This is a genomic window from Nitratireductor lacus (assembly GCF_056431025.1).
In genome coordinates, this window is sequence record NZ_JBWKMB010000005.1 from 27,021 (window position 1) to 81,910 (window position 54,890).

Annotated in this window: 57 protein-coding genes and 1 other RNA gene (1 of these 58 only partly in view); 30 read left to right on the plus strand and 28 right to left on the minus strand. The window is 62.8% G+C overall.

Annotated features, from left to right (window positions below):
- Nucleotides 1–1,471 (plus strand): signal recognition particle-docking protein FtsY (gene ftsY / locus AC07E3_RS05535; RefSeq protein WP_478360553.1); only part of this gene is annotated, 1,471 nt, incomplete at its 5' end.
- A gap of 2 nt (nucleotides 1,472–1,473) precedes the next feature.
- The gene (locus AC07E3_RS05540) at nucleotides 1,474–2,121 is read left to right on the plus strand and encodes a septation protein A (RefSeq protein ID WP_478360554.1); all 648 of its coding nucleotides are present in this window, start codon (nucleotides 1,474–1,476) and stop codon (nucleotides 2,119–2,121) included.
- Nucleotide 2,122: 1 nt separating this feature from the next.
- Here AC07E3_RS05540 and AC07E3_RS05545 read toward each other — a convergent pair whose 3' ends face one another.
- The 8 genes from AC07E3_RS05545 to tsaD all read right to left on the minus strand — a co-directional run bounded on the left by AC07E3_RS05545 (nucleotide 2,123) and on the right by tsaD (nucleotide 8,226).
- Nucleotides 2,123–3,811, minus strand: coding sequence for a SulP family inorganic anion transporter (locus AC07E3_RS05545; protein ID WP_478360555.1), 1,689 nt, complete (start codon nucleotides 3,809–3,811; stop codon nucleotides 2,123–2,125).
- Between the two features lie 127 nt (nucleotides 3,812–3,938).
- Nucleotides 3,939–4,211 carry a helix-turn-helix domain-containing protein gene (locus AC07E3_RS05550; protein ID WP_025031833.1) on the minus strand — a complete coding sequence of 91 codons (273 nt, stop codon included), beginning with the start codon at nucleotides 4,209–4,211 and terminating at the stop codon, nucleotides 3,939–3,941.
- Between the two features lie 78 nt (nucleotides 4,212–4,289).
- On the minus strand, nucleotides 4,290–4,697 hold the full coding sequence (locus AC07E3_RS05555) for a DUF1761 domain-containing protein (RefSeq protein ID WP_336070212.1): 408 nt from the start codon (nucleotides 4,695–4,697) through the stop codon (nucleotides 4,290–4,292).
- Between the two features lie 55 nt (nucleotides 4,698–4,752).
- The gene (locus AC07E3_RS05560) at nucleotides 4,753–5,466 is read right to left on the minus strand and encodes a class I SAM-dependent methyltransferase (protein WP_478360556.1); all 714 of its coding nucleotides are present in this window, start codon (nucleotides 5,464–5,466) and stop codon (nucleotides 4,753–4,755) included.
- Nucleotides 5,421–5,846, minus strand: a complete 426-nt coding sequence (locus AC07E3_RS05565) for an EVE domain-containing protein (protein ID WP_478360557.1) — start codon at nucleotides 5,844–5,846, stop codon at nucleotides 5,421–5,423. The genes AC07E3_RS05560 and AC07E3_RS05565 overlap by 46 nt, the downstream gene beginning before the upstream one ends.
- Nucleotides 5,846–6,142, minus strand: coding sequence for a YciI-like protein (locus AC07E3_RS05570; protein ID WP_478360558.1), 297 nt, complete (start codon nucleotides 6,140–6,142; stop codon nucleotides 5,846–5,848). The genes AC07E3_RS05565 and AC07E3_RS05570 overlap by 1 nt, the downstream gene beginning before the upstream one ends.
- A gap of 15 nt (nucleotides 6,143–6,157) precedes the next feature.
- A complete protein-coding gene (locus tag AC07E3_RS05575) occupies nucleotides 6,158–7,144 on the minus strand; it encodes an NAD(P)H-dependent glycerol-3-phosphate dehydrogenase (protein ID WP_336070220.1) in 987 nt (328 codons plus the stop codon).
- Entirely contained in the window at nucleotides 7,141–8,226 is a 1,086-nt protein-coding gene (tsaD, locus tag AC07E3_RS05580) for a tRNA (adenosine(37)-N6)-threonylcarbamoyltransferase complex transferase subunit TsaD (RefSeq protein WP_478360559.1), read from the minus strand. The genes AC07E3_RS05575 and tsaD overlap by 4 nt, the downstream gene beginning before the upstream one ends.
- Before the next feature lie 93 nt (nucleotides 8,227–8,319).
- Here tsaD and hemC point away from each other — a divergent pair, with 93 nt between their 5' ends.
- Both hemC and AC07E3_RS05590 read left to right on the plus strand, forming a co-directional pair.
- The gene (hemC, locus tag AC07E3_RS05585; protein WP_478360560.1) at nucleotides 8,320–9,249 is read left to right on the plus strand and encodes a hydroxymethylbilane synthase; all 930 of its coding nucleotides are present in this window, start codon (nucleotides 8,320–8,322) and stop codon (nucleotides 9,247–9,249) included.
- 1 nt (nucleotide 9,250) lies between these two features.
- The gene (locus AC07E3_RS05590; protein ID WP_478360561.1) at nucleotides 9,251–9,967 is read left to right on the plus strand and encodes a uroporphyrinogen-III synthase; all 717 of its coding nucleotides are present in this window, start codon (nucleotides 9,251–9,253) and stop codon (nucleotides 9,965–9,967) included.
- Here the strand turns inward: AC07E3_RS05590 and AC07E3_RS05595 are convergent.
- The gene (locus AC07E3_RS05595) at nucleotides 9,964–12,018 is read right to left on the minus strand and encodes a TonB-dependent siderophore receptor (protein WP_478360562.1); all 2,055 of its coding nucleotides are present in this window, start codon (nucleotides 12,016–12,018) and stop codon (nucleotides 9,964–9,966) included. The genes AC07E3_RS05590 and AC07E3_RS05595 overlap by 4 nt on opposite strands.
- Nucleotides 12,019–12,307: 289 nt before the next feature.
- Between AC07E3_RS05595 and AC07E3_RS05600 the strand changes: the two genes are divergently transcribed.
- From AC07E3_RS05600 to AC07E3_RS05615, 4 genes are all read left to right on the plus strand, one after another.
- The gene (locus AC07E3_RS05600; protein WP_478360563.1) at nucleotides 12,308–13,795 is read left to right on the plus strand and encodes a COG4223 family protein; all 1,488 of its coding nucleotides are present in this window, start codon (nucleotides 12,308–12,310) and stop codon (nucleotides 13,793–13,795) included.
- 6 nt (nucleotides 13,796–13,801) lie between these two features.
- The gene (locus AC07E3_RS05605) at nucleotides 13,802–15,448 is read left to right on the plus strand and encodes a heme biosynthesis HemY N-terminal domain-containing protein (RefSeq protein ID WP_478360564.1); all 1,647 of its coding nucleotides are present in this window, start codon (nucleotides 13,802–13,804) and stop codon (nucleotides 15,446–15,448) included.
- Nucleotides 15,449–15,534: 86 nt separating this feature from the next.
- Nucleotides 15,535–15,999 (plus strand): tellurite resistance TerB family protein, encoded by a 465-nt coding sequence (locus AC07E3_RS05610; RefSeq protein WP_478360565.1) that lies wholly within the window; start codon nucleotides 15,535–15,537, stop codon nucleotides 15,997–15,999.
- 5 nt (nucleotides 16,000–16,004) lie between these two features.
- Nucleotides 16,005–16,790, plus strand: a complete 786-nt coding sequence (locus AC07E3_RS05615; RefSeq protein ID WP_478360566.1) for a glutamine amidotransferase — start codon at nucleotides 16,005–16,007, stop codon at nucleotides 16,788–16,790.
- A gap of 18 nt (nucleotides 16,791–16,808) precedes the next feature.
- On the opposite strand, the gene AC07E3_RS05620 is transcribed toward AC07E3_RS05615, so the two are convergent.
- The 3 genes from AC07E3_RS05620 to AC07E3_RS05630 all read right to left on the minus strand — a co-directional run bounded on the left by AC07E3_RS05620 (nucleotide 16,809) and on the right by AC07E3_RS05630 (nucleotide 19,366).
- Nucleotides 16,809–17,999 carry a vWA domain-containing protein gene (locus tag AC07E3_RS05620; RefSeq protein ID WP_478360567.1) on the minus strand — a complete coding sequence of 397 codons (1,191 nt, stop codon included), beginning with the start codon at nucleotides 17,997–17,999 and terminating at the stop codon, nucleotides 16,809–16,811.
- Nucleotides 18,000–18,002: 3 nt separating this feature from the next.
- A complete protein-coding gene (locus tag AC07E3_RS05625; protein WP_478360568.1) occupies nucleotides 18,003–18,449 on the minus strand; it encodes an N-acetyltransferase family protein in 447 nt (148 codons plus the stop codon).
- An 80-nt stretch (nucleotides 18,450–18,529) separates the two neighbouring features.
- Nucleotides 18,530–19,366, minus strand: a complete 837-nt coding sequence (locus AC07E3_RS05630) for an AAA family ATPase (protein WP_478360569.1) — start codon at nucleotides 19,364–19,366, stop codon at nucleotides 18,530–18,532.
- A gap of 124 nt (nucleotides 19,367–19,490) precedes the next feature.
- Between AC07E3_RS05630 and ssrS the strand changes: the two genes are divergently transcribed.
- The 4 genes from ssrS (at nucleotide 19,491) to AC07E3_RS05650 (ending at nucleotide 22,014) form a co-directional block, all read left to right on the plus strand.
- A non-coding RNA gene (gene ssrS, locus AC07E3_RS05635) (6S RNA) lies at nucleotides 19,491–19,647 on the plus strand.
- A 74-nt stretch (nucleotides 19,648–19,721) separates the two neighbouring features.
- A complete protein-coding gene (locus tag AC07E3_RS05640) occupies nucleotides 19,722–20,303 on the plus strand; it encodes a 5-formyltetrahydrofolate cyclo-ligase (RefSeq protein WP_478360570.1) in 582 nt (193 codons plus the stop codon).
- Between the two features lie 48 nt (nucleotides 20,304–20,351).
- Nucleotides 20,352–21,176 carry a TIGR00282 family metallophosphoesterase gene (locus AC07E3_RS05645; RefSeq protein ID WP_336070244.1) on the plus strand — a complete coding sequence of 275 codons (825 nt, stop codon included), beginning with the start codon at nucleotides 20,352–20,354 and terminating at the stop codon, nucleotides 21,174–21,176.
- Nucleotides 21,177–21,246: 70 nt separating this feature from the next.
- Nucleotides 21,247–22,014: a TerC family protein gene (locus AC07E3_RS05650; protein WP_065818130.1), complete on the plus strand. Its 768-nt coding sequence runs from the start codon at nucleotides 21,247–21,249 to the stop codon at nucleotides 22,012–22,014.
- Between the two features lie 108 nt (nucleotides 22,015–22,122).
- Here the strand turns inward: AC07E3_RS05650 and AC07E3_RS05655 are convergent, their stop codons facing one another.
- The gene (locus AC07E3_RS05655; RefSeq protein ID WP_336070245.1) at nucleotides 22,123–22,929 is read right to left on the minus strand and encodes an MBL fold metallo-hydrolase; all 807 of its coding nucleotides are present in this window, start codon (nucleotides 22,927–22,929) and stop codon (nucleotides 22,123–22,125) included.
- Between the two features lie 150 nt (nucleotides 22,930–23,079).
- Between AC07E3_RS05655 and AC07E3_RS05660 the strand changes: the two genes are divergently transcribed.
- Nucleotides 23,080–23,829 (plus strand): YebC/PmpR family DNA-binding transcriptional regulator, encoded by a 750-nt coding sequence (locus tag AC07E3_RS05660; protein WP_065818132.1) that lies wholly within the window; start codon nucleotides 23,080–23,082, stop codon nucleotides 23,827–23,829.
- A 167-nt stretch (nucleotides 23,830–23,996) separates the two neighbouring features.
- Entirely contained in the window at nucleotides 23,997–24,296 is a 300-nt protein-coding gene (locus tag AC07E3_RS05665; protein WP_336070248.1) for an Rdx family protein, read from the plus strand.
- A 36-nt stretch (nucleotides 24,297–24,332) separates the two neighbouring features.
- Here AC07E3_RS05665 and rpmE read toward each other — a convergent pair whose 3' ends face one another.
- Nucleotides 24,333–24,554, minus strand: coding sequence for a 50S ribosomal protein L31 (gene rpmE, locus AC07E3_RS05670; protein ID WP_007007091.1), 222 nt, complete (start codon nucleotides 24,552–24,554; stop codon nucleotides 24,333–24,335).
- 205 nt (nucleotides 24,555–24,759) lie between these two features.
- On the opposite strand from rpmE, the gene AC07E3_RS05675 reads away from it, so the two are divergent.
- Nucleotides 24,760–26,565, plus strand: coding sequence for an ABC transporter transmembrane domain-containing protein (locus AC07E3_RS05675; RefSeq protein ID WP_478360571.1), 1,806 nt, complete (start codon nucleotides 24,760–24,762; stop codon nucleotides 26,563–26,565).
- 206 nt (nucleotides 26,566–26,771) lie between these two features.
- Here AC07E3_RS05675 and AC07E3_RS05680 read toward each other — a convergent pair whose 3' ends face one another.
- From AC07E3_RS05680 to AC07E3_RS05725, 10 genes are all read right to left on the minus strand, one after another.
- Nucleotides 26,772–27,461: a nitroreductase family protein gene (locus tag AC07E3_RS05680; RefSeq protein ID WP_065818135.1), complete on the minus strand. Its 690-nt coding sequence runs from the start codon at nucleotides 27,459–27,461 to the stop codon at nucleotides 26,772–26,774.
- A 79-nt stretch (nucleotides 27,462–27,540) separates the two neighbouring features.
- Nucleotides 27,541–28,221, minus strand: a complete 681-nt coding sequence (locus AC07E3_RS05685) for a GntR family transcriptional regulator (protein ID WP_478360572.1) — start codon at nucleotides 28,219–28,221, stop codon at nucleotides 27,541–27,543.
- 41 nt (nucleotides 28,222–28,262) lie between these two features.
- Nucleotides 28,263–29,918, minus strand: coding sequence for an FAD-binding dehydrogenase (locus AC07E3_RS05690; RefSeq protein WP_478360573.1), 1,656 nt, complete (start codon nucleotides 29,916–29,918; stop codon nucleotides 28,263–28,265).
- An 80-nt stretch (nucleotides 29,919–29,998) separates the two neighbouring features.
- Nucleotides 29,999–31,483: a carboxypeptidase M32 gene (locus AC07E3_RS05695; RefSeq protein WP_478360574.1), complete on the minus strand. Its 1,485-nt coding sequence runs from the start codon at nucleotides 31,481–31,483 to the stop codon at nucleotides 29,999–30,001.
- Nucleotides 31,484–31,537: 54 nt separating this feature from the next.
- Nucleotides 31,538–32,569: a peptidoglycan -binding protein gene (locus AC07E3_RS05700; RefSeq protein ID WP_007007084.1), complete on the minus strand. Its 1,032-nt coding sequence runs from the start codon at nucleotides 32,567–32,569 to the stop codon at nucleotides 31,538–31,540.
- Between the two features lies 1 nt (nucleotide 32,570).
- Nucleotides 32,571–33,581, minus strand: coding sequence for a MotA/TolQ/ExbB proton channel family protein (locus AC07E3_RS05705; protein ID WP_025029149.1), 1,011 nt, complete (start codon nucleotides 33,579–33,581; stop codon nucleotides 32,571–32,573).
- 259 nt (nucleotides 33,582–33,840) lie between these two features.
- The gene (locus AC07E3_RS05710; protein WP_007007083.1) at nucleotides 33,841–34,644 is read right to left on the minus strand and encodes an inositol monophosphatase family protein; all 804 of its coding nucleotides are present in this window, start codon (nucleotides 34,642–34,644) and stop codon (nucleotides 33,841–33,843) included.
- Between the two features lie 51 nt (nucleotides 34,645–34,695).
- Nucleotides 34,696–35,259, minus strand: a complete 564-nt coding sequence (gene efp / locus AC07E3_RS05715; protein ID WP_007007082.1) for an elongation factor P — start codon at nucleotides 35,257–35,259, stop codon at nucleotides 34,696–34,698.
- 110 nt (nucleotides 35,260–35,369) lie between these two features.
- Nucleotides 35,370–36,407, minus strand: coding sequence for a tetratricopeptide repeat protein (locus AC07E3_RS05720; protein ID WP_459439739.1), 1,038 nt, complete (start codon nucleotides 36,405–36,407; stop codon nucleotides 35,370–35,372).
- 2 nt (nucleotides 36,408–36,409) lie between these two features.
- Complete coding sequence (locus AC07E3_RS05725; protein ID WP_478360575.1) at nucleotides 36,410–37,057, minus strand: thiamine phosphate synthase; 648 nt, start codon at nucleotides 37,055–37,057, stop codon at nucleotides 36,410–36,412.
- A gap of 246 nt (nucleotides 37,058–37,303) precedes the next feature.
- Here AC07E3_RS05725 and AC07E3_RS05730 point away from each other — a divergent pair, with 246 nt between their 5' ends.
- The 3 genes from AC07E3_RS05730 to rcdA all read left to right on the plus strand — a co-directional run bounded on the left by AC07E3_RS05730 (nucleotide 37,304) and on the right by rcdA (nucleotide 40,652).
- Entirely contained in the window at nucleotides 37,304–38,077 is a 774-nt protein-coding gene (locus AC07E3_RS05730; RefSeq protein ID WP_336070265.1) for a sulfite exporter TauE/SafE family protein, read from the plus strand.
- A gap of 44 nt (nucleotides 38,078–38,121) precedes the next feature.
- A complete protein-coding gene (locus tag AC07E3_RS05735) occupies nucleotides 38,122–39,774 on the plus strand; it encodes an acyl-CoA synthetase (protein WP_478360708.1) in 1,653 nt (550 codons plus the stop codon).
- Nucleotides 39,775–40,118: 344 nt separating this feature from the next.
- Nucleotides 40,119–40,652 carry a protease adaptor protein RcdA gene (gene rcdA / locus AC07E3_RS05740; RefSeq protein ID WP_336070269.1) on the plus strand — a complete coding sequence of 178 codons (534 nt, stop codon included), beginning with the start codon at nucleotides 40,119–40,121 and terminating at the stop codon, nucleotides 40,650–40,652.
- Here rcdA and AC07E3_RS05745 read toward each other — a convergent pair.
- Entirely contained in the window at nucleotides 40,618–41,469 is an 852-nt protein-coding gene (locus AC07E3_RS05745; protein WP_245291874.1) for a sulfite exporter TauE/SafE family protein, read from the minus strand. The two genes, rcdA and AC07E3_RS05745, sit on opposite strands and share 35 nt — an antisense overlap.
- Before the next feature lie 28 nt (nucleotides 41,470–41,497).
- Between AC07E3_RS05745 and ruvC the strand changes: the two genes are divergently transcribed.
- From ruvC to pal, 9 genes are all read left to right on the plus strand, one after another.
- Nucleotides 41,498–42,013, plus strand: a complete 516-nt coding sequence (gene ruvC, locus AC07E3_RS05750; RefSeq protein ID WP_007007075.1) for a crossover junction endodeoxyribonuclease RuvC — start codon at nucleotides 41,498–41,500, stop codon at nucleotides 42,011–42,013.
- Nucleotides 42,010–42,630 carry a Holliday junction branch migration protein RuvA gene (gene ruvA / locus AC07E3_RS05755; RefSeq protein ID WP_229449886.1) on the plus strand — a complete coding sequence of 207 codons (621 nt, stop codon included), beginning with the start codon at nucleotides 42,010–42,012 and terminating at the stop codon, nucleotides 42,628–42,630. The genes ruvC and ruvA overlap by 4 nt, the downstream gene beginning before the upstream one ends.
- Nucleotides 42,631–42,676: 46 nt before the next feature.
- A complete protein-coding gene (gene ruvB, locus AC07E3_RS05760; protein WP_007007073.1) occupies nucleotides 42,677–43,723 on the plus strand; it encodes a Holliday junction branch migration DNA helicase RuvB in 1,047 nt (348 codons plus the stop codon).
- A complete protein-coding gene (gene ybgC / locus AC07E3_RS05765; protein ID WP_478360576.1) occupies nucleotides 43,720–44,187 on the plus strand; it encodes a tol-pal system-associated acyl-CoA thioesterase in 468 nt (155 codons plus the stop codon). The genes ruvB and ybgC overlap by 4 nt, the downstream gene beginning before the upstream one ends.
- A 282-nt stretch (nucleotides 44,188–44,469) precedes the next feature.
- The gene (gene tolQ, locus AC07E3_RS05770; protein WP_065818145.1) at nucleotides 44,470–45,183 is read left to right on the plus strand and encodes a protein TolQ; all 714 of its coding nucleotides are present in this window, start codon (nucleotides 44,470–44,472) and stop codon (nucleotides 45,181–45,183) included.
- A 9-nt stretch (nucleotides 45,184–45,192) separates the two neighbouring features.
- Nucleotides 45,193–45,648 carry a protein TolR gene (gene tolR / locus AC07E3_RS05775; RefSeq protein WP_336070282.1) on the plus strand — a complete coding sequence of 152 codons (456 nt, stop codon included), beginning with the start codon at nucleotides 45,193–45,195 and terminating at the stop codon, nucleotides 45,646–45,648.
- 4 nt (nucleotides 45,649–45,652) lie between these two features.
- A complete protein-coding gene (locus tag AC07E3_RS05780) occupies nucleotides 45,653–46,717 on the plus strand; it encodes a hypothetical protein (protein ID WP_478360577.1) in 1,065 nt (354 codons plus the stop codon).
- A gap of 70 nt (nucleotides 46,718–46,787) precedes the next feature.
- Entirely contained in the window at nucleotides 46,788–48,095 is a 1,308-nt protein-coding gene (gene tolB, locus AC07E3_RS05785) for a Tol-Pal system beta propeller repeat protein TolB (protein WP_336070286.1), read from the plus strand.
- A gap of 182 nt (nucleotides 48,096–48,277) precedes the next feature.
- Entirely contained in the window at nucleotides 48,278–48,781 is a 504-nt protein-coding gene (gene pal / locus AC07E3_RS05790; protein ID WP_007007067.1) for a peptidoglycan-associated lipoprotein Pal, read from the plus strand.
- Nucleotides 48,782–48,856: 75 nt separating this feature from the next.
- Here pal and rpe read toward each other — a convergent pair whose 3' ends face one another.
- The 3 genes from rpe to AC07E3_RS05805 form a co-directional block, all read right to left on the minus strand.
- Complete coding sequence (gene rpe / locus AC07E3_RS05795; protein ID WP_336070288.1) at nucleotides 48,857–49,528, minus strand: ribulose-phosphate 3-epimerase; 672 nt, start codon at nucleotides 49,526–49,528, stop codon at nucleotides 48,857–48,859.
- Between the two features lie 65 nt (nucleotides 49,529–49,593).
- Nucleotides 49,594–50,292 (minus strand): GntR family transcriptional regulator, encoded by a 699-nt coding sequence (locus tag AC07E3_RS05800; RefSeq protein ID WP_007007065.1) that lies wholly within the window; start codon nucleotides 50,290–50,292, stop codon nucleotides 49,594–49,596.
- A complete protein-coding gene (locus tag AC07E3_RS05805) occupies nucleotides 50,289–51,659 on the minus strand; it encodes a formimidoylglutamate deiminase (RefSeq protein WP_478360578.1) in 1,371 nt (456 codons plus the stop codon). Before AC07E3_RS05805 ends, AC07E3_RS05800 begins: the two co-directional genes overlap by 4 nt.
- Nucleotides 51,660–51,780: 121 nt before the next feature.
- Between AC07E3_RS05805 and hutI the strand changes: the two genes are divergently transcribed.
- The 3 genes from hutI to hutG form a co-directional block, all read left to right on the plus strand.
- Nucleotides 51,781–52,989 carry an imidazolonepropionase gene (gene hutI, locus AC07E3_RS05810; protein WP_478360579.1) on the plus strand — a complete coding sequence of 403 codons (1,209 nt, stop codon included), beginning with the start codon at nucleotides 51,781–51,783 and terminating at the stop codon, nucleotides 52,987–52,989.
- Nucleotides 52,986–54,527, plus strand: a complete 1,542-nt coding sequence (gene hutH, locus AC07E3_RS05815) for a histidine ammonia-lyase (protein WP_478360580.1) — start codon at nucleotides 52,986–52,988, stop codon at nucleotides 54,525–54,527. The genes hutI and hutH overlap by 4 nt, the downstream gene beginning before the upstream one ends.
- Nucleotides 54,528–54,696: 169 nt before the next feature.
- Nucleotides 54,697–54,890, plus strand: the 5' end (the start) of a protein-coding gene (gene hutG, locus AC07E3_RS05820) for an N-formylglutamate deformylase (RefSeq protein WP_478360581.1). 610 nt of this gene lie beyond the right edge of the window; 194 of the gene's 804 nt are visible here — the first part of the coding sequence; it begins with the start codon at nucleotides 54,697–54,699; the stop codon falls past the right edge of the window.

Here is a 54,890-nt window from a genome sequence, read left to right on the forward strand (position 1 = left end):
AGAGCCAGAGCCAGAGCCAGAGCCAGAGCCAGAGCCAGAGCCAGAGCCAGAGCCAGAGCCAGAGCCAGAGCCAGAGCCAGAGCCAGAGCCAGAGCCAGAGCCAGAGGTCGAAGAACCGGACGCAGCGCCCGCGACCCCTTCTCCCCGCAAGCGGGGAGAAGGTGAGGATGAGGGGCAGCGCGACGCTGACGAGATCACGCCCGCCGTCGAAGCCGCGCCGACACCCTCGAGCGACGACGCCCGCCCCTCATCCGATCCTTCGGACCACCTTCTCCCCGCTGGCGGGGAGAAGGAAGCGGAGCCTGTCATTGAGGTTGCGGAAGAGACCGTTGCCGACGAAGCCCCGGAGCCGAAGGCCGAAGAACCGGACGCGATGCCCGTGACCCCTTCTCCCCGTGAACGGGGAGAAGGTGAGGATGAGGGGCAGCGCGCCGCTGACGATATTACGCCCGTCGCCGAATCCGCGCCAGCCGCTGCCACAGGCAAGATCGCCGTCTCCAAAGCAGTCGAGCGCGTGGAAGAGAAGGCTCCAGAGGCAGAAGCACCGCAGCCGCGCAAGCCATGGTTCCAGCGTCTGCGCGAGGGGCTGTCGCGCTCATCGCGCGAACTGCGCGATTCCATCGCCGGCGTGTTCACCAAGCGCAAGCTGGACGACGACACGCTTCAGGACCTGGAAGACGTTCTGCTGCGCGCCGATCTCGGTCTTGAGACCGCGATGCGCGTCACCGATGCGCTGGCGTCGGGCCGCTACGGCAAGGATGTGTCGGGCGAGGAAGTGCAGGCCGTTATGGCCGAGGAAATCGAGAAGGTGCTGGCGCCGGTCGCCATGCCGCTCGAACTCGACCTGTCGCACAAGCCGCATGTCATCCTCGTGGTCGGCGTCAACGGCACCGGCAAGACGACCACCATCGGCAAACTCGCCGCAAAGCTCACCGAGGGCGGGCTTAAGGTCACGCTGGGCGCTGGCGACACGTTCCGCGCCGCTGCCATCGAACAGCTCAAGATCTGGGGCGAGCGCACCGGCTCGCCGGTCGTTTCCTCAAAACTTGGCGCGGATGCGGCGGGCCTTGCCTATGATGCCTATGAAAAGGCGAAGGAAGCCGGCTCCGACGTGCTGATCATCGACACCGCCGGCCGGTTGCAGAACAAGGCCGAGCTGATGGCCGAGCTTGAGAAGATCGTGCGGGTGCTCGGCAAGCATGATCCCGATGCGCCGCACACTGTCCTCCAGACGGTCGACGCGACCACCGGGCAGAACGCCCTTAATCAGGTCGAAATCTTCCGCAATGTTGCGGGCGTGAACGGCCTGGTCATGACCAAGCTCGACGGCACGGCGCGCGGCGGTATCCTTGTTTCCATCGCCGCCAAGCACAAGCTGCCGGTCTATTTCATCGGCGTCGGCGAGCAGGTCGACGATCTCGAACCCTTCTCGGCGAGTGATTTCGCCAAAGCGATTGCAGGAGTGCAGTAAGCGTGAGCGAGAAACACATCTTTGAACGCGATCCCGCCGATCCCAGGCGCAAGGAGATCAACCCGATCCTCAAGCTGGCGCTGGAGCTGGGGCCGCTCATGGTGTTCTTCTTCGCCAATTCGCGCGGCGAATGGCTGGCCGGGCGCTTTCCCGCTCTTGGGGAGCTGGGCGGGCCGCTTTTCGTGGCGACTGCGCTCTTCATGGCTGCCACGGCCATTGCGCTCACCGTTTCGTGGATCCTTACGCGCACCCTGCCCATAATGCCGCTCGTTTCAGGCGTGGTGGTGTTCGTGTTCGGCGCGCTGACACTCTATCTGCACAGCGAAATCTTCATCAAGATGAAGCCGACCATCGTCAACACGCTGTTCGGCGCGGTGCTTCTGGGCGGTCTCGCCTTCGGCAAGTCGCTGCTTGGCTATGTGTTCGATTCCGCCTTCAAGCTGGATGCGGAAGGCTGGCGCAAGCTCACCCTGCGCTGGGGCCTGTTTTTCATCTTTCTGGCGGTGGTCAACGAGGTGGTGTGGCGGATGTTCTCCACCGACACCTGGGTCGCCTTCAAGGTGTGGGGCATCATGCCGATCACCATCCTCTTCACGATGAGCCAGATGCCGCTGATCATGAAACACTCGCTGGAAGAGCCCACGAAGTAAGCTATCCGGACGCATCCCGCCTTGCGGCGGCGATGGCGTCGTCCAGCCGGCTGTAGAACCGGAGTGCGGGTGGCCGCATCCCATGGGTGCGCAGCAATTTGCGCACCGGCTGGCTCGCCCCCACGAGATAGACATTCGTTCCCTGCTGGCGCGCCTTGCGCACGAAACCTTCAATGGTTGCAGCCGCTGTGGAATCGAGAAAACTCACCGAGCCGATGTCGATGACATAGGCTTTCGGCTGACTGCCGATCCGGTCGAGCGCCGCTCCCACCGCAGCCGCTGCGCCGAAGAAGAACGCGCCGGCAATGCGATAGACAACCACATCGTCATCCGTCGCGTTCGCCGCCGAATAGGGGCCTTCGCCACTGTCTGGCTGGTCGGTCAGCGATGAAACGCCATGCTCCACGCGCACCGCTTCCGACATGCGGTGCAGAAAGAGCAGCGCGCCGAGGCCGAAGCCGACCAGAATCCCCTCCGTCAGGTCGCGGAACACCACCAGCAGGAACGTCACCAGAAGCACGAACGCATCGCCCCACGAGGAGCGTAGCAGCGCGGCGAACTGATGCTTCTCCGCCATGTTCCACGCCACCACTGCCAGAATGGCGGCAAGGGCTGAAAGCGGGATGAAGCGCGCCAGCGGCGCGGCCACCAGCATGAACGCCAGAAGAAACAGCGAATGCAGCATGCCCGAAACAGGGCCGCGTGCGCCAGCCCGCACATTGGCTGCCGTGCGCGCAATGGTGCCCGTCACACAGAAACCGCCAAACAGCGCCGAACCGATATTGGCTGCGCCCTGCGCCACGAGCTCGCTGTTGGAGCGGTGCCGGCGGCCGGTCATGGAATCGGCCACCACCGCCGAAAGCAGGCTCTCAATGCCGCCCAGAAGCGCAAACGAGAAAGCGGCGGGCAGAACCGCCATGATCTTTTCGGTGCTCAGGTCCGGCAAATGCGGAGCAGGCAGCATCTGCGGAATGCCGCCGAACCGCGAGCCGATGGTTTCCACCGGCAGACCCAGCGCCCATGCGACAAGCGTGGCCGCCACCACGGCGATCAGAAAGCCCGGCCAGTGCGGCCGCCAGCGGCGCAGCCCGACGATCACCGCCACCGAGCCAAGCGCCAGCAGAAGTGCTGCGGCGTTCACCGTCGGCGCGGCTTCCGCCAGCGCCTGCAGTTTGGGAATGAAAGGCCCGGGCTCCGCGCCCGTCAGCGCCAGGCCGAAGAAATCCTTGAGCTGGCTCGTCAGGATGATGACGGCGATGCCCGAGGTGAAGCCCACCGTGACCGGGTAGGGCACATATTTAATGAAGGTGCCGAGCCTCAGGAGACCAATGGCAAGCAGAATGAACCCGGAGAGGAAGGTGGCGAGGATCAGCCCGTCAATGCCGTGCACCTGCACCGTGGCGAAAACGAGCACGATGAACGCGCCCGCCGGGCCACCGATCTGGAAACGGCTGCCGCCAAGCGCTGAAACCAGAAACCCGCCCACAATGGCGGTGTAAAGCCCGCGCTCCGGCGGCACGCCGGAAGCGATGGCGATGGCCATCGACAGCGGCAGCGCGATGATCGCGACGGTGAGGCCGGCAACGATGTCGGCCTTGAGCGCGGCAGGGCCATAGCCCTCGCGCAGCACGGTCAGCAGTTTGGGGGTGAAAAGAGCAGTGAAACCGGGGCGCGTGGCGCTCGCCTGCATGGGAAAGCCTCATACCATCGGCATCGGTAGGCCGTCGGCGTCTTGCAGGCGGTCGCCGTTGCGTTCTCATCGTTCCCGCAGTTCCGGACGCAAAACCGGTTTCCACTTTTGCTGGAACTGCGTTGTCTCAGACGGTTTTCGCCTTTGCCGGGGTTGGCTCTCTGAAGCGTACACCACGTCCGGTGCCGTGGCTGGGTGCATGGTCACCGATCAGCTCGATGCCGGCTGCCCCCAGCGCCTCGACCACCTTGGAAAGCGTGTCGACCACACCACGCACATTGCCTTCGCTTGCCTCCATCCTCTGGATGGTCGGCAGGGAAACGCCCGAAAGCTCGGCCAGCTGCTTCTGGTCGATGCCCAACAGGGCTCGGGCGGCGCGCATCTGTGCTGCGGTTATCATTGGCGCTCCGTCTTTGAGTGTATATAAAGTCTTTTAGTGTTGATGTCTAGGACATCAATATTGATGGTTTTAGAAGGATCAAACGCCGAAGAAGCCGATGACCCCGCCCATGATGAGTGCGACACCCAGCCAGTGGCCGGCGTCGATCAGCGTCAGGTCCCAGCCAAAGCCTTCATAGCGCTGGTTGACAGCCACGGTCGTGGCCATGAAGCCGAGCCAGATGAAAGCACCGGAGACAACGCCGTTCCACAAGGTCACCTGCCCGGCGCCCAGATGGCCGATCACGCCGGCCAGCACCCATGCCATGATCAGTTCGGCGGCGAAGGAGGTGATAAAGAGCGATGGCTCCATCTTCGCTTCTTCCGGCTTGATGCGTGCGGCCTTCATCCATGGTTTTCCGAGCGTGCCATAATAGACGGAGCCGAAGATGAATGCCGCCACCGCGGCGGCGAGGATGGCGAGATAGTTGAGACCGGCGAAATCCATCTTATCCTCCTCGGGTGTGCTGGATGGTGGATTGAACCCGCACCCCGGTATGCGGTCAAGCGAATTGCCAGACCGTTGTGCGCTTCACCTCCGCGTCTTCCAGTGCGCGGGTCACGGGTACGATATAGCTCGCCAGTTCGGTGAGGCGTGTGCGCGGCAGGTAGCTGCGGCCGGGGTCGCCGACAATGACCGTCGAGCCTGCTTCTGACAGGCGGTCGAGCCATGGCACCAGCGTGTCGGTCATCGCACGGTCGTAGAACACGTCGCCGGCAAGCACCACATCCCACTCGCCCGTAGTGCCGGTGAGGTCGTTCTGCGTGGTTTCAAACGTCACATCGTTTGCCGCCATGTTCAGCGCACAGGCCGGTGCGCTGAACGGGTCTATGTCCGCTGCCAGAACGCCTTTCGCGCCAGCCTTCACGGCGGCGATGGCGACAAGCCCGGACCCCGTGGCGAAGTCGAGCACGGTTTTCCCGCGCACGGTTTCGGGGTGATCGAGAATGTAGCGCGAAAGCCCCTGACCACCCGCCCATGCGAAGGCCCAGAAAGGGGGCGGCAGGCCGATCTCTGCAAGCTCCTCCTCCGTGCGTTGCCACAGATCATGCGCCTCATCGGCCAGATGGAGCGCGATTTCCGGCACATGCGGCGGGCGTATCAGCGCCGTGTTGGCGCGGATGAACGCCGCCGCATTGTCCGAGGTGATGCGCCGCACGGGGAAAAGGCTCAGGGTGCCTTGTCGAGGCCGCCCATGCGGCAGATTTCGGCCCATTCGTCCGGCCGCACAGGCTGCACGGAAAGCCTGGAATTGTTGACCAGGATCATCTCCGAAAGATTCGGATTGGCCTTGATCTCGGCCAGCGTGACCGGGTGAGGGATGTCCTTGACGGCGCGAATGTCCACGCATTCCCAGCGCGGGTCATCCGTCGTGGTGTCGGGATGCGCCAGCGCGCACACTTCCACGATGCCAACCACGGAAGTTTCCTTGACCGAGTGATAGAAGAAGCCGAGATCGCCGAGCTTCATCTCGCGCATGTTGTTGCGTGCCTGATAGTTGCGCACGCCGTCCCACTGCTCGCCTTCTGCGCCTTTTTTCTTCTGCATTTCCCACGACCAGGTGGAAGGCTCGGATTTGAACAGCCAATAGGCCATCACGCATTCTCCGGATTGTTGAAGACCCAGTTCCAGGCCCGTATTTCAACGGATTCGAACAGGCCCGCAAGAGCATAGGGGTCCGCTGCAGCGATCAGTTTCGCTGCTGCCTGGTCCTCGGCCTCCACTGCAACAAGGCTGCCGCAGGGCTTGCCTTCATCGTCAAGGAATGGCCCTGCGAATTTCAGCGCGCCGTTTTCGTTGAGCCCGTTGAGATAGCTTACATGTTCGGGCCGTGTGCTCATGCGCGTTTCCAGATGGCCAGGTTTGTCCCGGCAGATGATGGCGAAGATCATGCGTTTCCCCTTTTGTCAGGTTTCGCTTTTTAGCGGACGTGAAAGCAGAGCTTCCATGGCAGCCTGCACAGTCAGCCTGCCTTTGAGAAGCTCTGTCACGCTTTCGATAATCGGTGCTTCGAGGCCGCGTTCGCGCACGATGCGCGCGGCGATGCCCGCCGTATGTGCGCCTTCGGCAAGCGGCCGGCCTTCAAGGCTCTCGCCGCGACCGAGCGCTGCTCCATAGGCAAAATTGCGCGATTGCTCCGAGCCGCAGGTCAGGATCAGGTCACCGAGACCGGAAAGCCCCATCAGCGTGTCGGGCCGCGCTCCGAAGGCCTCGCCGATGCGCCGCAGCTCCACGAAACCACGCGTGATGAGCGCTGCCGATGCGCTGGCGCCGAGCCCGGCTCCGTGTGTGGCGCCGGCGGCGATGGCCAGAACGTTCTTCAGCGCACCGCCGATCTCCACGCCGGTCAGATCGTCGGTCGAATAGCAGCGCAGGCGCGGCGCGGAGAGCTGTTCTGCCAGTGTCACCGCCAGATCGGTATTTTTTGCCGCCACCGTCACGGCGGTCGGCAGACCGCGCGCCAGATCGCTGGCAAAGCTCGGCCCGGAAAGGGCGGCGACCGGGTTTTCCGGCAGGATCTCGGAGGCGATTTCGGACATGAGCCTGCCCGTCTCGCGTTCGATGCCCTTGGCGCATAGCACGATGGGGATGCCCTTCGGCACATGCGGGCCGGCATCGGCAAGAACCACCCGCAGGGTCTGTGCAGGCGTCACGGCAAGAATGCAGTCGGCATTCTTGAGTGCATCCTCCATGCTGCTCGTTGCAACAAGCTGCTGATCAAGCATCAAGCCGGGCAGATAGCGTTCGTTGATGTGATCGGCATTGATCGCCTGTGCCAGCGCTTCGTCGCGCGCCCACAGTCTGGCGCGGTGCCCGCCTGTGAGCATGGTCGCGCCCAGCGCCGTTCCCCACGCACCCGCACCCAGAACGGCGATGATCCATGGTTTTCTCATGCCTTGGCTCCCCGTTTGCCCGCGCCGAAGAGTGGGGCCGATGCCTGATCAAGCGGCCAGCGTGGGCGCGGAGCGAAACCGAGGGTCTCCTCTTCTTCAAGGCCTGCTTCCAACCGTTCCAGACCGGCCCAGGCGATCATCGCGGCATTGTCACCGCACAGGCGCAGGGGCGGGGCGATGAGCTGGAAGCCGGCATTCCCGCACCGTGTATTGAGTGCCGTGCGGATCGCCTGATTGGCCGCAACCCCGCCTGCCACCACAAGGACCGGAGTTTCGAGATCGGGGTGCGTCTCGCGGAAGCGTGCAAGACTTCGCGCCACCCGGTCGGCCAGCGTCTCGGTCACGGCCTGCTGAAACGAGGCGCAGATGTCGGCAATGTCTCGTTCGCTGAGCGGTGCAAGCGCGGTGGCTTCCCGCCTCACCGCTGTCTTGAGACCGGAGAAGGAGAAATCAGGCCTCGCTTCGCCCTTGAGCGGACGCGGAAAGGCGAAACGTTCCGGGTCGCCATCCGCTGCCGCCTTTTCCACGCTCGGGCCACCGGGGTAGGGCAGGCCGAGGAGCTTGGCTGTCTTGTCGAATGCCTCGCCCAGCGCATCGTCTATGGTGGAGGCCCAGCGCTGATAGCGCCCGACGCCCTCCACATACACGATCTGCGTGTGCCCGCCTGAGACGAGCAGAAGCAGATAGGGAAATTCGATTCCGTCGGTCAGCCGGGCGGTCAGCGCATGGCCTTCCAGATGATTGACCGGAACAAGCTTCTTGCCGCTCGCCGCCGCGATCGCCTTCGCGGTGGTCAGGCCGACGATCAGCCCGCCGATAAGGCCGGGTCCGGCCGTCGCGGCGATGGCGTCGATCTCGTCAAGCGAGAGGCCGGCTTCATCGAGTGCGGCTTTCACCACACCGTCGAGCGCTTCCACATGGGCGCGCGCGGCGATCTCCGGCACCACGCCGCCAAAGGCGGCATGGTCGGCAATCTGGCTCAGAACCACATTGGACAGGATTTTGGTGTCGTTGCCCGATTTTTCGATCACGGCCGCTGCCGTCTCGTCGCAACTCGTCTCGATGCCAAGGATGCGCGTCATTCAGACTTACCCGCTCATGTTGCCGTCGCAGCCAATCCCCGTTAGGGGTGTGGTGCATCCGGTTCGGATGCGGGTTAGCACGGACGTGACGGCATGCAAACTGATGTGGTGAAGATCGGCACGCGCGGAAGCGCGCTCGCAGTCGCTCAGGCGGCAGAGGTGCGTGCGCGCCTCATGGCGGCGCATGGCCTGCCAGAAGAGGCGTTCGAGATCGTCGTCATCTCCACCTCCGGCGACCGCATTCAGGATCGCCCGCTCTCGCAGGCCGGCGGCAAAGGGCTTTTCACCAAGGAAATCGAGGAAGCCATGCTCGATGGCCGCATCGATCTGGCCGTGCATTCCTCGAAGGACATGCCCACGGTTCTGCCTGATGGTCTGGAAATCTCTGCCTTTCTGGAGCGCGAGGATGTCCGCGACGTTTTCATCGGCCGCTCCATTGCAAAGCTCGAGGATCTGCCGCGGGGCGCAAAGCTCGGCACCTCGTCGCTGCGCCGTCAGGCGCTGGTTCTTCGTCTTCGCCCCGATCTCGACGTTGGCATGTTCCGCGGCAATGTGCAGACGCGTCTGCGCAAGCTGGAGGAAGGCGTTGCCGAGGGCACGCTTCTGGCGCTTGCCGGGCTCAACCGGCTCGGCATGCCGCATATAGCGACCGAGGTGATGGACCCCGAACGTTTTCCGCCGGCGCTGGGCCAGGGCGCGATCTGCATCGAAAGCCGCATCGGTGATACGCGCATCGGGCCGATGATCGCCGCGATCCATCATGCCGAAACGGGTGACGCGCTGCTTTGCGAACGCGCTTTTCTCGGTGCGCTCGATGGATCGTGTCGCACGCCCATCGCGGGCCTTGCCCGCATAGAGGGCGACAGGCTGCGCTTTTCGGGCCTGATCCTCACGCCCGATGGCCGTGAGACCCATGAGATCGCAACTGAAGGCCTGGCAGCGGATGCCGTGCGCCTTGGGGCGGACGCGGGGGCGGAGATCCGCGAGAAGGCTGGCACGCGGTTCTTCGATAGCTGGCAGTAAGATGCGGCGGGTGCTGGTCACGCGCCCGGAGCCGGGCGCTTCGGAAACGGCAGCCAGGCTCGTTGAGATGGGGTTCGAGCCACTCGTCCTGCCGCTCACGGAAACCGTGCCGCTTCACCCCACCATTTCCACCGGGAGTGTGGATGCTGTGGCTGTCACCAGCCCCAACGCCATCCGCCATGCACCGCAATCCATCTTCGACGCTTTGAGAGGTAAACCCGTCTTTGCCGTGGGTCGCCGCACGGGTGACGCAGCGCGTGCTGCCGGGCTCAATGTGGTCGATGACGAGGCGGGCGATGCTGGGCGGCTGGCGGCGCGCATGGATGCCGCTTTCAAAGTCCCCAGCCATGTGACGGTGCTTTGTGGGCGGGTGCGCCGTGACGTGCTCGAAACGCGGCTTCTTGAGGCCGGACACAGGCCACGCCTTATCGAGATCTACGACACTCTGCCGTTGACGCCGACCGACGATGAAGTGCAGGCGCGTCTTGGCGATCGTCCTGTCGATCATGTGCTTGTCTATTCGGCCAATGGTGCAGCACGGCTTTCCAGTCTCCTGGAACGTCCTGTTCTTCAGCATCGCTTTCACGGTGCGTGCTTCTACGGCCTTTCTTCGCGGATCGCCGAGGCTTTGAGGGTGGAAGCAGGGCTGGAGGTGGCTGTCGCCGATTTCCCGTCGGAAGACAGGCTCCTGGCCCTGCTGCCGGTTGTCAGGGGTTAGAATTTTCTGGCGACTGTCAGGTTGACCGTACGCCGGTCTCCATAGAAGCAGTCGCCTCGTGCAAGGCAACTCGACACATAGGTCTTGTCGAACAGGTTGCGCGCGGCCAGCGTCACATCCCAGTCTTCGGTTTCATACCCGATCATGGCGTCTGCCAGCAAAAACGGGTCGGTGCTCAGGCCGTCTGCGCCATCCCAGGTCTTGCCGATGTAGCGGAGACCAAGGCCCGCCTTGAAGCCTTCCCACTCTCCCATTGGCCGGTAGCTTGCCCATGCCGAGGCCATGTGGTCGGGCACCGCGCTCAGTCTGTGGCCGGTTTCACTGCGGGTGTCGAGATAGGTGTAGTTGGCGAGCAGTTCGAAATCACGCCACCTGGTGCGTGCTTCGAGTTCCAGGCCGCGAATGCGCGCTTCGCCGAGCTGAACCCTGTTCAGCGGGTTGGCGGGATCCGAAACGAGCATGTTTTCCTGATTGATCTGGAAGACGGACGCGGTGAACAGGGACGGGGTGCCGGGTGGCTGATATTTCAGGCCGACCTCGAACTGGCGTCCGCGCAGCGGCTTGTACGCCTCGCCGTAGAAGTTTGTGCCGGTGACCGGCTTGAAGGATTCGCTGTAGCTGACATAGGGGGCCAGACCGTTGTCGAATTCATAGACAAGGCCGAAGTCCTTCGAGAGTTCACCGTCACTGTTGCCGGCGGCATCGCGCACGGAATCGTAGCGCAGGCTCGCCGAGGCGATCCACCCGTTTCCGAACCTGATCTGATCGCTGAGGTAGATACCGGTCTGGCGTGTTGTGGCCGGATCGAAATCGAAATAGGCGAGACCGGAAGGCAGGTTTCCATAAACAGGGTCGTACAGGTCGATCTGTCCACCAGTCCCATAGAAATAGTCGTTCTCGGTGGTGGCCCTCTGGTAGTCGAGGCCGAGGGTGAGACGGTGAGCGAACGCGCCGGTGTCGAACTCGGCCTTCGCATGTGTGTCGGCCGTGAAGACCTGCGCGCTGGCGTCACTCGCATAGGCGACACGGTTCAGCGTACGCCCGTCTGGATTGATGACGGGCGGAAAGGCAGCGTAGATGCTGTCATACTGCGCCTCGCTGTCGCTGTAGCGCATGCGGGCGCTGACACTCCAGGTTTCGTTGAAGCGGTGATCGAAGATCGCGGTGATCGCCGCCTGTTTCGTGTCGTACCGGTCCCAGCCCGGTTCTCCCACAAAGCGGTTCGTGGGGATGGGGCCATTGGGGGCCGGAAGCAGGGTTCCCTGCCAAGGGAAAAACTGGTTCGTGGGTGCGGATTTGTTGCGCTGCAGATTGGCAAGCAGCGTCAGGCTGGTGTCTTCGGTCGGCTGCCGTGTGATCGAGGGGGCGAACGCATAGACATCGTCGGGAACGAAATCGACCTGGGTGTTGCTGTCTCGCCAGACACCGACCATGCGATAGAGGAGAGTGGCGTTCTCATCGATCCTGCCCGTTAAGTCTATGCCGACTTCCTTGCGATTGTGACTGCCGTAGGAAGCGAAAATCTCACGCCGGGTCTCCTCCTTCGGTAACTTGCTGACAAGGTTGACGATGCCGCCGGGCGAACCCTGGCCGTAGAGAACCGACGCCGGACCTTTCAGAACCTCGACGCGTTCGAGCATGAAAGGATGAGGACGGGTGTTGTTGTAGCTGCCAAACTGGCGCTTCAGCCCGTCGCGGTAATCTTCCGGCTCCAGACCGCGAATGCGCGCCCAATCACCACGGGTGTCGAAGCCGAACGCTGCGCCATACACGCCGGCGCTATAGGTGAGGGCGTCCTGAACATTCTGGACGCCCTGATCGGCCATCAACTGCTCGGTGACGACCGAGACCGATCGTGGTGTCTCAAGGATCGGCGTATCGCTTTTCGTCGCGGTCGTGCTGTCCTGAGCGATGGTCGGCCCTCTCTGTCCGCCCGTGCCCAGCGCATCTCCCTCAACGACCAGTCGATCCAGATGGGTCGTTTCCTGTGCGCTGGCCAACTGGCTGGTGAGCGCAGCCCCAGCCAAAGTAATCCAGAATCGTAATGCCATTGTTGAATCTCCAGCCGGCTGTTCGCAAAATGACTGCGCCTGGCCGCTGCTGGGATCGGCAGTCCCGCACGTCACTATTTAATATGATTATATTTATCAAGTTATAGATCTTCACTTTTCGGCGTGTGTTGCGCGGGCAGCACAACTTTTTATTGAAGAGGCTGTGTGGGGTGCTTTAAAGACGCGCTCTCTTTTGTCGCTGCCCCTGTTTTCACCACATCCGGGTGTGATAGGAACTTATATGCACTGCACATAGTGCAGGAACCGCCTTTTGCAGTGGAGTTGCCCGATGGTCAAAACGCCGAGAACGCGTCATTCCAAATCCCAGAAGGAGCCGGTGACGATCGATCTGGATCCCGATCAGGTGAAGCGGGAGGCGGTAGACAGGCCTGACGCATCCGGCGAGACAGGCAGACAGACGGCCAGGCCGGAAGCGCAAAAACCTGCTGAAGCGAAACCGGAGACGGCGAAGGCTGAAGCGGCTGCAAAGTCCACCGGTTCGGACGCGTCCAAAGGCGAGACGGCCACAACCGGGTCCAGGGCTAAACCTGCGTCGAAGGAGGCCGGCTTCGGGCGTGACGCAAAGACGGGCGATGCCGGTGCGCGTAACGACGATTCTGCCACGAAATCCGAGAAGTCTGAGGCCTCCGCCCGTGCGCCGGCCAAAAACGGCGGCGGGGCCGGTCGGGCGCTTGCCGGCGGTGTTGTCGGTGGTGTCGTGGCGCTTGCTCTTGCCGGCGGCCTGCAGTGGGCGGGTATCCTGCCAGCTCCGGAGAGAGGGAGCGATGCGGTCGACCCTGGGGTCGAGGCATTGCGCCAACAGGTGAGCGCGCTTGAGAGCAGGTTGAACGAACAGCCTGCCGCCGGCGGCGATGGCGAAGCGCTTGAAACCGCATTGAGCGAGGCCCGGGAGCGCGCCGGCGCGACCGAGCAGCGCCTGGCCGAACTGGGCAACGAGATCACGGCGCTGCGTGAAACGATCTCGTCAGGCGAAGCCGGCGAAGGTCCGGGGCTCGAAGCGCTCTCCCAGAGGCTCGCGGCGCTTGAAGAGCAGACACAGAGCCTTTCTTCTGATGGTGATGCCGGTGCGGCGCTGGAGGGCGTGACCTCGCGGCTTTCCGCCATGGAGACGAGCATTCAGGGCGCATCCGAAGCGGCCCGCGCGGCCAGCCAGTCAGCGTCCGATAATGCAACGGTTCTTTCCACGCTCAAAAGCGAACTCGATGCATTGAAAGCGCAGGTCGCCGAAGAGGGCGATACGCCGCGCATGGCGCTTGTCATCGCCGCGACGACGCTCAAATCGGCTGTTGAGCGTGGCACACCCTATGCGAGCGAACTCGAGACCTACACCACGATTGCCCCGGAGGGCGAGGCCGAGGCGCTCGCGCCGCTTGAGGCGAATGCGGCAAGCGGCGTGCCGAGCCGCGCCACGCTTGCTGCCGAGGCGCCCGAAGTGGCGAGCCGCATCGTCGCCGCGGTCACGCGCCAGACCGATGAAGGCGAGGGTGGCATCATCGACAGCCTGATGGCGAGCGCCCGTTCGCTCGTGGTGGTGCGGCCCGTGGGCAGCGTCGAAGGCGATGGGCCGGATGCGATTGCCGCTCGAATGGAAGCGGCGGTTGTCGCAAACGATTATGAAAAGGCACTTGCCGAATACGAGACGCTGCCGGAAGCTGGCAAACAGGCTGCGGCCGATTTCGCCGAGAGGCTCCGTGCCCGTCAGGCCGCCGACCAGATATTGAACAGAGCGCTCGCCGACGCGCTGAAGGGGGCATAAGCGCAGATGTTCCGAATTCTTTTCTACCTTGTTGTTGTCTTCCTGCTGGGGCTGGGCTTTGCCTGGCTGGCCGAGCGCCCTGGCGATCTTGTCGTCACCTTTGCGGGCTATCGCTACGAGGTTTCCCTCATGGTGGCTGCGGTTGCCATCGTTGCCATCGTCGCGGCGGTGATGATCCTTTGGTGGCTGATCCGCAGCATCTGGACGAGCCCCTACACCGTTGCCCGGTATTTCCGCGTGCGCCGCCGCGATCGCGGCTATCAGGCGCTCTCCACCGGCATGATTGCCGCTGGCGCCGGCGATGGCGGCCTTGCAAGACGCATGAGCCAGCAGGCGGCCAAGCTCATCTCTTCAGATCAGGAACCGCTTATTCACCTGCTCGATGCTCAGGCAGCGCTTCTCGATGGCGACCGGCAGGCGGCGCGCGACAAGTTCACCTCCATGCTCGACGATCCCGAAATGCGCCTTCTGGGGCTGCGCGGGCTCTACCTCGAAGCCGAGCGACTGGGTGAACGCGAGGCCGCGCGTCACTATGCCGAGCGTGCGGTGGAGAATACACCGCAGCTCGAATGGGCGGTGAATGCCGCACTTGAGGGCAAGACCGGCGAGGGTGACTGGGACGGAGCGCTGAAGCTGCTCGACAGCCGCAAGGCGACCGGCAAGGATGCGCGCGAGAGCGTCGCCAGCCGTCGTGCCGTTCTGCTCACGGCCAAGGCCATGGACGTGCTCGACGCCGATCCGCAGGCTGCCCGCACCACGGCTCTGGAAGCGCACAAGCTGCGACCGGATTTCGTGCCGGCGGCTGTGACGGCGGCCAGGGCGCTCTTCCGCCAGAACGAGCTGCGCAAGGGGTCCAAGGTCCTTGAAACCGTCTGGAAAAAGGAACCGCATCCCGAGATCGCCGACGCGTATATCCATGCGCGCCCCGGCGATTCCACACAGGACAGGTTGGCGCGCGCCAAAAAGCTTCAGTCGTTAAAGCGCAACAATGTGGAATCGGCGCTGGTCGTCGGTCGTGCCGCCCTTGATGCGGGCGAATACAGGCTGGCACGCGAATCCTGCGAGGCCGCCGCCCGTCTCGGGCCGCGCGAAAGCGTCTATCTGCTCATGGCCGACATCGAGGAAGCCGAGACCGGGGATCAGGGCCGCGTGCGCCAGTGGCTGGCAAAGGCGCTGCGTGCGCCACGCGATCCCGCCTGGGTGGCCGATGGCTATGTGGCCGAGCGCTGGGCGCCGATCTCGCCCGTCACCGGCAAGCTCGATGCCTTCGAGTGGCGCATGCCGATGGAACGGCTGGCACAGGTGGTGGAAGGCGAGGAGGACTTCTCGCCGGCTCCCGCCATCGCCGCACCGAAGGGTGGAGAAGACGCGCCCGATCCGGCCGAGGCGGAAACCGAACCGGTGGTGATCGAGACCGAGCCCGTCAAGATCGAAGCGCCGAAAGACGAGAAGCCGGGTGACACCGACGCCGCCGGGGACGCGGTGACGAAGCCGGAAAAGCCCGAGCCGCCTGCGGAAACGGCGCCAGTCAACGGGCAGAAGGCAGCGTCCGCAAAGAAGGATGATCCCGCCAAACCGCCACTGCCCGATGATCCCGGCGTAGACCCCGACGACAAGGAGAGCTCGACGCAGAGCCCCTTCCGCCTATTCTAAGTCTGAGACATGGCGATTCGCCCCGGGCTCGCCCGGGCCGCTCCGGGGCGGATCGCTCCCCCAGTTGACCCGAACCGCAGGCGCTCATGTTCGACAGTATCCTGTCCTTTCTGAAAGACCTTCCAGGCAACAGCCGGCAATCGACCTTGAATCCGGAAGATGACCCGCGCGTGGCTGCTGCAGCACTCCTGTTTCACGTGCTCGATGCCGATGGTATCCGCGAGGCATCCGAAGTCGAGAAGCTCAAGGAAACCCTGTCCAGCACCTACGATGTGACGGGTGCGGAACTCGAGAAACTTCTCAGGGCCGGGGAGAAGGCCGAGCAGGAGGCGATCGACCTTTATGCCTTCACCAGCGTCCTGAAACGGCATCTGGACGCGGATGCGCGCAAGGCCTTCATCGGTCTGATGTGGGGTATTGTCTTTGCCGATGGCGAGCTGCACGAACTGGAGGACAACCTTGTCTGGCGCGTGGCCGAGCTTATCGGCGTCGACAACCGGGACAGGGTGATCCTGCGTCAGGAAATGCAAGAGAAGTACGCCAAGAGCTGACCGCCATGGAGATCGACCCGAGCCGCAGGATTTTGATCGTTCTGCATCAGGAAACCTCGAGCGCGGGGCGTGTCGGCCAGGTGTTGCAGGCAAGCGGCTTCTCGCTGGATATCCGCCGCCCGCCGCTGGGCCACACCTTGCCTGAAACTCTTGAAGGCCACGCGGGCGTGGTGATGTTCGGTGGCCCGATGAGCGCCAACGATCATGATGATTTTGTAAAGCGCGAGACCGACTGGCTCGCCGTTCCACTGCGGGAGAACAAACCTTTTCTTGGCATCTGTCTCGGGGCGCAGTTGCTGGTGAAGCACCTGGGTGGGCATGTGAAGAGCCACGATGACGGGCTGGTCGAGATCGGCTGGTATCCGCTGCGCGCCACGGAGGCGGGCCGCAAGCTCCTGCACTGGCCCGAAATGGTCTATCAGTTTCACCGCGAAGGCTTTTCGCTGCCGAAGGATGCCACGCTTCTCGCCACCGCCGAGCATTATCCGAACCAGGCTTTCCGCTATGGCGAAAATGCGTGGGGTGTTCAGTTCCATGCCGAACTCACACGCGCCATGATGCAGCGCTGGGTGGTGCGCGGTGCGCATCGTTTCGTCATGCCGGGTGCTCAGCAGGGGCGCGATCATCTGGGCGGGCGGCTCATCTGGGACCGGCATCTGAAACAGTGGCTGGCGGAATTTCTGGAACTGATTTTCGGGCGCGAATGCGCCGGAACGCTTCAGACAGGAGACGAAGCGAAGGGGCAGCATCCCGTGGGCCGGCGTATGGTCGGGCGCAGGGGCGTGGCCTGATGGAAGCGCAGTAGTCTGTCAGTGTCGGCGCGAAAGCTCCCGCGTGGCCGCTTCCAGCCCGGCGAGCGTCATCGGGTACATGCGACCAGAGAAAATCTCCTGCAGCATCTGGATCGAGTGCGTGTAGCGCCAGTGCTTTTCCGGAACCGGGTTCAGCCACGCCGCATTTGGCCATTGCTGGAGAACGCGGTTCAGCCACACATGGCCTGCTTCCTCGTTCCAGTGCTCCACCGAGCCGCCCGGATAGGCAATCTCGTAAGGGCTCATCGAGGCGTCGCCGACGAAAATCACCTTGTAGTCAGGCCCGAATTTGTGGAGCACATCGAAAGTGGGGGTCACTTCGGAATAGCGTCGGCGGTTGTCCTTCCACACGCCTTCATAGAGGCAGTTGTGGAAGTAGAAATATTCCATGTGCCTGAACTCGGCGCGGGCTGCTGAAAACAGCTCCTCGACGATGCGGATGTGATCGTCCATCGAGCCGCCCACATCGAAGAACATCAGGAGCTTCACCGCGTTGCGCCGTTCCGGCCGGGTTTTCACATCCAGATAGCCGTGTTCGGCGGTGGCCTGAACAGTGCCGGGAAGATCGAACTCCTCTTCCGCGCCCTCGCGCACCCAGCGGCGTAGCCGCTTCAGAGCAACCTTGATGTTGCGCGTGCCCAGTTCCACCGCATCGTCGAAGTTCCTGAACTCGCGCCTGTCCCACACCTTCACCGCGCGGCGGTGGCGCGATTCATGCTGGCCGATCCGCACGCCTTCCGGATTGTAGCCATAGGCGCCGAAGGGCGAGGTGCCGGCGGTGCCGATCCACTTGCTGCCGCCCTGATGACGGCCCTTCTGCTCGGCAAGACGCTCCTTTAGCGTCTCCATCAGCTTCTCGAATCCGCCCATGGCCTCGACAAGCTTCTTCTCTTCTTCGCTGAGGTGCTTTTCGGCCAGTCTGCGCAGCCATTCCTCGGGGATCGCCTGCGGGTCCACACCTTCGCCACCCGACACCGCTTCGACACCCTTGAAGACGTGTGAGAACACCTGGTCGAAGCGGTCGATATGCCGCTCGTCCTTCACCAGCGCGGCGCGGGCGAGATAATAGAACGCCTCTACATCATGGGAGACAAGCTCCTTCTCCATCCCCTCCAGCAGTGAAAGAAATTCGCGCAGCGAAACGGGAACGCGCGCGGCTTTCAGCTCGAGGAAGAAGGGAATGAACATTGCTTACTTTCGCTGGTACTTGATGAACGGCGTCAGTTTAGCAATGCGGTCATAGAGCTTGCGCGCGGTTTCGTTGAAGTCCTGCGTCATCCAGTAGACATTTGCAGCGCCAGCCCCGTCCGCCTTTTCGTAGACAGCCTCGATCAGCGCCCGACCGATGCCCTTTCCGCGCACGGCGGAGTCGGCGTAGAGATCCTGCAGATAGCAGTTGTTGCCCACCGTCCAGCAGGTGCGGTGGAGCATGTAATGGACAAGGCCGACAGGCTTTCCATCCACCTCGGCGATCAGGCCATTGGGTTCGTATTCGCCATCATCGAAGAGCCGCTTCCAAGTGGTCGCATAAACCTCTTCGGGCACGCTCGTCTTGTAGAATGTCAAATAGTCCGTCCAGAGCCGGCGCCATTCGGCTTCGTCGGTTTTTGCGAGCGGGCGGATGGTGATGTCGGTCATGGTGTTCTCCCTCTTCTCCGCGGCACTGTCGGGCCGTGGCCGCGTTTCTGGCAAGGGCCAGGAAGGCGCAGGCTTTGCGCCTATTGCCGCCGCGCCATGAAGGCGAGTTTCTCGAAGAGGTGAACGTCCTGCTCGTTTTTCAGGAGGGCCCCATGCAGACGGGGCAGGGCGTTCTTTGCTTCGCCGCGCAGGTCCTCCGGTGCCACATCGTCTGAAACCAGAAGCCTGATCCAGTCCAGTGCCTCGGAGGTGGACGGCTTCTTCTTCAGCCCCGGTACCTCGCGGATTTCATAAAACTGGCTGAGGGCCGCTGAAACCAGGTTCTTCTTGATGCCGGGATAGTGAACCTCGACAATGTCGGCCAGCGTCTCGGCATCGGGAAAGCGGATATAGTGGAAGAAGCAGCGGCGCAGAAAGGCGTCGGGCAGCTCTTTCTCATTGTTCGACGTGATGATGACGATGGGGCGGTGGATCGCCCGCACTGTCTCACCGGTCTCGTAGACGAAGAACTCCATCTTATCGAGTTCCTGCAACAGGTCGTTGGGAAACTCGATATCGGCCTTGTCGATCTCGTCGATCAGGAGCACGGTCTTGCGGTCTGCCGCGAAGGCTTCCCACAGTTTTCCGCGCCTGATGTAGTTCTTGATGTCGTTGAAGCGCTCGTCGCCGAGCTGGCTGTCGCGCAGGCGCGAGACGGCGTCGTATTCGTAAAGACCCTGCTGCGCGCGTGTGGTGGATTTGACATGCCATTCGATCAGATCAAGCCCGAGAGCTGCCGCCACCTGCTTGGCAAGCTCGGTCTTGCCGGTGCCGGGTTCGCCTTTCACCAGAAGCGGGCGCTCCAGCGCGATTGCCGCGTTCACGGCCACCATCAGATCCTTGTCGGCGACGTAATCCGCCGTGCCTTCAAAACGCATGCGCATCAGTCCTTGCGGTGTTGTTCCAGCTCAAAATTTGAGCGCGACCCTATTGGGTGAATTTTGCTGGCGCAAGTGCGCGAATGCCTCTGGCGAAGCAGGGGACGGAAGACTATATTGGTGCTGCGGTCTGCGCTTCCCGACAGGAATCTAATTCCCCGGGGCCTTATCGATCCTTAAGGGAGCTGTCCCTGGTCTCGCCCGTGGGCTTGGCTACACGGCGCCCACCTACTTTGTAGGTTCCCGGGATCGTGTATTCCATCGGTCGCCGTGGATCGCCACTCTTTCCCTTTGCTCTCTGCGGTTTGCCTGATTATCGTCGCGTGATGTCGAGACACGCCACACACCATTCCGCATGAGCACTTCCCGCGATTTGAAAAAAGAACTCCGTGCCGCTGCGCTTGCGCGCCGCGACGCGCTGGATGCCGCGTGGCGCGTGGATGTGGGGCAGCGGCTTGCCACCCATGCGGATGCGCTGGCGCCTTCGTCGGGGGGCGTGGTCTCCGGCTTCTGGCCGATGCGCTCGGAGATGGACGTGCGTCCGCTGATGACCGCACTTGCCGCGCGTGGTGCCCGCATTGCGCTGCCGGCCATTCTCGACAAAACCACTATCGTTTTCCGCGAATATCTGCCCGGTGTGCCGATGGTCGATATGGGGTTCGGAACCATGGGCCCGGATGAAGAAGCAGCGGTGCTCGATCCCGATGTGATGCTGGTGCCGCTCGCGGCCTTCGATGCACGCGGCCATCGCATCGGCTATGGGGCGGGCTATTATGATCGCGCCATTGCGCGGCTGAAAGAGAAAGACCGCGCGCCACGTCTGATCGGAATCGCTTTTGCCTGCCAGGAGGTCGAGCGAGTGCCCGACGAGGCGCATGACCAGCCTCTTTACGAGATCCTAACCGAAACAGGCATGCGGCGTTTCAATGGCGGGTAGGGGCATTTGCGCTTTTCACCAGTGCCAGACTTATTCTAGAAGCGGCGCATGAGATTTTTGTTTCTTGGCGATATGGTCGGCCGTGCCGGCCGCACGGCGGTCTGGGAAAAGCTCCCCGGCCTGATTTCCGATTTCCGGCTGGATTTCGTTGTGGTGAATGGCGAGAACGCGGCGGGCGGTTTCGGCATCACCGAAGAGATTTTCCGGGCTACGCTCGATGCCGGCGCCGACGTGGTGACGACAGGCAATCATGTCTGGGACCAGCGCGAGGCGCTGACTTTCGCCCCGCGCGAGGAGCGCTTCCTGCGGCCGGCGAATTTTCCCAAGGGCACGCCGGGCCGGGGGTCGGGTGTCTACATCGCGCGCAATGGCGCGCGGGTTCTGGTGTCCAACATCATGGGCCGGGTCTTCATGCATCCCGAGCTCGACGATCCCTTCGCCTGCGTTGAAGATGTGCTGGCCGCCTGTCCGCTGGGCGAGCAGGCCGATGCCGTCATTCTCGATTTTCATGCCGAGGCCACGTCCGAGAAGATGTGTTTCGGTCACTTCGTCGATGGGCGGGCGAGCCTCGTCGTGGGCACGCACACGCACCAGCCGACGGCGGATCACCAGATCCTCAACGGCGGGACGGGCTATCTCTCCGATGCCGGGATGTGCGGCGATTACGATTCCTCGCTTGGCATGGACAAGGAAGAACCGCTGAACCGCTTCACCGCAAAAGTGCCCAAGGGGCGCTTCGAGGCGGCGTCCGGCCCTGCCACCATTTGCGGTGTCGCACTGGAGATTTCCGACCGCACCGGGCTTTGCGAGAAGATCGCGCCGCTGCGGCTCGGTCCCCGGCTTGAGGAAACCGTTCCCGTCTTCTGGCGTTGACGCCTGGAGCGTGCACGCATAACTCTGCGAAACGCTATATTTTGAACAATTGCCAGCGAGGGGTGCTGCAATGGAATGGCTTGCCGGTCACTTCGAGTTTGTCTCCAATCCGGAAGCCTGGGTCGCGCTTGTGACCCTGGTGGTGCTTGAGATCGTTCTCGGCATCGACAATCTGATCTTCATCTCCATCCTGACGAACAAGCTGCCGCAGGAGCAGCAGGCGCGGGCACGGCGCATCGGCATCAGCGCGGCCCTGATCCTGCGATTGGCGCTGCTCGCCACCATTTCCATTATCGTGCAGCTCACCGAGCCCGTGTTCGAACTGTTCGGCCACGGATTCTCGTGGCGCGACCTGATCCTGATCGCCGGCGGCCTCTTCCTCGTCTGGAAGGCCACGAAGGAAATTCACCATTCGGTCGATCCCGACGACGGCAAGGAAAACATGATGGGCAAGGTCACGATGACGGCTGGGGCGGCCATCGTTCAGATCCTGCTTCTCGACCTGGTGTTCTCGATCGATTCCATCATCACCGCCGTCGGCATGACGGATGAGATCGCGATCATGTTCATTGCCGTCATCTCGGCCGTGACCGTGATGCTGATCGCTGCCGAGCCGCTGTCGCGCTTCATCGCAGCCAACCCGACCGTGGTCATGCTGGCGCTCGCCTTCCTGCTGATGATCGGCATGACGCTGATCGCAGACGGCATGGGCTTCCATGTGCCCAAGGGCTACATCTACGCCGCCATGGGCTTCTCGGCGCTGGTGGAGGGGCTCAACATGATGGCGCGGCGCAAGAGGACACGCGAAAAGGCGCTGGCGGAAGGTTCGGCCGAATAGAGCAATTCCAGGAAAAGTGGAAACCGGTTTTCCGTTCGGAATTGCGAACAAAAAACAAGATGGAGAGTGTCTGCAATTCAACGAAAAGCGGACACGCTCCAGGCCGCGTTACACGCCGTCCAGGATAACGATGGTCGGTCGCCGTGGCAGGTTATCCAGCGCCACGGTGATCGTCCGTCCCTCGCGGAAATCCAGTTCGAACCCACCGCCCATTCTGCTTGTGAAGGCGCTGAGCGGCGTCGAATGCCGGTGCATCGGCAGGATGACCGACGAGGAAAGCCGGCGCGCGATCTCGCTCATCCCGTCGAGCGATAGCGTCAGCCCGCCGTCGACGGGCACCATCACGACGTCGAGCCTGCCGATTGCCGCATAGTGGCTGTCGTCCAGCCTGTGGTGCAGATGGCCCAGATGCCCGATGCACAGGCCCGCCACCTCGAAGATGAAGATGGAGTTGGCGTCCGGCTCCATCGTGCCATAGCGGTGGATGTCGGTGGTCACGTTGCGGATATAGACGTCTTCCACGAGAAGTGAGTGCCGGGCTGGCCCGCCTTCCGGGTTCCAGCCCGGCAGCACATGCTCGATGGCCGGGTCGGGATTGCGGGTGAAATGCGTGCCGTGCGCCTTGTTCATGGTGACGACACGCGGCACCGGACTGGCACCATGGGCACCCGAAAAATCGGTGGCGATGGTCACGCCGGCGGGCGTCTCGATGATGTAGGTGGAGTGTCCCGCATAGGTGATGTCAACCGGTTCGGCGCTTGCAGCGGTGGGGGTGGCAAACGAGGCGTAGATCACGCCGGGCGCGGCCTGTGCCATGGCAAGGCAGGTGCTTGGCCGTTCGCTTTGCGCCCAGGCGGCGGCCAGCGGTGCGAGCAGAAATGTCAGTAAGCTTGCGGTCAGTCGGAAGGCATTCATCTGCATCTCCCGTGTGAGCAGGGGGCGATGGTACGGCAAAGCGCGGCAATGCGCCACGTTTGGCTGCCGGCGGTTCTGGACGTTGGCCGGCATTTTCACTATAAGGCGGCGTTATTCCGTTGCATTCAAAAGACCGTGAGAAGGAGCCCCATGGCCGGTCATTCCCAATTCAAGAACATCATGCACCGCAAGGGCCGGCAGGATGCCGTTCGCTCGAAGATGTTTTCCAAACTGGCGCGCGAAATCACCGTCGCTGCCAAGATGGGACTGCCCGACCCGGCGATGAACCCGCGCCTGCGCCTGGCCATCCAGAACGCCAAGGCCCAGTCCATGCCGAAGGACAACATCGAGCGCGCCATCAAGAAGGCGGCAGGCGGCGATGCGGAAAACTATGACGAGGTGCGCTATGAGGGCTACGGCCCGGGTGGCGTCGCAGTGATCGTCGAGGCTCTGACCGACAACCGCAACCGCTCTGCCTCCAACATTCGCGCCGCCTTCACCAAGGCCGGCGGATCGCTCGGCGAGACTGGCTCGGTGGCGTTCATGTTCGACCGCGTCGGAGAGATCATCTATCCGGCCGACAAGGGCGATGCCGACACCGTGATGGAAGCCGCCATCGAGGCTGGCGCCGAAGATGTCCAGTCGGATGAGAACGGTCATGTCATCACCTGTGCCTTCGAGGACATTGGCGATGTCACGACGGCGCTGGAAGCCTCGCTGGGCGAGGCCGAATCCGTCAAGGCGATCTGGCGCCCGCAGACCGGCACGCCCGTCGATGAAGAGCGTGCGCAGTCGATCCTCAAGCTGGTTGCCACCCTTGAAGACGACGATGACGTGCAGAACGTCTACGCCAATTTCGAGGTGGATGACGAAACGCTCGCAAAACTCAGCGCGGCCTGATTGCGCTTCTGCCGGGCATGGATGTCCGGCAGAGCCCGCTGGCGAATGGCTGGACCGCTTCAGCGTTTCGAGGAATCGACAATGCGGTCTGACTGCTTGTTTTCACGCAATTCCGGACGGAAAACCGGTCTCCACTTTTCCTGGAATTGCTATAGGGACGGGGTGGTATGAAAGAGCATCGCGTCGTGATTACCTATTGCACCCAGTGCCAGTGGCTCCTGCGGTCCGCGTGGCTCGCGCAGGAGCTGCTCTCCACCTTTTCCACAGAGCTTTCGGAAGTGGCGCTGCGTCCGGGCACGGGCGGCGTTTTCGAGGTCACCTGCAACGGCATCCTCATCTGGGAGCGCAAGCATGACGGCGGCTTTCCGGACGCCAAGACGCTCAAGCAGCGCGTGCGTGATGTGATCGACCCGGAGCGCGACCTTGGGCACATCGACAGGACGGCAACAAAAAACCCGCCCTTGTGAGGCGGGTTTTTGCGATATCTGCTGCGATAGGGCGGCTTAGATGCCGAGGCCCTGGTAACGCTGCTTGAATTTCGACACGCGGCCACCGCGGTCCATCAGCGACTGCTGACCGCCGGTCCAGGCCGGGTGCGTGGACGGGTCGATGTCGAGCTGAAGCGTATCGCCTTCCTTGCCCCAGGTGGAGCGGGTCTCGTACTCGGTGCCGTCCGTCATGACGACCTTGATCGTGTGATAGTCGGGATGAATATCGGCTTTCATCGGCTTGTCCTGAATTTGGTCGGGGTAACAATCCACTCCGCACTTGCGGCAATTGCACCCATCCTGAAAACTTGAAGCCGCGGCCAAGGAAGGCTACGGCTTCGGAATTGGTTGGCGAGCCTATACATCAGGTCCGGCGACAAGACAAGAGTTGAGCGGCGTACAAATTGCCGCTCTCGGGCATGGTGTGAAAAAGGGAAAGCCAATGGCGCGCACACAAACGGCGTCGGATGAGAGGCAACAGGCAGCGAAGCGGCGGTCTCTCAAGCCACTCAGACGCCTTCTGCCCTATGTCGGACGCTATCGCGGTCTTGCTGCCTGCGCGGGATTTTTCCTCGTCATCGCGGCCATTGCAACGCTCACGCTTCCGCTCGCCGTGCGCCGCATGATCGATCACGGTTTTTCGGAATCGGATTCGATCTTCATTGCCAATTACTTCTCCATGCTGATCGTGGTGGCCGCCGTGCTGGCCGTTGCCTCGGCGGGCCGCTATTTCTTCGTCATCACGCTTGGCGAGCGTGTCGTCAGCGATCTCCGGCGCGACGTGTTCGACCATGTGATGCGCCTGTCTCCCGGTTTTTTCGACACGGTTCAGTCGGGCGAGATTGTCTCGCGCATTTCTGCCGATGCGACGCAGGTCAAATCCGCCGTAGGCGCCACGATCTCCCAGGCGCTGCGCAATGTGATCATGGGGCTGGGGGCCGTCGGCATGATGGTCGTCACGAGCCCGCGGCTTTCGCTGCTCGTCGTGGCGGCGATCCCCGTCATCGTGCTGCCGCTGGTGGCCTTTGGCCGCTCCGTTCGCCGGCGGTCGCGGTTTGCGCAGGACACGCTGGCCGATGCCACGGCCTATGCGGGCGAGCAGATCGGTGCGATGCGGACGCTTCAGGCCTTTACGGGCGAAGCGGTGGCGCGCGGGAAGTTTTCCAGGGCAATCGAGACGGCGTTTGCGGCGGCGCGGTCTTCCATCCTCGCGCGGTCCTTTCTCACCTTCTTTGCCATCTTCATGACCTTCAGCTCGGTTGTGGCCGTGCTGTGGTTCGGTTCGCGTGATGTGCTGTCGGGTGCGATGTCACCGGGGACGCTCGGACAGTTCCTGCTCTATTCGGTGCTTGCGGCGGGCGCGCTGGGTGCTCTTTCCGAAGTCTGGGGCGAGCTTTCGCAGGCGGCCGGTGCTGCCGAGCGCATGAGCGAGCTTCTGGCCGAAGAGCCGGTCATCACGGCACCAGCCGATCCGGTCGCGCTGCCCGACCCCGCACGTGGGGCCGTGGCCTTCGAGGATGTGTCTTTCGCCTATCCGACCCGGCCGGACCGGTCCGCCATTCACGGTCTTGCATTTTCTGTGGAGCCGGGTGAAACGGTCGCCATTGTCGGTCCGTCAGGCGCTGGCAAGACGACACTCTTCTCGCTGCTCCTGCGGTATTACGATCCGGACTCCGGCGTGATCCGGGTGGACGGCGTCGACGCGCGCAAGGCCGATCCGCAGGCCCTGCGGGGCCGTATGGCAATCGTTCCGCAGGATGTCACCATTTTTGCCGCCAGTGCGGCGGAGAACATTGCCTTTGGCCGGCCGGACGCCACACGTGCCGAAGTCGAGGCTGCAGCCAAAGCCGCACTGGCACATGACTTCATCAGCGAACTGGCAAACGGGTACGACACACCGGTGGGCGAGCGCGGTGTCACCCTGTCGGGCGGCCAGCGTCAGCGCATGGCCATTGCGCGCGCGATATTGCGCGATGCGCCGATCCTGCTTCTCGACGAAGCGACATCGGCGCTCGACTCGCAAAGCGAGACACTGGTGCAGCAGGCGCTGGAGCACCTGATGAAGGGACGCACCACGCTCGTCATCGCGCACCGGCTGTCGACGGTTCTGAAAGCCGACCGCATTCTCGTGATGGATGGGGGGCGCATTGTTGAAGAAGGCACACATGCCGAGCTCGTGGCGGCAGGAGGCGTCTATGCGCAGCTTGCAAGCCTGCAGTTCAATGCCTTTGGGGAGGCTGCGGAATAGGGCCGTTTCAGGAGGAGTGAAGTCGGCTTCCCCGTCGGGGGACGGGCATGGGTGCCCGGGCATTCCGGGCATGACGAAGGAGCGGAGTGTCTCGCCTTGAAGCGCTTGCAGACCGACACGAGCCCCGTTGCCGGTCCGTTGCGCAGGAACCTCCTTTTGTCGCCCCTCGTCATCCTCCTTTCGAGGACCCATGTTCTTTCTACCTCTCAGAGGAAGGTGGCGATCTCCTCCAGCGGCTTCTTTTCCATCGCATGTTCGGGTATCGTTGCCCCCTCTTTCGGATAGCCGACCACCATCAGTATGTAGGGTTTGTCGTGCGGGTCGCGGCCGCATAGCTCGTTGAGGAAGCTCATCGGGTTGGGTGTGTGGGTCAGCGTGGCGAGCCCCGCCCGGTGCAGGGCTGCGATCAGAAAACCCGTGGCGATGCTGACCGATTCGGGCACATAGTAATTCTTGCGCTTCACGCCATCGGCAGAGCGGCTGCGGCGCTCGCCGAACACGCAGATCAGCCACGGTGCCTCTTCCAGAAACGGCTTGCTCGCATCCGTGCCGAGCGGCGCCAGCGCCTGCAGCCATTCTTCGCCGGCGCGGCCTTCATAGAACGCCTTCTCCTCGACTTCGGCTGCTTCGCGGATCTGCTTTTTCACGGCAGGGTCGCCAATCACGGCGAAATGCCAGGGCTGATGATTTGCGCCGTTGGGTGCCGTTCCTGCAGCCCTGATGCAGGTCTCGATGATGTCGCGCGGGACGGGCCGGGAGGAAAAGTCGCGCACCGTATGCCGGGTGCGGATCTCGTCGTAGAAGGCCTGCGCGCGTCGGCGCATCTCGTCAAGCGGAAGCTCCTGGTAGTCCGGCAGGGGTACGGGACGGTATTCCTGAACTGGCTGCGTGCTCATATGAGCATCTCCTCCCGATTGTCTTATATTATTGTCGGACAATCCAATGTTCTGGTTTCGGCGTCAAGTCTTGCCCGGCTTAATCAGTCCGGGTGGTGGAAACCTGCGCGAAATGGTCGTCGGGCAGCGACTGGATCAGGGTTCTGGCGTTTTCGATATGGCTGAGCATCGCTGCTTCCGCGCCGGGCGCATCATTGGTCCTTACGCATGCAGTCAGACGCTGGTGCTGCCGGTTGGTTTCAAACACCTGTTGCCTGTCCACCAGAATACGGAACTGCAGCCAATAGAGTGAGTTGGAAAGCCTCGTCAGTGTCTCGTTCAGAAGCGGGTTGTTCGCCGTCTCCCGAAACAGGCGGTGAAAGCGGGCGTTCAGCTCCGAGAACCGGTTCATGTCGCCCGCTTCTGCGGCGGCGTCCAGGCCGTGCTGAATGTCGATCAGGGAAGCAGGTGCCCGGTGAAGCGCGGGAAGGGCGAGTTTCACCGCGAGCGCTTCCAGCGCACCACGCACCTGAAACAGATTGTCCACCTCGGGGCGCGAGAGCTGCCGTACGGCAACGCCGCGATGGGGTTCAGCCGAAAGGAGCCCGTCCGCAGTCAGACGGCGAAAGGCTTCGCGCAGGGAGGAGCGTGAAACGCCGAGCCGGCTGGTAAACTCACTCTCGGTCAGCCGCTGGCCGGGCACGAGCCGCCCGGTGCGCACGGCTTCTGTCACAGCGGTGGCAACGATCTCCACGGTGGATCGGGAATCGGTCTCTTCCATTGGGAGACAGTGTGCCGGGAGCGACCGTCTGGCAAGCCTGTTCAGCGGCCGGCGGCGTGGCGTCCGGCGTTGCGGCCGGAAAAGATGCAGCCGCCCAGGAAGGTGCCTTCCAGTGCGTTGTAACCGTGATAGCCGCCACCGCCGAAGCCCGCCACCTCTCCGGCGGCGTAGAGACCGGGGATGGGCTCGCCGTCCTCATCCAGCACCTGGCTGTCGAGATTGGTGTGCAGTCCACCCAGTGTCTTGCGGGTGAGGATGTGCAGCCGCACCGCGATCAGCGGCCCGCTGGCAGGATCAAGTATCCTGTGCGGTCGGGCGGTGCGCACCAGCCTGTCACCGAGATAGGCGCGCGCGCCGCGAATGGCGGTCACCTGTGCGTCCTTGGAAAAGGCGTTGCCGATCTCGCGGTCGCGCGCGTCGATCTGCGCCTTGAGCCGGTCATGATCGATCAGCGGTTTGCCTGCGAGCGTGTTCATGGCTTCTACCAGTGATTTCAGATCGTCGCGGACGATGAAATCCTCGCCTTTCTTCTTGAACGCTTCCACCGGTGGTGGCGCGCCCTTGCCGCGGCGGCTTTTCAAGACCTCGATCCAGCGCTTCGACGTCAGGTCCGGATTCTGCTCGGAGCCAGAGAGAGCGAACTCCTTCTCGATGATCTTCTGGGTCAGCACGAACCAGGAATAGTCGTAGCCGGTCCCAAGAATGTGCTTCAGCGTGGAGAGCGTGTCGAAACCCGGCATGCAGGGCGCGGGAAGGCGGTTGCCTTCGGCATCGAACCAGAGCGAAGAAGGGCCTGGAAGAATGCGAATGCCGTGATCGGGCCAGATCGGCGCCCAGTTCTTCACGCCTTCCGTATAGTGCCACATGCGGTCGGTGTTGATGGTTGCCGCGCCCGCTTTTCGGGCAATGCCGATCATGCGGCCGTCGACATGATGCGGGACGCCGGCGATCATTGTCTTCGGTGCGGGGCCGAGCCGTTTCGTCGGCCAGTTTCTGCGCACCAGGTCCAGATTGCCGCCAATGCCGCCGGAGGCGACGATCACGGCATCGGCAGTGAATTCGAAATCGCCGACGATGTCGCGTCCTGACTTTTGACCGCGCTCCACCGTCGAAGGTTCGAGGATTTCGCCCGCCACGCCGGAAATCGCGCCCTTCCGGCGCACAAGGCGGCTTGCCTGATGGCGAAATTTCATTGCAATGCGGCCGGCTTTGGCATGGGCCAGAACCCGCCTGGCGAAAGGCTCCACCACGCCGGGGCCGGTTCCCCACGTGATGTGGAAGCGCGGCACCGAATTGCCGTGGCCATCGGCGAGGCTGCCGCCACGTTCCGCCCAGCCCACCACTGGGAACCATCGCATGCCCATGGCACGGAGCCATGGACGCATCTCGCCGGCGGCGAAGTCGATATAGGCTTCGGCCACCCTGCGGGGCCAGAAATCTTCTTCACGGTCGAACTGCGCCGAGCCCATCCAGTCTTGCAGGGCGAGTTCGCGGCTATCGGCGATGCGCATCCGCCGCTGCTCGGGACTATCGACGAAGAAGAGCCCGCCCAGCGACCAGAAGGCCTGGCCGCCGAGCCCGTTTTCGCCTTCCTGTTCAAGCAGTGCAACGCGCTTGCCGGCGTCCGCCAGTTCGGCTGCCGCCACCAGTCCGGCGAGGCCGGCGCCGACGACGATCGCATCGAATTGATCAGCCATGTCTCCTCCCAAAGCAGCCGATGGCGAGTGTCGGCTGCTTTGGTGGGATGAGCAAGTGCGATTGAGCGCAGCGCCGGTGCCTATGCGCCGTAGCGCTGTTCCAGATGCCTTGTGAAATGCGCCGCGTTGAGCGGCTCGCCGGTCGCCTGTTCGATCAGGTCCGGCGTGGAGAGCCGGGAGGCCTGCGACCAGATCTTTTCGCGGCGCCACGCGTTCACCGCCTCGAACTGGCCGCGCGCGAACTGCTCGTTCACATCTGGAATGTCCTTCTCGATCGCCGACCACTGCTGTGCGGCGATCATGGCGCCGAGCGTGTAGGAGGGGAAATAACCGAAGGCGGCGGAGGGCCAGTGGACATCCTGCATCGGCCCGTCCTGCGGTGTGTCGATGGTTGACAGGCCAAGATAGGCTTTCATCTTTTCGTCCCAGGCTTCCGGCAGATCGCGGGCTTCGAGCCTGCCGGCGATCAGATCCTGTTCCAGTTCGAAGCGCAGGATGACATGCAGCGGATAGGTCACTTCATCCGCGTCGACACGGATCAGCCCGCGCTCGACATGGTGCACATGGGCGAGGATCTCGTCTTTCGACCATTTTTCGCCGAGATGCTTCTCCACCACCGGCAGCGCCCATTCCCAGAAAGCCGGGTTGCGGCCGATCTGTTTTTCGACAAACAGGCTCTGGCTTTCGTGCATCGCCATGCCCCGCGCCCTGCCGAGCGGCCAGTGCGCCCATTCGTGCGGCAGGTTCTGCTCATAGAGCGCGTGGCCGGTTTCATGCAGGATGCCCATCAGCGAAGAGAGAAACTCGTCGGTGCGATAGCGCGTGGTGATGCGCACATCGGTCGGAACGCCGCCGCAGAACGGGTGGTGCGAGACAGAGAGGCTGCCGCGTGTCAGGTCGAAACCGACAGCCGCCATCATCGCCAGTCCAAGCTCGCGCTGCCGCTCGACCGGGTAGTTTCCCGACAGCGGGCGCAGCGGATTCTTCACCTGCTTCTTTTTCTGAATTTCCAGCGCGTTTGGGACGAAATCGACGAGAAATGCCTTCAAATTCTCGAAAACGGGAGCGATTTCCGCCGTTCTGTTGCCGGGGTCGAACTGCTCCATCAGCGCATCATACGGGTCGAGGTCGAGCACGTCGGAGCGACGCGCAGCCTCTTCCCTCGCCAACTCGATAACGCCTTCGAGAGCCGGCAGGAAACCGGCCCAGTCGCCCTTCGGCCGGGCCTCGCGCCAGAGCTGCTCGCAGCGCATGCGGGTGCGTGTCTGGCGCTCCACGAAGTCGGATGGCAGGCAGGTGAGGTTGACGTAATGGCGGCGGAATTCCGCGACTGCCGTCTTTTGATCGGCATTCAGGTCTTCCTGCCCGGCCGCCTCGATCCAGTCGGCGATTTCGGGTGCGGTGGCCTGGCGGTGCGCCATGCCGGCGAGGGTGGACATGGCCTCGGCGCGGGCTTCGCCACCGCCGGGCGCCATATGCGTTGCCTCATCCGCACCGAGAATTGCCAGCGCATGGCCGAGCGCTTCCAGCCTGTGGCCAAGGTCATCGAGTTTCTGGAAGGACATGAAGTTCCTCATACGCATGGAAGGAGAGCAGGGACAGCCCTGCGGAAGGAAAGATCAACGCTCGGTAAGCTTCAGCTCGATGCGGCGGTTGCGGGCACGGGCCTCGGCGGTGTCTTCGGTGTCGAGCGGCTGATATTCGCCGAAGCCGGCGGCAACGAGCCGGTTCGCCGGCACGCCGTTTTCGATCAGGAACTTGACGACGGCCGTGGCGCGCGCGGTTGAAAGCTCCCAGTTGTCGCGGAAGCGTCCGGTGCCGGAAAGCGGCACGTCATCCGTATGGCCGTCGACGCGCAGAACCCAGTTGATTTCGGGCGGGATCTCTTTCTGCAGCTCGAGAATGGCGTCTGCCAGCTTGCGCATTTCCTCGCGGCCATTGGGATTGATCTCGGTGGCGCCGGAGGGGAACAGAACTTCCGACTGGAACACGAAACGGTCACCAACGATGCGGATGTTTTCGCGGTCGGAGAGGATTTCGCGCAGACGGCCGAAGAAGTCGGAGCGATAGCGGTTCAGTTCCTGAACGCGCTGGGCCAGCGCCACGTTGAGGCGGCGCCCGAGATCGGCGATCTTGGTGCGGGATTCGCGGTCGCGCTCTTCAGAAACCTCAAGGGCGGCTTCCAGCGCGCCGATCTGTTTGCGCAGCGCTGAAATCTGCTGGTTCAGAAGCTCTACCTGCGAGAGCGCGCGCTGGCTGACCTGACGTTCTTCATCAAGGGCGCCGGAAAGTTCACCGATCCGGGCTTCGGCCTGCTCGCTCTGGCCGCTGCCGCTTGCCAGAATCTGTTCCAGCCGCGAGCGGTCGGCGCGAATGTCCTCGAGCGAAGCGCGCAGATTGGCGATGGTGTCTTCGGCATCCTGGCTGTTGGCCTGCTCGAGGGCCAGAAGCTGCGTCAACTCGTTGATCTGCGCATTCAGCCGGTCGAGCACGGCATCCTTGCCGGTGATTTCCTGGCTGAGGAAATACTGCGCCAGAACGAAGACGGAGAGCAGGAACATGATGGCGAGCAGGAGCGTCGCCATGGCATCCACGAAACCCGGCCAGTAATCGACCCGCCGGTCTGTGCGGCGTGCGCGGGCAAGCGCCATGTCAGCCTTCCCGCTTTTTCAGTGCAGCAGACAGCTTTTCGAGCGTGGCGCGCATGGCTTTCTGTTCATCGGCCTGGGCTTCCACCCAGTCGCGCATCATCTGCTGTTCCTGGCGCATGTTCTTGACGAGGCCGGATATGCCTTCGGCGAGGTTGGCCATGGAGGCGGTCAGACGGGGGCTGGACGTGCCTTCTTCCTGGGCGGCGCGCAGCTTGTCGGCAAGCTGCTGCATCTCCTCGGAAGCGCCGTTGCGGCCTTCGGAAAGGTCCGAACCCAGATCCGTGACGGAGGAGAGCCAGTTTTCAAGCTCTGTGTAAAATCGGTTCTGGGCGCGGCCAGCCTGCAGGTCGAGAAAGCCCAGGATCAGTGAGCCGGAGAGGCCGAAGAGCGAGGAGGAGAACGCCGTTCCCATGCCTTCCAGCGGTGCGGAAAGGCCGGATTTCAAAGCATCCAGAACGTCGTTGGCATTGCCTGAGGCGGGGTCGAGCGACTGGATGGTGTCGCCGATGGAGCCGATGGTCTGCAAAAGCCCCCAGAAGGTGCCGAGCAGGCCGAGAAAGACCAGAAGGCCGATCAGGTAGCGCGAGATGTCGCGGCTTTCATCAAGGCGTGTTGCGATGGAATCGAGGATGGAGCGCATGGAGCTGGTCGACAGCGCCATGGAGGAGGCGCGGCTCAAAAGCGCTTTCATCGGTGCGAGCAGAACGGGATCCGATGCTTCTGAACCCGCGCGGAAGGAGTTCACCCACCGCACTTCCCGAAACAGGCGCGTGACCTGCATGAAGGCAAGCAGAATGCCGATCAGGAGAACGCCGAGGATCAGGCCGTTCAGGCCGGGGTTGGTCTGAAAGGCGGAAGCGATCTGCCGGTAGAGGATGGCGGCCACGAAGCCCGCTATCGCCAGAAAAACCAGCATGGAATAGAGGAAGACCTGCGGGCTCGAGAGCGTGTGCGGGTCGTAATCGAGCCCAACGGATGGTTCGGCGTCCTCACGCGATTTCAGCAAGGCCATCAGCTCCTCGTATCCATTGCGGTGCAGAACCACTACTGATTCCTGTATCGCGCAGGATTCTAATCGCAAATATGACGAAATTGAAAGTCGCGCACAGCATCATGTGATGCCGGGATCAGCTTTTGCCAGGCGATTGCCATCCTGAAAGCGGAAAGGTGACCGCAACGAGCCCGCCAAATCGCGCAGGCAGTGCCAGGTGCCCTCGCTCGTCGGCACGCTCAGGGTGAGGGCTGCGGATATGCTTGCGCGTGTGTGTCCGTCAGCTCTTCTGGGGAGCGGGCCTGGCCAGGGTCTTGAGCAGGGCGCGGTGAATGGCTTCATTGCCGGCGACGATCTGGCCGGTGTCGAACATTTTGTCGCCGCCCTTTTTATCGCTGACGAACCCGCCGGCTTCGCGCACGAGGATGATGCCCGCTGCAATGTCCCAGGGGGAGAGCGTGTCTTCCCAGAAGCCGTCCATGCGTCCCGCGGCGACATAGGCGAGATCCAGCGCCGCCGAACCAAGCCGGCGGATGCCGGCCGTCTCGCCCATGACGTTGCGCAGGTCGAGAAGGGCGGTGCCATGATGGCCGCGTCCCAGATGCGGGATGCCCGTGCCGACAACCGCGTCGGACAGCCTGCTGCGGGCCGCAACGCGCAGGCGGCGGTCGTTCAGGAAAGCGCCGCCACCGCGTTCGGCAGTGTATAGCTCGTCCATGGCGGGATTGTAGATCACACCGGCAACGATCTGCCCCTGACGCTCCAGGGCAATCGAGATCGAGAAGATCGGGATGCCGTGCAGGAAGTTCGTCGTGCCGTCGAGCGGATCGACAATCCAGCGGTGCTGCGGGTCGTCACCCTCGACCGTGCCGCTCTCCTCCATGAGGAAGGAATAGCCCGGACGGGCACGCGCCAGCTCGGCGTGGATGATTTCCTCGGCCTTGCGGTCGGCCTGGCTCACATAGTCACCGGGGCCTTTCAGCGAAACCTGCAGGTTCTGCACCTCGCCGAAGTCGCGTGCGAGGGAGCGGCCTGCCTTCATGGCAGCCTGAACCATGACATTGATGATCGCCGAACGGGCCATGGGGGAAGAGCCTTTGTGACTTGAAGTTTCGGTAAGCGCGTCGGGCGGACGTTATTCGCCGCGGCGCAGATAGGTGATTTCGTTGGTGTCGACCACGATCTTCTCGCCGGCCTCGATGAAAGGCGGGACCATGACGCGCACGCCATTCTCAAGCACGGCCGGCTTGTAGGAGGAGGCCGCCGTCTGGCCTTTCACCACGGGATCGGCTTCGGCGATCGTGAGCGTGACCTGATCAGGCAGGGAAATGCCGATGGGCTTTTCTTCATAGAGCTCCACGGTCACGGTCATGCCATCCTGCAGGAACGCGGCGCGGTCGCCGACGAAATCTTTCTGCAGTTCAAGCTGTTCGTAGGTTTCGGAATCCATGAACACCAGTGCATCTTCCTGTTCGTAGAGGAAGCTGAAGTCCTTCTGCTCGAGGCGCACACGCTCGACCGTCTCGGCCGCGCGGAAGCGTTCGTTCAGCTTGGTGCCGTCGATCAGGTTCTTCAGTTCGACCTGGTTATAGGCACCACCCTTGCCGGGTTTCACAGCGTTGGTCTTCACTGCGACCCAGAGGCCGCCATTGTGTTCGATGACGTTGCCGGGGCGGATTTCGTTGCCGTTGATTTTCATATGATCGTCCTGCGGGTCTCAAGTGCGCAGTCACGCGCAATTCGGCGCTTCCAAGACCATAAAACGGGGTTCAAGGCAAGCCGCGCGCCGGATTGTGATCCAGGAAAATCTCAGCGAAGCCGATTTGCGCGCTGGATCGCATCTTTCATTTCTTCCGGCGTGAGGCCGGCAAGGAAATCCTCGTTCTCGGGGTCGATGAGGCCAGCCCGGCGGGCGGAGACATACCAGGCCGCGCCCTCGATGACGTTTGCCTCAACCCCGACACCGGCACGGTAGAGCTTTGCGAGCCGGTTTTGTGCCGCGACATTGCCGCCTTCAGCCGCGCGCTTGAGCCAGCCGAAGCCTGCCTGCGTATTGCGCGCGCCGCCGCGCCCTTCCACCAGCCAGGTGCCGAGGTCCAGCTGTGCCGTGTCGAAGTTCTGCATTGCCGATCTCTCGAGCCAGCTGCGGGCGACTTTGTCATCTGCCTGCCGGCCGCCAAAGCCGTTGGCATAAACCTGGGCCATGGCGTATTGCGCGTCGGCGAGACCGGCGTTGGCAGCCTTTTCGTAATAGCTCACCGCACGTTTCTGGCTTTCGAAGCTGGATTGCCGGTCGAGAATCATCTGGGCGAGATTGAACTGGGCGAGCCGGTTGCCCTTGTCCGCCGCAATCTGCATGAGCTCGAACGCCCGGTCCGCATCCTTCTCAACGAAGTTTCCGTCGAGCAGCATAAGCGCATACTGGAACTGGGCTTCAGGAACGCCCTGCTGTGCGGCTTTCGAATACCATTCTGCCGCTTTGGTGGCGCTGCGGGGCATGCCGAGGCCACGCGCATAGATCTCGGCCACAAGGGTTTGCGCGGCGGCATCGCCGGCTTCCGCACGCGGCAGCGCGAGATTGTGCGCGGTGATATAGTAGCCGCGCTGGAATGCACCATAGGCGGCGTCCGGCAGTTTGCCGAAACGATCCGGGTCCACCTGGTCGACCGTGGGGGCTGAAAGAGGACGGTCGCCCGGCGGCTGCAGGCGATCGGACATGCGCTCGCTTGCCTGAGGGGCGCCGGAGCCTGCCGTTTCCGGCTCGACATTGCCGGCAGCGCGCGCGTTTCCCGCGAGCCCGCAAAATGCGGCAGCAAGGAGCAAGGCAGGAAGGAAACGTGGGCGCATGATCAGGCTCCCTCAACTTGCTGTGCGGCCCTGTCGAGGATGGAATTGGCTTCGGTCACGGCTGCCGCGGGATCGGTCTCATCGGCAAACACTGCGGCGCAGAGCGCGGTGAAATCCGAACCGCTTGCCGCGACCGGCTCGACAGAGCCAATGGTGTTGCCGCCCATCACGATGCAGGGAATTTCGACCATCTCGGACCACCAGGTGCCGAGGGTCAGATTGCGGGGATGAGGTTCGGGTTTGTTATCGTAGCCAAAGCGGCCGAAGAACAGATAGTCGGGCTGCAACTCTCCGCATTGAAGGGCGTCGTCGCGGGTCTTCACGCCGCCGACCCCGATCATCATGCGGTCCTGATATTTCTCGATCACGTCGGTGAGTTCTTCGAGCGAACCCTCGAAATGGATACCATCGGCCTTGACGCGGGCGGCGATGCGCGGCGCGCCGGCGATCATCACCGCGACATTGCGCGCCTGCGCGATGGGGGTGAGACGCTCGGCGCGGGCCTGGAAGCTGACTTCGTCCTGTCCGTAATCGGGGATGATCAGCGAGGCGACGTCTCCCGCCGAAAGTGCGGCCTCCAGATGCGCTTCGTCATTGGCAGCCGTTTCGGGCGGCGGTGCGATCAATACGAGGCGGCAGCGATTGGTCATGTGGCAACTCCTCAAGCCTGTTCGTGATTTGCCCGCGTGGCGAAAAGGCTCCGTCTGACTGTTGTACGCAGGTCCGCGCTAAACCGGTCTGAACCGTTTCTTGCCCGTCAATTTGGTTTGAATGCGGCATAGACGACGAGCGGGGTGAACGACAAGGAAAATTGACGCATTTCCGGCGAGTCTCGCCAAATCCGGGCAGGGAGGTTATGAGAGTCGGGCCCGACAATCGGGGCGCAGACGAGTTTCATGACCGCACTTCTTTCCGATCCGGCATTCTATTTCGCAGCGGTTCCCGCCGTCATTCTCGTGGGGCTTTCAAAGGGCGGTTTCGGCGGGGCCATGGCCCTGCTTGGCGTGCCAATGCTTTCGCTTGTCGTCTCGCCGGTGCAGGCCGCTGCCATCCTGCTGCCGATCCTGATCGTCATGGATGTGGTTTCGCTTTGGGCCTGGCGCGGGTTCATGGATCGCAGAACGCTCTCGATCATGCTGCCCGGTGCGTTTCTGGGTATCGCCATCGGCTGGGCGACGGCGGCGGTTGTGACGGAGGGGCATGTGCGTCTGATCGTCGGCCTCGTCACACTCGCCTTTTTCCTGCGGTGGGTTTTCGAGAAGGTGGCAGGGCGTGCGCACATTGCCAACCAGAGCCGTCCACGCGGTGCGTTCTGGGGAGGCGTTGCGGGTTTCACCAGCTTTGTTGCCCATGCGGGCGGGCCGCCCTATCAGGTCTATGCGCTGCCGCTCGGGCACGATCCGCGCGTCTACACGGGGACGAGCGTTGTGTTCTTCGCCATCGTCAACGCGGTGAAACTCATTCCCTATTTCGCACTCGGTCAGTTCGACCGCTCGAACCTGACGGCATCGCTGATCCTGATTCCGCTCGCGCCGCTTGCCACCCTTGCCGGCGTGTGGGTGGTCAAGCGCATGAAGCCTGCCGTCTTCTATCCCTTCATGTATGTGATGGTGCTGATCGTTTCCCTGAAGCTCATCCATGACGGCCTGTCCGACCTAATGGGGTGGTGACGGCATCGGAAGCCTGTGCTTAATAAGCAAAAAATTGCGGGAGGATATCTGTGACCGGGAACGCTTTTGATCGGGATCTCGACAGGAATCCCGCCAATTTTCAGCCCCTGACACCGCTTGTGCTTCTGGAACGCGCCGCGAAGGTCTTTCCGAATGAAGTCGCGATCATCCATGGCGGCCAGCGGGTGACCTACGCGACATTCTGGGAGCGTTCGCTGAAGCTTGCCTCAGCGCTTGCCCGCCACGGCATCGGCAAGGGCGACACGGTTTCCGTCATGCTGTCCAACACGCCGCCCATGCTGGAGGCGCATCACGGCGTGCCGATGACGAAGGCGGTGCTGCATTCGCTCAACACGCGGCTTGATGCGGCGATCATCGCCTTCCAGCTCGACCATGCGGAGAGCAGGGTGGTCATTGTCGACCGGGAGTTTTCCGGCGTGATGAGCGAGGCGCTGGCGCTGGCGCAGGTCAAGCCGCTGGTGATCGACTATGACGATCCCGAATTTGGCGAGGATGCACCCTATCCGAAGGGCGAGCGCATCGGCAGTGTGGACTATGAAGCATTCGTGGCATCGGGGGATGCCGGCTTCGCCTGGTCCATGCCGGATGACGAATGGGACGCGATTGCGCTGAATTATACGTCCGGCACGACCGGCAACCCAAAGGGCGTTGTCTATCACCATCGCGGGGCCGCGCTCATGGCCTATGCCAACACGGTGCATGCCGGGCTCTCGCGGGGGGCTGTCTATCTGTGGACCCTGCCGATGTTTCACTGCAATGGCTGGTGCTTTCCGTGGACGCTGGCGCTGACGGCGGGCACCCATGTGTGCCTGCGCTGGGTGCGGGCAAAGCCCATGTATGACGCGATCGCGGAGCATGGCGTCACGCATCTGTGCGGTGCACCGGTGGTGATGTCGGCGCTGCTCAACGCGCCAGAGGACGAGAAGCGGGATTTCTCGCACACGGTGACCTTCAACACGGCGGCGGCACCGCCGCCCGAGACCGTGCTTTCGGCCATGGCCGAGGCGGGGTTTGCGGTGACCCATCTCTACGGGCTGACGGAAACCTATGGGCCTGCGGTGGTGAACGAGTGGAAAGGCGAGTGGGACGCGCTCGACGGAGCGGGGCAGGCGGCGCGCAAGGCGCGGCAGGGCGTGCGCTATGCTGCGCTCGAGGGGCTGACCGTGATGGACCCGGAAACGATGACCGAGACGCCGCCCGATGGCGAGACCATCGGCGAGGTGATGTTTCGCGGCAACATCGTCATGAAGGGGTATCTCAAGAACAGAAAAGCGACGGACGAGGCGTTCGCCGGGGGCTGGTTCCACTCAGGCGATCTCGGCGTGATGCATGCCGACGGCTATATCCAGCTCAAGGATCGCTCCAAGGACATCATCATCTCCGGCGGCGAGAACATCTCCTCGATCGAGGTGGAGGATGCGCTCTATCGGCATCCTGCCATCGCGGCATGCGGGGTGGTGGCCAAAGCGGATGAGAAGTGGGGCGAGACGCCGGTGGCCTTCGTGGAGCTGAAACCGGGGCGGACCGCCAGCGCGGAGGAGATCATCGCGCATTGTCGGTCGCTTCTGGCGCATTTCAAATGTCCGAAAACGGTGGTTTTCTCCGAAATTCCCAAGACGTCTACGGGAAAAATCCAGAAGTTTCGTCTGCGGGAGCAGGCCCGGGAATTGTCCTGAAACGGGTGCTGTCGCGCCGCATTCGATTCAAGAATCGGCGGGGCTGTTAACCATCCATTAAGCTTTACATGCGTTTACTGTGTGTATCCAGTGATCTGGATTCTTACCGAGTGGCTGGAGCCATTCTGTTTGACGCCTCCCTGTTTAAACTCCTGAGAGCCGCCTTTGCGGCTCTTTTTTTGTCCAAATTCAGTATTAACCCTTCGTTAAGGAAGAACTTGCCAACAGCTGTGCACAAGCCCATTCTTGAGTGACGTGCCGGCATTGAGAGTCAGGCGCACTTGTGATTGAACGCATCAACCGGCGGTGGCCGGAACAATCGTATCTGGTGGGGCGTAGGCACAATGATTGAAAACGGGAACGGTCGCGCGACCACGATCAAGCTGGCCGAGCATCGCGTGTTCTCGGATTCGTTTAAACCCCTTTACAATCAGGGCATGAGCCTGGTCGAGGAGGCTGCGGAGTATCTCGACGGGGATGGACGCGCGGAGGCAAAGCGCCTGACGCGCGCTGGAGCAGCGCTCTATGCGGCCGAATCCATGCGCCTGACGACACGCCTCATGCAGCTTGCATCCTGGCTTCTTCTGCAGCGCGCGGCCAACTCGGGCGAGATGACCCGTGAGCAGGTGGCGGCGGAAAAATCCAAGGTGCGTCTCGATACGCACTCGCCGCAGGAACAGGCACAGGGCTGGTCCGACCTTCCCGAGAAATTCCAGAGTCTCGTGGTGCGCTCGATGCGCCTTCAGGATCTGGTGCGGCGGATGGATGAAGAAATCTACGGTGGTGCCCCGGCGCGGGCGGAAGAAGCCGAGCTTTTCGGCAACAATCCGGTTTATGAGCAGATCACTCTCCTGAAAACAGCATTCGGCCACCGCTGAACAGCCAGTCGAATACGATCTCCGTGAGCGGCAGCGCAATCAGCGCCGAAGCGATGATGAGCGTGAAGGCGATGCGGCGATAGGTCGTGTCGCTGGCGATGCCATAGAGCCTGCCGCCAACGAGCAGGCTGAGCATGTAGGGCGGGATCATCAGGAGCCCCAGCATGACGCGCGAATGCTCGAACAGGCCGGCTGCCCAAAGATTGCCGGCGGAGAAGATCTCCGAAATCAGGAAAAGGGTCATCAGATTGGCGCGCACAACCGCGACCGGTAGCGTTGACGCCATCCAGTATATGATGACGGGCGGGCCGGGAATGGCGGCGATGCCCGACAGGGTTCCGGCAATGCCGCCAATGCCGAAAGAGAGGGGAAGGCTGCGCGGCCCGTGATAGCGCCAGCCGCTGCGCAGGGTAAGCGCGCAGGCAAGGATGATCACGCAGATGACCCAGCGCAGAACGGTCTCGTCTCCGTTTTTCAGGATGTAGACGCCGAGCGGCACGAACAGCGCCAGACCGGCAAGCACCGGCAGAACCTCGCGCCAGCGGGCGAGTTTTACGACGGGAAGCGCCACGGGCAGGGTGGGCAGCGAATCGATGATGACGAGCAGGACCACCGCCGTGACAGGATCGTAGAGTGCTCCGGCGATCGGGGCGACGATCAGGCCGGTGCCGAAACCCGAAAGCCCGCGCACGACACCGGCTGCCAGCACGGTGGCGGTCAGAAGGGCGAGGCTGAGGTCGAATTCGGGCAGACTTCCATCTCCTGAAAAGGGCGGTGGCGAGCCCGCTTCTTCGCTCGTGCTGCTTGTGCGTGGCAATGGGCCTGCCCACAGCTATGTTAGTGCCATGAACACACCGATTCGCATTCTCGGCATCGACCCGGGACTCCGGCGCACAGGCTGGGCCATCATCGATGCACAGGGCAACTCCCTGCGCTTTGTGGGCGCTGGCACCGTGACGTCCGACGGCAAGGCCGATCTGGCCTCCAGACTGTGCCAGCTGCATGACGGGCTCGATGCCATTCTGCATGACCATCGACCGGATGAAGCGGCTGTGGAGGCGACCTTCGTCAACAAGGATGCCTCGGCAACGCTGAAGCTCGGCCAGGCCCGGGGCATCGCCATGCTTGTGCCGGCGCGGGCCGGTCTGCCGGTGGCCGAATATGCGCCCAATGCGGTGAAGAAAACCGTGATCGGGGTCGGCCACGGAGACAAGAAGCAGATTCACATGATGGTGAAGGTGCTCATGCCGAAGGCGCGGTTTGACACGGATGACGCGGCGGATGCGATTGCCATCGCCATCTGTCATGCCCATCACAGGCAATCCGCCACCTCGCGACTGGCCATGGAAGCACTCAAATGATCGGTAAACTCAAGGGCATCATCGACGAGATCGCCGAAGACCACTGCATCATAGATGTGGGGGGCGTCGGGTATGTCGCCTATTGTCCGGCGCGGACGCTGGCGGCGCTCGACGGCGAGGGGACCGCTGTGACGCTGTTCATCGAGACCTATGTGCGCGAAGACATGATCCGGCTCTATGGCTTTCGCACCGCGCTGGAGCGCGAATGGTTTCGCCTTTTGCAGAACAATGTGCAGGGCGTGGGGGCCAAGGTGGCGCTTTCGGTGCTTTCGACACTTTCGGCTTCGGAACTGGCCAATGCGATTGCGCTCAAGGATGCGGCCACCGTGGCGCGCGCGCCGGGCGTGGGCAAGAAGGTTGCCGAGCGGATCGTGACCGAACTGAAGAGCAAGGCGCCGGCCTATGCTGGCGAAGCGACCGGCACGATCGGCCTGAAGCAGGAACTGGGTGAGGGCGCAGCACCTGCGCCGGTCGCCGATGCCGTTTCGGCCCTCTCCAATCTCGGCTATTCGCGCGATGTCGCGGCGAATGCCGTCGCTGCCGCAATGAAGGCAGCGGGCGAGGGCGCGGATGCCGGCACGCTGATCAGGCTTGGCCTGAAGGAACTTGCGCGTTAGTCAGGGCCATGTGCGCCCTGTGTGGTTATGAAATGGAAACCTGCGGATGACGGATGGCGACAGGCTGATTGCAGCCGACAAGCGCGGTGAGGACCTGGACTCGACGATGCGTCCGCAGTCGCTGGACGATTTCGTCGGGCAGAAAGCGGCGCGCGCCAATCTGAAGGTTTTCATCGAGGCGGCGCGCGGACGCGGCGAGGCGCTGGACCATGTGCTGTTTGTTGGGCCGCCCGGCCTTGGCAAGACCACGCTGGCGCAGATCATGGCGCGCGAACTGGGCGTGAATTTCCGTTCCACCTCCGGTCCTGTGATCGCCAAGGCGGGTGATCTGGCAGCGCTTTTAACCAATCTCGAAGAGCGCGACGTGCTCTTTATCGATGAAATTCACCGGCTGAATCCGGCGGTGGAAGAAATTCTCTATCCGGCTATGGAGGATTTTCAGCTCGACCTGATTATTGGCGAGGGGCCGGCCGCGCGTTCGGTGAAGATCGACCTTGCCAAGTTCACGCTGGTGGCGGCGACGACGCGGCTTGGCCTTCTGACGACGCCGCTGCGCGACCGTTTCGGCATTCCCGTGCGGCTCGATTTCTATACGGTCGATGAACTGCAATCGATCGTTACGCGCGGTTCGCGCATTCTCGGGCTGCCGCTTGCGAATGACGGAGCAGAGGAGATCGCACGCCGGGCGCGGGGCACGCCGCGCATTGCCGGGCGTCTTTTGCGCCGGGTGCGGGATTTCGCCACTGTGGCGGGCGCGAGCGAGGTGACGCGCAAGGTGGCCGACGAGGCGCTTTCGCGGCTGGAGGTGGATGCGCTTGGCCTCGATCAGCTCGACCGGCGCTACCTCACCATGATTGTGGAGAATTTCGGCGGTGGGCCGGTGGGCATCGAGACGATAGCGGCGGCACTTTCTGAACCGCGCGATGCCATCGAGGACATCATCGAGCCCTATCTGATCCAGCAGGGCTTCATCCAGCGCACCCCGCGCGGGCGCGTGCTCGCCGCCAGGGCGTGGCGCCACATGGGGCTGCAGCCGCCGAAGGAGCTGGCGGAAGCGCAGATCAGCCTGTTTCAGCAGGGGGACGGGGAATGAACACCGTCGCAGGCGAAGACCTGACGGTTGGGCTTTCGGGTGAGCTGACCGATTTCGGGCATCGGCTCGTGGCGCGGGTCTATTTCGCAGATACGGATTTTACCGGCGTTGTCTATCATGCCCGCTATCTGGAGTTTCTGGAGCGGGGACGCTCGGATTTCCTGCGGCTTGCCGGTGTGCATCACACGGAACTGGCCGATGGGAAGCATGGCGAGGTGCTTTCCTGGGTGGTGCGGCGGATGGAGATCGATTTTCGCCGGCCAGCCCGGGTGGACGATATCGTGACGGTGGAGACACGCACAGAGGCGATATCGGGAGCGCGCATTCAAATGGCGCAACGGCTGCTGCGCGGCGAGAACGTGCTGGTGGAGGCGAAAGTCGAAGCGGCGATCATTGGCGCGTCTGGACGACCGCGGCGGTTTCCGAAAGAGTGGATCGCCGCCTTCAAGCCAAAGGGGGCATGAACCACATCGGTGGGTGCTTTTGTGCACCCAGCACTGATTCCATGCGGAATCCCTGGTCGCGGTCCTATTTCCTAACGCTTAATTAACCATAACGGTTCATGAAGAAAACCATGAAATCCGTAGCGAATCCGTGCGCCTTCCTTTCACCAAAATTTACCGGATAAAGGGGCGTTGAAGCATCTTGCGGGGACGCCTCGGATCGGACGCAGGCAACGGCACGCAAGCAGGGGCGCGGCCGAGACCGAGATGTACGCCGCCCTGATCTTAAGAGGATGTTGATCCATGGAAAGTGTTACGCTCGCCGCACCGGGTGGGGAGTTGTCGATCTGGGCTTTGTTCTGGCAGGCAGGCTGGGTGGTCAAGCTGGTCATGATCGGCCTGCTTGTCGCATCGGTCTGGACCTGGGCGATCATCGTTGACAAGCTGATTGCCTATGCCCGCATGCGCACGGCCCTCAATCGTTTCGAAAAGACCTTCTGGTCGGGCCAGTCGCTTGAGGAGCTTTACCGTGCGCTTTCGGAGCGCAAGACCACCGGTATGGGCTCGATCTTCGTGGCCGCCATGCGCGAGTGGAAGAAGAGTTTTGAGAAAGGTGCGCGCTCGCCCATCGGCCTGCAGACGCGCATCGACAAGGCGATGGACCTGGCGCTGACGCGCGAGATGGAGCGGCTTGAGAGCCGGCTCGGCTTCCTTGCTTCCATCGGCTCGGCGGCCCCATTCATCGGCCTGTTTGGCACGGTGGTCGGCATCATGACCTCGTTCCAGGCGATTGCCGGTTCCAAATCCACCAACCTGGCGGTTGTGGCACCTGGTATCGCCGAGGCGCTGCTGGCCACGGCCATCGGTCTTCTGGCCGCCATCCCCGCCGTTATCGCCTACAACAAGCTGTCATCCGACGCGGGCAAGCTCGCCGGACGGATGGAAGGCTTTGCGGACGAGTTTTCGACCATCCTGTCCCGTCAGATCGACGAGAAGGTCGCCGCCAAGGCGGCTTAGGAGAACGCAATGGGTATGTCAGTCGGTTCGGCGGGCGGAAGAAACGGACGGCGGCGTGGCCGTCGCGGCTCTCGCACGGGCCTGATCTCCGAGATCAATGTGACGCCTTTCGTGGACGTGATGCTGGTGCTGCTCATCATTTTCATGGTGGCGGCGCCGCTTCTGACGGTCGGCGTGCCGATCGATCTTCCCGAAACACAGGCCAAGGCACTGAACTCCGAGACGCAGCCGATCACGGTTTCGGTCAACAATGAGGGCCAGATCTATCTGCAGGAGACAGAGGTGCCGATTGAAGAAGTGGTGCCGAAGCTGCAGGCGATCGCGCGCTCGGGCTATGACGAGCGCATCTATGTGCGCGGCGATCGCGCGGCTGATTACGGCACTGTGATGCAGGTGATGGCACGCATTTCGGCGGCCGGATATCGCAATCTCGGCCTGGTCACTCTGCAGGAAGAAGGCAATTGACCAAATGAAGGCGGGTCTCGTTACATCGGTGACCATGCATGTGGCGTTGCTGGGGTTCGGCCTGTTCTCGCTGTCGGCGCCGCGCGCCTTCGAGGTGGCGGATGTCGAAGCGCTGCCCGTCGACATCATCCCGATTGAATCGATGACGCAGGTGCAGGAGGGCGACAAGAAGGCGGCTCTCTCCGAGAAAACGGCGCCGACGCCGACCAAGCGTCCGGATCCGGTGGAGAACGCGCAGAACACCGGTGACAATGATGTCGACCTGAAAACGCCGCCGACGCCTGAACCGCGCAACCGCGAGGTGGAGAAGACGGCGGAGCCGCCGCCGGCGCCCAAACCCACCCCCAAGCCGGAACCGAAGCCCGAACCCGAGCAGCAGCAGGCGGCGGCCGAGCCGACCCCGGTGCCTGCGACGGAAGTGCGGCCAGAGCCACAGCCCAAGCAGGAGGTGAAGCCGGACCCCGCTCCTGAAGAGACGGTGGTGGCGGAAGCACCCGAAGCGACCGAGAGCGTTGCGCTGCCCAACAGCGCGCCTGTGCCGCAGTCGCGGCCACAGCCGCCGAAGGCGAGCACGGCCAAGGCGCCTGAACGGAAGGATGCGGACAAGCCGGCGCAGAAGACCGCTTCGAAGCCGAAATCGCAGAATTCCGACGAGCTGTTCGACGAGGTGGCCGCGCTCCTGAACAAGGACAAGGCGTCTGGTGGCGGCGCAAAGCGCTCTCAGGAACAGGCATCGCTTGGCGGCAGCCGCAGCACGCCGGGCGAGAAGCTTTCACAGAGTGAAATGGATGCGCTGCGTGGCCAGATCCAGCGCTGCTGGAACGTGCCCGCCGGTGCGCTGGATGCCGAGAACCTGAAAGTCTCCGTCCAGATGAGGCTCGACCCAAGCGGGAACATCGAGGGCAGCCCGCGCATTATTGCCGGCGGCAACGGGAACATGGTTGAACGAGCGGCAGCGGAATCCGCGCGGCGCGCCGTTCTGCAATGCGCGCCCTACAATCTGCCGGCAGCGAAATACGATACCTGGTCCGAAGTCATCGTCCACTTCGATCCAAGCGACATGTTTTAACCAGAGCACCATCCACGAGGCGATGGGGGCTTGAGCCTAACCAAAGCGGGAGAGGCAGGAGCAAATGCAGATGATCATGAGAGCGACCTTCCTGATCGCGACGCTGGTCGCCGGGCTTGGCGTTGCGGTGCTGCCGGCACGGGCAGTGGTCGAGATCGACATCAACAAGGGTGTGGTGGAACCGCTGCCCATCGCGATCACGGAGTTTATCTCCGCGGATGGCAAAGGGGCGGAGATCGCCAGCGTCGTCGAAGCCGACCTGCGGCGTTCCGGTCTTTTCGCGCCCATTGAGAAGGGCGCATTCATCGAGAAGATTTCCAATCCGGATGCGGCACCGCGCTTTCAGGACTGGACGGTGATCAATGCGCAGGCACTGGTCACCGGCAAGGTCTCCGAGACCCCCGACGGGCGGTTGCGGGCCGAATTCCGGCTTTGGGACACCTATGCGGGCCAGCAGCTCATCGGCGAGCAGTTCTTCACCAGCAAGGACAAATGGCGGCGCGTGGCGCACATCATTGCCGATGCGATCTACCAGCGGCTGACCGGCGAAACCGGGTATTTTGATACGCGCATCGTGTATGTCGACGAGTCGGGTCCGCGCAACAACCGTGTGAAGCGGCTTGCGATCATGGATCAGGACGGGGCGAACCAGCGCTTCCTGACCGACGGGCGCTCCATCGTGCTGACCCCGCGTTTCTCGCCGACGCGCCAGGAAATCACCTACATGTCCTATGAGGGGGGGCAGCCGCAGGTTTATCTTCTGCAGCTTGAGACCGGCCAGCGCGAGCTTGTCGGCAATTTCCCCGGCATGACCTTTGCGCCGCGCTTCTCGCCCAATGGTCAGCAGATCGTGATGAGCCTTTTGCGCGACGACGGCAATTCGAACATCTTTGCGATGGATCTGAGAAGCCGCAACACGACGCGTCTGACGACCTCCAATGCCATCGACACATCGCCTTCCTATTCGCCGGACGGGTCGCAGATCGTGTTCACCTCCGACCGTGGCGGGCGTGCGCAGATCTATGTGATGAGCGCCAGCGGCGGTGACCCGAAGCGTATCTCCTTCGGTGACGGCACCTATTCGACGCCGGTCTGGTCGCCGCGCGGCGACCTGATCGCCTTCACCAAGCAGACCCGTGGTGAGTTTCAGATCGGCGTCATGCGCACGGATGGCTCCGGCGAGCGTATCCTTTCGTCGGGGTTCCTGCAGGAGGGACCGACCTGGGCGCCGAACGGTCGTGTGGTCATGTTCTTCCGCCAGCCGGCTGGCTCGGCCGGACCGCAGCTCTATTCGATCGACCTGACGGGCCGCAACGAGCAGAAAATTCCGACCGCGAACTATGGTTCGGACCCGGCCTGGTCGCCGCTGCTGGAATAGGATTGCGGCGGCTTCTGCCGGATTCGCCGCGTTTCCGCCGTATTTTAAGCTAGTTTGCGCGAAATAACGGTTCTGATTTGCACCGGTAGGGGTTTGTTAACCGCGTTTCTTGAGGGGTCCTTAACGGCAACGTGGTTACTGATCGTTGAACAAAATATCTCTAATCTGAAGGAGAGGTGGCAATGCTGTCGATTGCAGCTATCGCCAAAAACCCGGTTGGCATCGCCCTGGTGGCGGCCCTTGCCCTGGCCGGTTGCGCTAACAAGCAGGTTCCCAACAATGCTGCTGATATCGGCCTTGGCGGTGCCGGAGGTCCTCCCGGATCGCAGCAGGAGTTCACCGTCAGCGTGGGCGACCGGATTTTCTTCGATCTCGATTCGTCGGTGATCCGCGCCGATGCGCAGCAGGTGCTGACGCGCCAGGCGCAGTGGCTGAACAAGTACACCAGCTATTCGATCACCGTCGAAGGCCATGCGGACGAGCGCGGCACCCGTGAGTACAACCTCGCGCTCGGTGCGCGCCGCGCGGCTTCTGCGCGCGATTTCCTGGTAGCACGCGGCGTTGCTGCCAACCGAATTCGCACCATCTCCTACGGCAAGGAGCGTCCGGTCGCGACCTGCGACGACATCTCCTGCTGGTCGCAGAACCGCCGTGCTGTCACGGTGCTGAACGGCGGCAGCAGCTAAGCGCTTACGCCTGAAACGACAAAAGCCGCGCCGGACCTTGTCCGCGCGGCTTTTTTATTGCGACAGATCGAGCTGTCAGCCGTTCGCGGCGTCGCGGATCGCCGCGATGTTTTTCGCATAGGCTTCTTTGCCTTCGCCCTTGAAGACGGCGGAACCGGCGACGAGGACATTGGCGCCAGCGGCGGTCAACGCACCGGCATTGGTGGGCGAGACGCCGCCATCGATCTCGATATCGATGGGCCGGTCGCCGATCATCGCCTTGATGCGGCGCACCTTCTCGACCACGGACGGGATGAAGGCCTGTCCGCCGAAGCCCGGATTGACGGTCATCAGAAGTACGAGGTCGAGCTCGTCGAGCACATATTCGATGACGCTTTCAGGCGTGGACGGATTGAGCGAGACGCCGGCTTTCCTGCCGAGATTGCGAATGGTCTGCAGCGACCGGTGGAGATGCGGACCGGCTTCGGCGTGAACGGTGATGATGTCGCAGCCGGCTTCGGCGAAGGCTGCGAGATAGGGATCGGCCGGGGTGATCATCAGGTGGCAGTCGAACACCTTGTCGGTGCGGTCGCGGATTGCCTTGATGACGGGCGGGCCGAAGGTGATGTTGGGCACGAAATGGCCATCCATCACATCGAGGTGGATCCAGTCAGCGCCTGCTTTGGCGACGGTTTCGACTTCCTCGCCAAGGCGCGAGAAATCCGAAGCGAGAATGGAAGGGGCGATGAGCGTGTTGCGCGCGGTCATGGCGGTTTCCCGGAATGATGAGACTGGCCTGCCCTAACGCCTCCACCCCGGCTTGTCGAGGTGCCTCACAGATGTGTCACCATCCGATGCGAGGATGGGTGGACGAGGTGAGCAAGCGTGATCGGCTGACCCTTCATCCAGGTGATGCGCTCGCCGATGAAGACCGGATCGCCTTCGCGGACCTGCAGTAGCGAGGCTTCGTCGGCGCTGGCGGCACCCGCCATGAACGTAAACTCCGCATTGGAGAACGGGGCGTGCCCGACGAGCCATTCGTTCGGACCCATCGATTTGAAGTCGGCCCTGCGCGCGTCGGGAACGGTGTTCAGGTTGATCCAGCGGTCTTCATACTGATACGGCACGCGGTCTGCCAGATGCAGGCAGCGCACATGCAGCATGCCTGATTTCGAGAGCAGGCTGAGACGCGCGCAGATGACTTCCGGCGCGTCGGTCTCTTCAGCACTCAGAAGGCGATACTGGTATTCGGAGCCCCGCCCTTCGATTTCCTGGCGGATGCGCGGAATGACGAAGCGGGCCTCACGCACGGGATGAAGCGCGACCCGTGTGCCGGCGCGGCGCTTGCGCTCGAGGATGCCGGCACGGGCCAGCTCCTGCAGGGCGCGGTTGACCGTGGCACGGGCGGCGCCGAACTCCTCCGCCAGCGCCTCCTCGCCGGGTATGAGCGTTCCCGGCAGCCAGATTCTCTCGGCGATACGGCGGGAGAGCTCGTCGCGGATTGTGCGGAATGAGGCGCGTTGGCTGGTCACAGATGCTCCACCAGTTTCCGGATCGTTTGCGCGTAGCGCGCCGCGATCGTTTCACGTTCGATATGACGGCCTTCGCGGACACAATGGCGTCCCGCAGACCAGACATCCTGTACGGCTCCATTGTCGCCGGTAAAGAGCCATGCGTCCAATGGGCCATCGTCGTATGCTGCGCCTGCGAATTCAGTTTGGTCAATGGCGACCATATCGGCCCAGTGTCCGGGTTGGATGGCACCGGACCTGCGACCAAGCGCCTTTGCGCCTCCGGCAAGGGCAGCGTCATAGAGCGTGCGCCCGCAGGACTGACCGTGCGCGGCCAGAACCACGCGGGCAGTATCGCGCAGGCGCTGGGAGTATTCGAGCTGGCGCAACTCTTCTGCGACCGTGATGCGGATATTGGAATCGGAGCCGATTCCGAGTGTGCCACCGGCATTCCGGTACTGAGGGCCGTTGAAAATGCCGTCACCGAGATTGGCTTCGGTGACCGGACAAAGGCCGGCAACGGCGCCGGTCTCGGCCAGATTGGCGGTTTCCTCGTCTGTCATGTGGGTGCAATGGATAAGGCACCAGCGTTCGTCCACGCGGCAATTGTCGAGCAGCCATTCCACCGGGCGCCGACCGTAGGCTGCGCGCACTTCGTCGATCTCAGGCAATTGCTCGGCAATGTGCATGTGGAGCGGGCCTCGGGGGTGCATGGCCTGTGTTTCGCGGAGGTCATCGAGACTGACGGCGCGGAGGGAATGCGGTGCGACACCCAGGTGCGCGTCGGCGGACAGATTGGCCACGCATTCTTCGGCGCGCGAAAGCAGCTTCTGGTATCGGTCGAGATCGTTGCCAAACCGCTTCTGACCGCCCTGAAGCGGGCGCTGATCGACACCACCATGGCGATAGAGGACGGGCAGGAGCGTGAGGCCGATGCCGGTCTGTTCCGCAGCGCTGGCAATGCGGGCGGACAATTCGCCGACATCGCCATAGGGAGCGCCGCCCGGCTGGTGGTGGACATAATGAAATTCGGCGACGGCCGCAAAGCCGGCTTCCTGCATCTCCATGAAGGCGAATGCGGCGACGGCTTCCAGGTCGTCCGGTGATAGCAGGTCGAGGAAGCGATACATGATTTCGCGCCAGGTCCAGAAACTGTCGCGCCCGGCCGGACCGCGCCGTTCGGCAAGGCCTGCCATGGCACGCTGAAAGGTGTGGCTGTGCAGGTTGGACATGGCCGGCAGAAGGACCGGCACGCGCACCGTCCTGTCATTCTCCGGCTGCGTGTTGGAGGCGACGCTGTCGATGCGGCCGGAACCGTCGAGCTTTACAAGCACATCTTTTTGCCAACCGCCTGGCGTGAGGGCATTCTGCGCAAAAATGGCTTGCATGGAGTGCTGTTCCTGATTTAATTATGTCTATACATATATGAATAACACTAGACAAAAAAGCGCGGTTAGGCAATATGCCCTGCAAATATGTCCCGCAGGGGGGTGGAGGAAACTTCCTGTCATGAAGCAGAGTGTCATCAGCGGTATCCGGTTGGCAAGCATGTGTGAGGGCGCTGTGCCCTACGGGCTCGTTGAGGATGCCGGCATCGCCATTGAAAATGGCGAAATCGTCTGGTCGGGCATGCTGAGCGCCATTCCGGACACGTTTGCCGACTGGGAACGAACCGACTTTGGCGGTCGGCTCGCGACGCCGGCGCTGGTGGACTGTCACACGCATCTGGTTTTTGGTGGCAATCGCGCCAGGGAATTCGAGATGCGGCTTGAAGGCGCGAGCTACGAGGAAGTGGCGCGGGCCGGTGGCGGCATCGTTTCGACCGTTTCTGCAACGCGTGGCCTGGACGAAGATGCGCTGGTCGAAGACGCGCTGAAGCGGCTCGATGCGCTTCTTGCAGAAGGCGTTGCGACGGTGGAGGTCAAATCCGGTTATGGGCTGACCGTCGAGGACGAGCTGAAGATGCTGCGCGCCGCGCGCCGTCTGGCTGATCTGCGGCCCGTGCGGATCAGGACGAGCTATCTCGCCGCCCATGCGGTTCCAGCCGAATATCGCGGGCGCGAAGACGCCTATATCGACGCGGTGGTGCTGCCGGGCATGGACGCTGCCCATGCCGAAGGTCTGGCCGATGCGGTTGACGGGTTCTGCGAGGGCATTGCCTTCTCGCCGGCGCAGATGGCGCGCGTGTTCGACAGGGCGCGCGAACTCGGCCTGCCGGTAAAACTGCATGCAGAGCAGCTTTCCAATCTGGGTGGCGCGAAGATGGCGGCCTCCTACGGCGCGCTTTCGGCCGATCATCTCGAATATCTGGACGAGGAAGGCGTTGCGGCGATGGCCGTTTCAGGAACGGTGGCCGTTCTCCTGCCGGGCGCGTTCTACACGCTGCGCGAGACGCAGTATCCGCCTCTTGCGGCGCTGCGCAAACATGGGGTGCGCATTGCGGTCGCGACCGACTGCAATCCGGGGTCGTCGCCGCTTGCCTCGCTCCTTCTGACCGTGAACATGGCCTGCACGCTGTTCCGCATGACGCCCGAAGAGGCGCTGGCCGGTGCCACGCGCGAAGGCGCGCGGGCGCTCGGGCTGGCCGGTGAGATCGGCACCATCGAGGCCGGCAAGCGCGCCGAGATCGCCATCTGGGACGTGGAGCATCCAGCCGAGCTTGCCTATCGCATAGGCTTCAATCCGCTCCATCGCCGCATTGCAGGAGACTTCGCATGACGCTTGTTCTGACCCCCGGTGCGGTCACGATCCAGGATCTGGAGCGTATCTGGCGTGATGGCGTTGCCGTGCGCGTCGATTCGGCCTGCTATCCCGGCATCGAGGCGGCTGCTGCGCGCATCGATCAGATCGCTCGCGGCAATGAAGCGATCTATGGCGTCAACACCGGCTTTGGAAAGCTCGCCAGTGTGAGCATCCCGCCGCAGGATGTGGAGACACTGCAGCGCAATCTCATTCTCTCGCATTGCTGCGGCGTTGGCGCACCGCTTGACGAAGCCATCGTGCGGCTGATCATGTCGTTGAAACTGCTCTCGCTGGGCCGTGGCGCATCCGGCGTGCGCATGGAGGTGGTCAAGCTGATCGAGGAAATGCTGGCGCGCGGTGTCGTGCCGGTGATCCCCGAAAAGGGCTCGGTCGGCGCATCCGGCGATCTGGCGCCGCTCGCGCATATGGCGGCTGCCATGATGGGCGAGGGGGAGGCCGTCTTCGACGGTGAGCGGCTTTACGGCGGTGAGGCGCTGCGCAGGGCCGGGCTTACGCCGGTCGTGCTGAAGGCCAAGGAAGGGCTGGCGCTGATCAACGGCACGCAGGTTTCGACCGCGCTGGCGCTGACCGGTCTGTTCCGGGCGCATCGCGCGGCGCGGTCCGCGCTCATCACCGGGGCGCTTTCGACCGATGCGGCAATGGGGTCTTCCGCGCCATTCCATCCCGAAATTCATACGCTTCGCGGCCATCAGGGGCAGATCGACACGGCGGCGGCACTGTGGGCGCTGCTCGAAGGGTCGCAGATCCGCGAGAGCCATCTGGAAGGTGACGAGCGGGTGCAGGACCCGTATTGCATTCGCTGCCAGCCGCAGGTGGATGGCGCGTGTCTCGATCTTCTGCGCCAGGCGGCGCGCACGCTGACCATCGAAGCCAATGCCGTGACCGACAATCCTTTGGTGCTGTCGGATGGGACCGTGGTTTCGGGCGGCAATTTCCACGCCGAGCCGGTGGCGCTTGCCGCCGATCAGATCGCGCTTGCCATCTGCGAGATCGGTGCGATTGCGCAGCGGCGCATTGCGCTTCTGGTCGATCCGGCGCTGTCGTTTGGCCTGCCGGCGTTTCTGGCGAAGAAGCCGGGCCTGAATTCCGGCCTGATGATTGCCGAAGTGACCTCGGCTGCGCTGATGTCGGAAAACAAGCAGATGTCGCATCCGGCCTCTGTCGATTCGACGCCCACTTCCGCCAATCAGGAAGACCATGTGTCGATGGCCTGTCATGGCGCGCGGCGACTTATTCCGATGACGGAGAACCTGTACGGCATTATCGGCATTGAAGCCGTGACGGCGGCGCAGGGCGTGGATTTTCGTGCGCCGCTGAAAACGAGTGCAGCGCTTGCACAGGCGCATGCCGCGATCCGTAGCGCGGTGCCGGATCTGGAGGAAGACCGTTATCTGGCCCCCGATCTGGAAAACGCCATCGCGCTCGTGCGCTCCGGCGATCTGAACGCCAGCATTCCCGAGAACATTCTGCCTGAATTGAGGAGTGAGCCTTGATCGGGAGCGTGTCTTTTTTGGATGTGGCGACTGCCCCTCATCCGCCTGCCGGCACCTTCTCCCCGCTCGCGGGGAGAAGGACTATGGCCGCAACGTTGACGCCCCCCTCTCCCCGCCTGCGGGGAGAGGGTAAGGGTGAGGGGCGAACGCCAACACTGGAGATTTGCGAATGAACCCCGTCGAAGTGCATCAGGGCTCTTCGCCCGTCATTCTGGGGCTGCCGCACACGGGCACTTATGTGCCGGATGCGGTCAAGGCCCGGCTCAATGAACAGGGCCGGCTTCTGACCGATACGGACTGGCATGTGCATCGGCTCTATGACGGTCTGCTCGATGGTGTGACCACCGTGCGGGCGACCTTTCA

Coding starts and splice junctions, on each gene's coding strand:
- AC07E3_RS05545 (WP_478360555.1), bottom strand. CDS start 3,811: ATGCAGGCGAGCGCCACGCGCCCCGGTTTCACTGCTCTTTTCACCCCC.
- AC07E3_RS05550 (WP_025031833.1), bottom strand. CDS start 4,211: ATGATAACCGCAGCACAGATGCGCGCCGCCCGAGCCCTGTTGGGCATC.
- AC07E3_RS05555 (WP_336070212.1), bottom strand. CDS start 4,697: ATGGATTTCGCCGGTCTCAACTATCTCGCCATCCTCGCCGCCGCGGTG.
- AC07E3_RS05560 (WP_478360556.1), bottom strand. CDS start 5,466: ATGGGCCGAAATCTGCCGCATGGGCGGCCTCGACAAGGCACCCTGAGC.
- AC07E3_RS05565 (WP_478360557.1), bottom strand. CDS start 5,846: ATGGCCTATTGGCTGTTCAAATCCGAGCCTTCCACCTGGTCGTGGGAA.
- AC07E3_RS05570 (WP_478360558.1), bottom strand. CDS start 6,142: ATGATCTTCGCCATCATCTGCCGGGACAAACCTGGCCATCTGGAAACG.
- AC07E3_RS05575 (WP_336070220.1), bottom strand. CDS start 7,144: ATGAGAAAACCATGGATCATCGCCGTTCTGGGTGCGGGTGCGTGGGGA.
- tsaD (WP_478360559.1), bottom strand. CDS start 8,226: ATGACGCGCATCCTTGGCATCGAGACGAGTTGCGACGAGACGGCAGCG.
- hemC (WP_478360560.1), top strand. CDS start 8,320: ATGCAAACTGATGTGGTGAAGATCGGCACGCGCGGAAGCGCGCTCGCA.
- AC07E3_RS05590 (WP_478360561.1), top strand. CDS start 9,251: ATGCGGCGGGTGCTGGTCACGCGCCCGGAGCCGGGCGCTTCGGAAACG.
- AC07E3_RS05595 (WP_478360562.1), bottom strand. CDS start 12,018: ATGGCATTACGATTCTGGATTACTTTGGCTGGGGCTGCGCTCACCAGC.
- AC07E3_RS05600 (WP_478360563.1), top strand. CDS start 12,308: ATGGTCAAAACGCCGAGAACGCGTCATTCCAAATCCCAGAAGGAGCCG.
- AC07E3_RS05605 (WP_478360564.1), top strand. CDS start 13,802: ATGTTCCGAATTCTTTTCTACCTTGTTGTTGTCTTCCTGCTGGGGCTG.
- AC07E3_RS05610 (WP_478360565.1), top strand. CDS start 15,535: ATGTTCGACAGTATCCTGTCCTTTCTGAAAGACCTTCCAGGCAACAGC.
- AC07E3_RS05615 (WP_478360566.1), top strand. CDS start 16,005: ATGGAGATCGACCCGAGCCGCAGGATTTTGATCGTTCTGCATCAGGAA.
- AC07E3_RS05620 (WP_478360567.1), bottom strand. CDS start 17,999: ATGTTCATTCCCTTCTTCCTCGAGCTGAAAGCCGCGCGCGTTCCCGTT.
- AC07E3_RS05625 (WP_478360568.1), bottom strand. CDS start 18,449: ATGACCGACATCACCATCCGCCCGCTCGCAAAAACCGACGAAGCCGAA.
- AC07E3_RS05630 (WP_478360569.1), bottom strand. CDS start 19,366: ATGCGTTTTGAAGGCACGGCGGATTACGTCGCCGACAAGGATCTGATG.
- AC07E3_RS05640 (WP_478360570.1), top strand. CDS start 19,722: ATGAGCACTTCCCGCGATTTGAAAAAAGAACTCCGTGCCGCTGCGCTT.
- AC07E3_RS05645 (WP_336070244.1), top strand. CDS start 20,352: ATGAGATTTTTGTTTCTTGGCGATATGGTCGGCCGTGCCGGCCGCACG.
- AC07E3_RS05650 (WP_065818130.1), top strand. CDS start 21,247: ATGGAATGGCTTGCCGGTCACTTCGAGTTTGTCTCCAATCCGGAAGCC.
- AC07E3_RS05655 (WP_336070245.1), bottom strand. CDS start 22,929: ATGAATGCCTTCCGACTGACCGCAAGCTTACTGACATTTCTGCTCGCA.
- AC07E3_RS05660 (WP_065818132.1), top strand. CDS start 23,080: ATGGCCGGTCATTCCCAATTCAAGAACATCATGCACCGCAAGGGCCGG.
- AC07E3_RS05665 (WP_336070248.1), top strand. CDS start 23,997: ATGAAAGAGCATCGCGTCGTGATTACCTATTGCACCCAGTGCCAGTGG.
- rpmE (WP_007007091.1), bottom strand. CDS start 24,554: ATGAAAGCCGATATTCATCCCGACTATCACACGATCAAGGTCGTCATG.
- AC07E3_RS05675 (WP_478360571.1), top strand. CDS start 24,760: ATGGCGCGCACACAAACGGCGTCGGATGAGAGGCAACAGGCAGCGAAG.
- AC07E3_RS05680 (WP_065818135.1), bottom strand. CDS start 27,461: ATGAGCACGCAGCCAGTTCAGGAATACCGTCCCGTACCCCTGCCGGAC.
- AC07E3_RS05685 (WP_478360572.1), bottom strand. CDS start 28,221: ATGGAAGAGACCGATTCCCGATCCACCGTGGAGATCGTTGCCACCGCT.
- AC07E3_RS05690 (WP_478360573.1), bottom strand. CDS start 29,918: ATGGCTGATCAATTCGATGCGATCGTCGTCGGCGCCGGCCTCGCCGGA.
- AC07E3_RS05695 (WP_478360574.1), bottom strand. CDS start 31,483: ATGTCCTTCCAGAAACTCGATGACCTTGGCCACAGGCTGGAAGCGCTC.
- AC07E3_RS05700 (WP_007007084.1), bottom strand. CDS start 32,569: ATGGCGCTTGCCCGCGCACGCCGCACAGACCGGCGGGTCGATTACTGG.
- AC07E3_RS05705 (WP_025029149.1), bottom strand. CDS start 33,581: ATGGCCTTGCTGAAATCGCGTGAGGACGCCGAACCATCCGTTGGGCTC.
- AC07E3_RS05710 (WP_007007083.1), bottom strand. CDS start 34,644: ATGGCCCGTTCGGCGATCATCAATGTCATGGTTCAGGCTGCCATGAAG.
- efp (WP_007007082.1), bottom strand. CDS start 35,259: ATGAAAATCAACGGCAACGAAATCCGCCCCGGCAACGTCATCGAACAC.
- AC07E3_RS05720 (WP_459439739.1), bottom strand. CDS start 36,407: ATGCGCCCACGTTTCCTTCCTGCCTTGCTCCTTGCTGCCGCATTTTGC.
- AC07E3_RS05725 (WP_478360575.1), bottom strand. CDS start 37,057: ATGACCAATCGCTGCCGCCTCGTATTGATCGCACCGCCGCCCGAAACG.
- AC07E3_RS05730 (WP_336070265.1), top strand. CDS start 37,304: ATGACCGCACTTCTTTCCGATCCGGCATTCTATTTCGCAGCGGTTCCC.
- rcdA (WP_336070269.1), top strand. CDS start 40,119: ATGATTGAAAACGGGAACGGTCGCGCGACCACGATCAAGCTGGCCGAG.
- ruvC (WP_007007075.1), top strand. CDS start 41,498: ATGAACACACCGATTCGCATTCTCGGCATCGACCCGGGACTCCGGCGC.
- ruvA (WP_229449886.1), top strand. CDS start 42,010: ATGATCGGTAAACTCAAGGGCATCATCGACGAGATCGCCGAAGACCAC.
- ruvB (WP_007007073.1), top strand. CDS start 42,677: ATGACGGATGGCGACAGGCTGATTGCAGCCGACAAGCGCGGTGAGGAC.
- ybgC (WP_478360576.1), top strand. CDS start 43,720: ATGAACACCGTCGCAGGCGAAGACCTGACGGTTGGGCTTTCGGGTGAG.
- tolQ (WP_065818145.1), top strand. CDS start 44,470: ATGGAAAGTGTTACGCTCGCCGCACCGGGTGGGGAGTTGTCGATCTGG.
- tolR (WP_336070282.1), top strand. CDS start 45,193: ATGGGTATGTCAGTCGGTTCGGCGGGCGGAAGAAACGGACGGCGGCGT.
- AC07E3_RS05780 (WP_478360577.1), top strand. CDS start 45,653: ATGAAGGCGGGTCTCGTTACATCGGTGACCATGCATGTGGCGTTGCTG.
- tolB (WP_336070286.1), top strand. CDS start 46,788: ATGATCATGAGAGCGACCTTCCTGATCGCGACGCTGGTCGCCGGGCTT.
- pal (WP_007007067.1), top strand. CDS start 48,278: ATGCTGTCGATTGCAGCTATCGCCAAAAACCCGGTTGGCATCGCCCTG.
- rpe (WP_336070288.1), bottom strand. CDS start 49,528: ATGACCGCGCGCAACACGCTCATCGCCCCTTCCATTCTCGCTTCGGAT.
- AC07E3_RS05805 (WP_478360578.1), bottom strand. CDS start 51,659: ATGCAAGCCATTTTTGCGCAGAATGCCCTCACGCCAGGCGGTTGGCAA.
- hutI (WP_478360579.1), top strand. CDS start 51,781: ATGAAGCAGAGTGTCATCAGCGGTATCCGGTTGGCAAGCATGTGTGAG.
- hutH (WP_478360580.1), top strand. CDS start 52,986: ATGACGCTTGTTCTGACCCCCGGTGCGGTCACGATCCAGGATCTGGAG.